General features: G+C 63.1%; 48 protein-coding genes and 2 pseudogenes (2 of these 50 only partly in view). 23 read left to right on the top strand and 27 right to left on the bottom strand.

What is annotated here, in order from left to right:
* Window positions 1-406: the 5' portion of a TetR/AcrR family transcriptional regulator gene (locus tag NBH21_RS19200; RefSeq protein ID WP_250912893.1), read on the bottom strand. 224 nt of this gene lie to the left of the window's left edge; only the first 406 of its 630 coding nucleotides appear in the window; its start codon is at window positions 404-406; its stop codon lies beyond the left edge, outside the window.
* A 72-nt stretch (window positions 407-478) separates the two neighbouring features.
* Here NBH21_RS19200 and NBH21_RS19195 point away from each other — a divergent pair, with 72 nt between their 5' ends.
* Window positions 479-1,210 carry an SDR family oxidoreductase gene (locus NBH21_RS19195; protein WP_250912894.1) on the top strand — a complete coding sequence of 244 codons (732 nt, stop codon included), beginning with the start codon at window positions 479-481 and terminating at the stop codon, window positions 1,208-1,210.
* A gap of 117 nt (window positions 1,211-1,327) precedes the next feature.
* On the opposite strand, the gene NBH21_RS19190 is transcribed toward NBH21_RS19195, so the two are convergent.
* Window positions 1,328-2,308 (bottom strand): hypothetical protein, encoded by a 981-nt coding sequence (locus tag NBH21_RS19190; protein WP_250912895.1) that lies wholly within the window; start codon window positions 2,306-2,308, stop codon window positions 1,328-1,330.
* A 294-nt stretch (window positions 2,309-2,602) separates the two neighbouring features.
* Here NBH21_RS19190 and NBH21_RS19185 point away from each other — a divergent pair, with 294 nt between their 5' ends.
* The 3 genes from NBH21_RS19185 to NBH21_RS19175 all read left to right on the top strand — a co-directional run bounded on the left by NBH21_RS19185 (window position 2,603) and on the right by NBH21_RS19175 (window position 7,793).
* The gene (locus NBH21_RS19185) at window positions 2,603-3,847 is read left to right on the top strand and encodes an efflux RND transporter periplasmic adaptor subunit (protein ID WP_250912896.1); all 1,245 of its coding nucleotides are present in this window, start codon (window positions 2,603-2,605) and stop codon (window positions 3,845-3,847) included.
* Window positions 3,844-6,906, top strand: coding sequence for an efflux RND transporter permease subunit (locus NBH21_RS19180; RefSeq protein ID WP_250912897.1), 3,063 nt, complete (start codon window positions 3,844-3,846; stop codon window positions 6,904-6,906). The genes NBH21_RS19185 and NBH21_RS19180 overlap by 4 nt, the downstream gene beginning before the upstream one ends.
* Before the next feature lie 164 nt (window positions 6,907-7,070).
* Window positions 7,071-7,793, top strand: a complete 723-nt coding sequence (locus NBH21_RS19175) for a response regulator transcription factor (protein WP_250912898.1) — start codon at window positions 7,071-7,073, stop codon at window positions 7,791-7,793.
* A 57-nt stretch (window positions 7,794-7,850) separates the two neighbouring features.
* Here the strand turns inward: NBH21_RS19175 and NBH21_RS19170 are convergent, their stop codons facing one another.
* A complete protein-coding gene (locus NBH21_RS19170) occupies window positions 7,851-8,699 on the bottom strand; it encodes a MipA/OmpV family protein (protein ID WP_250912899.1) in 849 nt (282 codons plus the stop codon).
* Between the two features lie 301 nt (window positions 8,700-9,000).
* On the opposite strand from NBH21_RS19170, the gene NBH21_RS19165 reads away from it, so the two are divergent.
* Window positions 9,001-10,359 (top strand): ATP-binding protein, encoded by a 1,359-nt coding sequence (locus tag NBH21_RS19165; protein WP_250912900.1) that lies wholly within the window; start codon window positions 9,001-9,003, stop codon window positions 10,357-10,359.
* 96 nt (window positions 10,360-10,455) lie between these two features.
* Here the strand turns inward: NBH21_RS19165 and NBH21_RS19160 are convergent, their stop codons facing one another.
* Window positions 10,456-10,902, bottom strand: coding sequence for an Rrf2 family transcriptional regulator (locus tag NBH21_RS19160; protein WP_250912901.1), 447 nt, complete (start codon window positions 10,900-10,902; stop codon window positions 10,456-10,458).
* 117 nt (window positions 10,903-11,019) lie between these two features.
* On the opposite strand from NBH21_RS19160, the gene NBH21_RS19155 reads away from it, so the two are divergent.
* Both NBH21_RS19155 and NBH21_RS26280 read left to right on the top strand, forming a co-directional pair.
* A complete protein-coding gene (locus tag NBH21_RS19155) occupies window positions 11,020-11,736 on the top strand; it encodes a class I SAM-dependent methyltransferase (RefSeq protein ID WP_250912902.1) in 717 nt (238 codons plus the stop codon).
* Between the two features lie 158 nt (window positions 11,737-11,894).
* Complete coding sequence (locus NBH21_RS26280; RefSeq protein WP_425340446.1) at window positions 11,895-12,254, top strand: hypothetical protein; 360 nt, start codon at window positions 11,895-11,897, stop codon at window positions 12,252-12,254.
* Window positions 12,255-12,281: 27 nt separating this feature from the next.
* Here the strand turns inward: NBH21_RS26280 and NBH21_RS19150 are convergent.
* A pseudogene (locus NBH21_RS19150) lies at window positions 12,282-12,668 on the bottom strand (alcohol dehydrogenase catalytic domain-containing protein); the annotation flags it as partial.
* Between the two features lie 400 nt (window positions 12,669-13,068).
* Between NBH21_RS19150 and NBH21_RS19145 the strand changes: the two are divergent.
* Window positions 13,069-13,677: pseudogene (locus tag NBH21_RS19145) on the top strand (GTP-binding protein); the annotation flags it as partial.
* 143 nt (window positions 13,678-13,820) lie between these two features.
* Here NBH21_RS19145 and NBH21_RS19140 read toward each other — a convergent pair.
* Entirely contained in the window at window positions 13,821-14,210 is a 390-nt protein-coding gene (locus NBH21_RS19140) for a cupin domain-containing protein (protein ID WP_250912903.1), read from the bottom strand.
* A 183-nt stretch (window positions 14,211-14,393) separates the two neighbouring features.
* Between NBH21_RS19140 and NBH21_RS19135 the strand changes: the two genes are divergently transcribed.
* A complete protein-coding gene (locus tag NBH21_RS19135; RefSeq protein WP_250912904.1) occupies window positions 14,394-14,939 on the top strand; it encodes a chloramphenicol phosphotransferase CPT family protein in 546 nt (181 codons plus the stop codon).
* A gap of 157 nt (window positions 14,940-15,096) precedes the next feature.
* On the opposite strand, the gene NBH21_RS19130 is transcribed toward NBH21_RS19135, so the two are convergent.
* Window positions 15,097-16,449, bottom strand: coding sequence for a cytosine deaminase (locus NBH21_RS19130; protein ID WP_250912905.1), 1,353 nt, complete (start codon window positions 16,447-16,449; stop codon window positions 15,097-15,099).
* Between the two features lie 131 nt (window positions 16,450-16,580).
* Between NBH21_RS19130 and NBH21_RS19125 the strand changes: the two genes are divergently transcribed.
* The gene (locus tag NBH21_RS19125) at window positions 16,581-16,772 is read left to right on the top strand and encodes a hypothetical protein (protein ID WP_250912906.1); all 192 of its coding nucleotides are present in this window, start codon (window positions 16,581-16,583) and stop codon (window positions 16,770-16,772) included.
* Window positions 16,773-16,873: 101 nt separating this feature from the next.
* Here NBH21_RS19125 and NBH21_RS19120 read toward each other — a convergent pair whose 3' ends face one another.
* The 12 genes from NBH21_RS19120 to NBH21_RS19065 form a co-directional block, all read right to left on the bottom strand.
* Window positions 16,874-17,761, bottom strand: coding sequence for a MurR/RpiR family transcriptional regulator (locus NBH21_RS19120; protein WP_250912907.1), 888 nt, complete (start codon window positions 17,759-17,761; stop codon window positions 16,874-16,876).
* 49 nt (window positions 17,762-17,810) lie between these two features.
* The gene (locus tag NBH21_RS19115) at window positions 17,811-18,878 is read right to left on the bottom strand and encodes an ABC transporter ATP-binding protein (protein WP_250912908.1); all 1,068 of its coding nucleotides are present in this window, start codon (window positions 18,876-18,878) and stop codon (window positions 17,811-17,813) included.
* Window positions 18,875-19,624, bottom strand: coding sequence for a glycerophosphodiester phosphodiesterase family protein (locus NBH21_RS19110; RefSeq protein WP_250912909.1), 750 nt, complete (start codon window positions 19,622-19,624; stop codon window positions 18,875-18,877). Before NBH21_RS19110 ends, NBH21_RS19115 begins: the two co-directional genes overlap by 4 nt.
* Window positions 19,625-19,642: 18 nt before the next feature.
* Window positions 19,643-20,452: a carbohydrate ABC transporter permease gene (locus tag NBH21_RS19105; protein WP_250912910.1), complete on the bottom strand. Its 810-nt coding sequence runs from the start codon at window positions 20,450-20,452 to the stop codon at window positions 19,643-19,645.
* A complete protein-coding gene (locus tag NBH21_RS19100; protein ID WP_250912911.1) occupies window positions 20,442-21,311 on the bottom strand; it encodes a carbohydrate ABC transporter permease in 870 nt (289 codons plus the stop codon). The genes NBH21_RS19105 and NBH21_RS19100 overlap by 11 nt, the downstream gene beginning before the upstream one ends.
* A gap of 85 nt (window positions 21,312-21,396) precedes the next feature.
* A complete protein-coding gene (locus NBH21_RS19095; RefSeq protein ID WP_250912912.1) occupies window positions 21,397-22,656 on the bottom strand; it encodes an ABC transporter substrate-binding protein in 1,260 nt (419 codons plus the stop codon).
* Window positions 22,657-23,037: 381 nt separating this feature from the next.
* Window positions 23,038-24,324 (bottom strand): amidohydrolase family protein, encoded by a 1,287-nt coding sequence (locus tag NBH21_RS19090; protein ID WP_250912913.1) that lies wholly within the window; start codon window positions 24,322-24,324, stop codon window positions 23,038-23,040.
* A gap of 46 nt (window positions 24,325-24,370) precedes the next feature.
* Window positions 24,371-25,315: an ABC transporter permease gene (locus NBH21_RS19085; protein WP_250912914.1), complete on the bottom strand. Its 945-nt coding sequence runs from the start codon at window positions 25,313-25,315 to the stop codon at window positions 24,371-24,373.
* Entirely contained in the window at window positions 25,312-26,361 is a 1,050-nt protein-coding gene (locus tag NBH21_RS19080; protein ID WP_250912915.1) for an ABC transporter permease, read from the bottom strand. Before NBH21_RS19080 ends, NBH21_RS19085 begins: the two co-directional genes overlap by 4 nt.
* Window positions 26,351-27,895 carry an ABC transporter ATP-binding protein gene (locus tag NBH21_RS19075; protein WP_250912916.1) on the bottom strand — a complete coding sequence of 515 codons (1,545 nt, stop codon included), beginning with the start codon at window positions 27,893-27,895 and terminating at the stop codon, window positions 26,351-26,353. Before NBH21_RS19075 ends, NBH21_RS19080 begins: the two co-directional genes overlap by 11 nt.
* Window positions 27,892-29,313 carry an amidase gene (locus tag NBH21_RS19070; RefSeq protein ID WP_250912917.1) on the bottom strand — a complete coding sequence of 474 codons (1,422 nt, stop codon included), beginning with the start codon at window positions 29,311-29,313 and terminating at the stop codon, window positions 27,892-27,894. The genes NBH21_RS19075 and NBH21_RS19070 overlap by 4 nt, the downstream gene beginning before the upstream one ends.
* A gap of 11 nt (window positions 29,314-29,324) precedes the next feature.
* A complete protein-coding gene (locus tag NBH21_RS19065; RefSeq protein WP_250912918.1) occupies window positions 29,325-30,311 on the bottom strand; it encodes a BMP family protein in 987 nt (328 codons plus the stop codon).
* A gap of 301 nt (window positions 30,312-30,612) precedes the next feature.
* Between NBH21_RS19065 and NBH21_RS19060 the strand changes: the two genes are divergently transcribed.
* The 5 genes from NBH21_RS19060 (at window position 30,613) to NBH21_RS19040 (ending at window position 42,090) form a co-directional block, all read left to right on the top strand.
* Window positions 30,613-37,413, top strand: coding sequence for a beta strand repeat-containing protein (locus NBH21_RS19060; protein WP_250912919.1), 6,801 nt, complete (start codon window positions 30,613-30,615; stop codon window positions 37,411-37,413).
* Window positions 37,413-39,197, top strand: a complete 1,785-nt coding sequence (locus tag NBH21_RS19055) for a ShlB/FhaC/HecB family hemolysin secretion/activation protein (protein WP_250912920.1) — start codon at window positions 37,413-37,415, stop codon at window positions 39,195-39,197. The genes NBH21_RS19060 and NBH21_RS19055 overlap by 1 nt, the downstream gene beginning before the upstream one ends.
* A gap of 38 nt (window positions 39,198-39,235) precedes the next feature.
* Window positions 39,236-39,772, top strand: a complete 537-nt coding sequence (locus NBH21_RS19050) for an invasion associated locus B family protein (RefSeq protein ID WP_250912921.1) — start codon at window positions 39,236-39,238, stop codon at window positions 39,770-39,772.
* A 657-nt stretch (window positions 39,773-40,429) separates the two neighbouring features.
* Window positions 40,430-41,302: a HipA domain-containing protein gene (locus tag NBH21_RS19045; protein ID WP_250912922.1), complete on the top strand. Its 873-nt coding sequence runs from the start codon at window positions 40,430-40,432 to the stop codon at window positions 41,300-41,302.
* Window positions 41,299-42,090 (top strand): HIRAN domain-containing protein, encoded by a 792-nt coding sequence (locus tag NBH21_RS19040; RefSeq protein WP_250912923.1) that lies wholly within the window; start codon window positions 41,299-41,301, stop codon window positions 42,088-42,090. The genes NBH21_RS19045 and NBH21_RS19040 overlap by 4 nt, the downstream gene beginning before the upstream one ends.
* Window positions 42,091-42,401: 311 nt before the next feature.
* Here the strand turns inward: NBH21_RS19040 and NBH21_RS19035 are convergent, their stop codons facing one another.
* Window positions 42,402-42,710, bottom strand: a complete 309-nt coding sequence (locus NBH21_RS19035; RefSeq protein WP_250912924.1) for a helix-turn-helix transcriptional regulator — start codon at window positions 42,708-42,710, stop codon at window positions 42,402-42,404.
* 85 nt (window positions 42,711-42,795) lie between these two features.
* Here NBH21_RS19035 and NBH21_RS19030 point away from each other — a divergent pair, with 85 nt between their 5' ends.
* Genes NBH21_RS19030 through mnhG form a run of 6 tightly spaced genes read left to right on the top strand, consistent with a single transcriptional unit; the run spans window position 42,796 to window position 48,826 of the window.
* Entirely contained in the window at window positions 42,796-45,717 is a 2,922-nt protein-coding gene (locus tag NBH21_RS19030; RefSeq protein ID WP_250912963.1) for a monovalent cation/H+ antiporter subunit A, read from the top strand.
* A complete protein-coding gene (locus NBH21_RS19025) occupies window positions 45,717-46,055 on the top strand; it encodes a Na+/H+ antiporter subunit C (protein WP_250912925.1) in 339 nt (112 codons plus the stop codon). The genes NBH21_RS19030 and NBH21_RS19025 overlap by 1 nt, the downstream gene beginning before the upstream one ends.
* Window positions 46,052-47,680, top strand: a complete 1,629-nt coding sequence (locus tag NBH21_RS19020) for a monovalent cation/H+ antiporter subunit D (protein ID WP_250912926.1) — start codon at window positions 46,052-46,054, stop codon at window positions 47,678-47,680. Before NBH21_RS19025 ends, NBH21_RS19020 begins: the two co-directional genes overlap by 4 nt.
* Window positions 47,680-48,156: a Na+/H+ antiporter subunit E gene (locus NBH21_RS19015; protein WP_250912927.1), complete on the top strand. Its 477-nt coding sequence runs from the start codon at window positions 47,680-47,682 to the stop codon at window positions 48,154-48,156. The genes NBH21_RS19020 and NBH21_RS19015 overlap by 1 nt, the downstream gene beginning before the upstream one ends.
* A complete protein-coding gene (locus tag NBH21_RS19010; RefSeq protein WP_250912928.1) occupies window positions 48,153-48,434 on the top strand; it encodes a K+/H+ antiporter subunit F in 282 nt (93 codons plus the stop codon). The genes NBH21_RS19015 and NBH21_RS19010 overlap by 4 nt, the downstream gene beginning before the upstream one ends.
* Window positions 48,431-48,826: a monovalent cation/H(+) antiporter subunit G gene (mnhG, locus tag NBH21_RS19005; RefSeq protein ID WP_250912929.1), complete on the top strand. Its 396-nt coding sequence runs from the start codon at window positions 48,431-48,433 to the stop codon at window positions 48,824-48,826. The genes NBH21_RS19010 and mnhG overlap by 4 nt, the downstream gene beginning before the upstream one ends.
* Window positions 48,827-49,050: 224 nt before the next feature.
* On the opposite strand, the gene NBH21_RS19000 is transcribed toward mnhG, so the two are convergent.
* Entirely contained in the window at window positions 49,051-50,097 is a 1,047-nt protein-coding gene (locus NBH21_RS19000) for a hypothetical protein (protein WP_250912930.1), read from the bottom strand.
* Between the two features lie 163 nt (window positions 50,098-50,260).
* Entirely contained in the window at window positions 50,261-51,307 is a 1,047-nt protein-coding gene (locus tag NBH21_RS18995) for an ornithine cyclodeaminase (protein ID WP_250912931.1), read from the bottom strand.
* A gap of 155 nt (window positions 51,308-51,462) precedes the next feature.
* On the opposite strand from NBH21_RS18995, the gene NBH21_RS18990 reads away from it, so the two are divergent.
* Window positions 51,463-51,900: an Lrp/AsnC family transcriptional regulator gene (locus tag NBH21_RS18990; protein WP_250912932.1), complete on the top strand. Its 438-nt coding sequence runs from the start codon at window positions 51,463-51,465 to the stop codon at window positions 51,898-51,900.
* A 66-nt stretch (window positions 51,901-51,966) separates the two neighbouring features.
* Here the strand turns inward: NBH21_RS18990 and NBH21_RS18985 are convergent, their stop codons facing one another.
* Window positions 51,967-53,865 carry a bifunctional sugar phosphate isomerase/epimerase/4-hydroxyphenylpyruvate dioxygenase family protein gene (locus NBH21_RS18985; protein WP_250912964.1) on the bottom strand — a complete coding sequence of 633 codons (1,899 nt, stop codon included), beginning with the start codon at window positions 53,863-53,865 and terminating at the stop codon, window positions 51,967-51,969.
* Window positions 53,866-53,979: 114 nt separating this feature from the next.
* Between NBH21_RS18985 and NBH21_RS18980 the strand changes: the two genes are divergently transcribed.
* Window positions 53,980-54,684, top strand: a complete 705-nt coding sequence (locus NBH21_RS18980; protein ID WP_250912933.1) for a TetR/AcrR family transcriptional regulator — start codon at window positions 53,980-53,982, stop codon at window positions 54,682-54,684.
* Here the strand turns inward: NBH21_RS18980 and aroQ are convergent.
* The 4 genes from aroQ to NBH21_RS18960 form a co-directional block, all read right to left on the bottom strand.
* A complete protein-coding gene (gene aroQ, locus NBH21_RS18975; RefSeq protein WP_250912934.1) occupies window positions 54,662-55,099 on the bottom strand; it encodes a type II 3-dehydroquinate dehydratase in 438 nt (145 codons plus the stop codon). The genes NBH21_RS18980 and aroQ overlap by 23 nt on opposite strands.
* Window positions 55,096-55,965, bottom strand: coding sequence for a shikimate dehydrogenase (locus NBH21_RS18970; RefSeq protein WP_250912935.1), 870 nt, complete (start codon window positions 55,963-55,965; stop codon window positions 55,096-55,098). Before NBH21_RS18970 ends, aroQ begins: the two co-directional genes overlap by 4 nt.
* A 184-nt stretch (window positions 55,966-56,149) precedes the next feature.
* Window positions 56,150-56,911: an amino acid ABC transporter ATP-binding protein gene (locus NBH21_RS18965; protein WP_280924881.1), complete on the bottom strand. Its 762-nt coding sequence runs from the start codon at window positions 56,909-56,911 to the stop codon at window positions 56,150-56,152.
* Window positions 56,912-56,923: 12 nt separating this feature from the next.
* Window positions 56,924-57,671, bottom strand: partial view of a transporter substrate-binding domain-containing protein gene (locus NBH21_RS18960; protein ID WP_250912936.1) — the 3' portion only. Its footprint extends 107 nt past the window's final position; 748 of the gene's 855 nt are visible here — the last part of the coding sequence; its start codon lies beyond the right edge, outside the window — the gene reads right to left on this strand; its stop codon occupies window positions 56,924-56,926.

Here is a 57,671-nt window from a genome sequence, read left to right as displayed (position 1 = left end):
CGATCAGCGCCTCGTTGTCCAGTTCGACCGCCGAGCTGTAGAGCGCGCGGGTCACGTCGCTTCGCTCGGTCTTTGCCTCCCAGTAGGTGGTGACGAGCGCCTCTATCATCTCCTTCGTCGACTTGCCGTGTTGTGCGAGGCAGGCCTTTTCCACACGCTCCGCCAGTCGGTCGAGATAACGCTCGTTGAGCGCGTAGAGCAGAGCCTGCTTGTGCGGAAAATACTGATACATGGTGCCGACCGAAACACCGGCGCGCTCGGCCACGCGCGTGGTGGTCAGCCGGTGCGTTCCCTCGCCGATCAAAACCTGAATGGTCGCCTCGAAAATGGTGTCGACCGTCGACATTGCGCGCGTCTGACGCGGCTTTTTGCGGGCCTTCAGATGGCGAGGCGGCGATACATCCATATGCGAATCCCGAAAACGAATGATCCTTCATATATTGAGCGGCGTGTTTCGCCAATATCCGAAGGACATGCGATGACTGATACGAATAGAATTGCGCTTGTGACAGGTGCCAACAAAGGCATCGGGCTTGAAATCGCGCGGCAACTCGCAAAGGCCGGTGTGACCGTGCTGATGGGTGCCCGCGACCTGCAACGCGGACAGGCTGCCGCCGGCGAGCTGGCCCAGGCGGGACTGGCGGTGGAAGCGATCGAGGTCGATCTCAACAATGAGGCGACGATCACAGCCGCCGCCGCCGCGATTTCCTCAAGACATGGCCGGCTCGACATCCTCGTGAACAATGCCGGCATCGTCGACGCCGAAGACGGCCCGCCGACCGTCGCAACGGTTGCTGCGGCGCGAAGGCTGATGGAGACGAACTTCCTCGGCACGCTGGCCGTGACGCAGGCCATGCTGCCGCTGCTGCGCCGATCGAAGGCCGGACGCATCGTCAACCTGTCCACGACCCTTGGATCGTTGGCCGTCAATGGCGATCCCACGTCTCCCTATTACGAGGCGCGGCTGATGGGCTACAACGCCTCCAAGGCGGCGCTCAACATGCTGACGGTGCAACTGGCGGCAGAGCTGAAGAACACCCCCATCGTCGTCAACTCGGTCGCACCGGGCTACGTGAAGACGGATCTGACGGGCGGCAATGGCTTCATGACGCCCGAGGAAGGCGCACGCCTGCCTGTCGAGTACGCATTGCTCGGCGCCGACGCCGTCTCCGGCCGGTTTGTGGCGCCGGACGGTCCCGTCGCCTGGTGACGATGGTTCATGTGGGCTGGCACTGCCGGCCCACATGATGCAGCTCGCTGCCACCGCCGCGGAAAACAGCCTCCCCTCCGCTGCGAGACGCCAACCCGGCGAAGGCGCGTCCGCCGTCTAGTCTTCCGCTGGATGCGCGAGCGATCGTGTCCGGTGATCCCATCGCCAGCATTGGCGTCCCGTCAGGCGTGTTCCGCCCCACCAGCGGTCGATGCCGTGCGTTTCGACGAAATCCAGTTCGCCGGCGAGGATTTTATGGCCGACATCCGTCAACCGCACGCGGCTCTCTCGAAACCTGTCCCACGCATCGGCGTCCTCGAGGACGTCGTCAGCGCCGAGGCGCCCTTCCAACCCATCAATGAGCGGAGCCGCGCCGGACGCCAGCGAGCCGAGCAGGGAGACGATCTGCGGCCGGTCGATGAGCCTTGCCGGCTCCCGGTAAAACGCGCCGAACAACTCGTTCACCTTGGCGCCCTCGATGCCGATGGTCTCAAGCGCCAGCCGTTCGCATGCTCCAAGCCCCGTATCCCGTCGAGGCAGGTCGTCCAGCAGTGCGTCCCTTGCGTTTACCAGAAACGGGAAAAGAGCCATATCCTGGTGCCGCAGGCCAAGCCAGGCCTCCGGCGTCGGGGCGCAATAGGCTGACCAAAAAGACGCCGCCGCGCTCAGATGCCGTTCCTCCACCTGCGTCGGCGATGCCACTCGCTCAGGCGGGGTGCTGGCGTCCACCTGGCCCCATCGAGCAGGCGCATGCACGAGAAAAAGCCTGCGGTGGTCGATGCCGTCGACAAGCGCCCGGGTGAGCAGCAGCGTCATCAGAAGCTGACTGTTGGGGTCCGGATCGATGTAGAGCTCGCAGCGCTCGACCTCACCCAATCGAGAGAAGACGCCCGCGATGTCGGGCTCGACGGCGGGAGGAAGCGAAGTCTTCCCGCCTCCCGGAGGAAGGCCGTGCTTCGGTTGCGCCGAGGCGATCGGCGCGCGGATCAGCCGGGCAGGCAAGGGAACGATCTCCGGCCGGGGCGAGGAGGTCGCATGGACTGCCTTCAGATATCCGGCAGCGGTGTCGTCACAGGTCAGGCACAGTCGGGTTTGCACGTCGGATCCTCATTGCCTCGAAGTGGGCAGCTAGCCAGAGGATGATGACGTCAAAGTGACCCGGCCCGCCCTTATCGAATGATCGTCGTCGCGGCTGATGAAATCGGTTTCCACCGGCATCCTTCTGCACGAACGCCTTCATGCAGAAGCCGATGTCCCGGTATTTTTTCCCGGGAAGTGCCCGCAACAAATAGCAACAGGATGAAACGCCATTCCCCGGCCTGATCTTTAGGGTCGGGTTTGAGATCGTCTGCGGCTCGTGATTTTTCCGCAGGCCAACGAAGAGGTCGTTTCATGCATGGGAAAACGTGGCCGGGTCGGCTTGTTGCCTGGCGAACCATCGGCGCCGCGGTTGCCTGCTTTGCTGTCGCCGGTACGAATGCAGCGTCGGCAGGGGCGGTAGAGCAAATGCCGGTGACGGTGGTCGTCGCCCGCGAGGCGCCGGTGACAGAGCAGATCGCTGTGGTCGGTACGCTCGCCGCGCGCGAGGAAATCCAGGTCCATTCCTCTCTGGAGGGCCGGGAGATCAAACAGATTCTGGTCGAGGTCGGTGAGCGGGTGGAGGCCGGCAAGCCTTTGGCGCTTCTCGATGCCGCCGATACCCTGTTGGCGCTGGACAAGAATGCCGTCAGCATGCAGCGCGCCAAGGTGGCCATCGCCGCGGAAAGAAGCAAGGTCGATATCACTCTGGTGAGCGAGCGGGAGGCCTGGAAGAAGCTTGAGCGAAGCCGCTCCCTTCAGCCCAAGGGAGCCGTCTCGGATCAGACGCTTGAGGAGCACCAGAACGCCTATGATCGCGCGGTCGCCGAACTCGCTCTGGCCCGCCAGTCGCTTGCTCTGGCCGAAGCGGATGAGCGGATCATAGCGAGCGAGCGACGCGAGATCGAGTTGACGCTGGAGCGCTGTACCCTCCGGGCACCGAGCGCCGGCGTCGTACTCGATCGCCGCGCCCGCCTCGGCGCCGTACCGTCCAGTTCAGACGACCCTCTTTTTACCATAGCGCGCGACGGCGCGATCGAGTTTGTGGCGGAGGTGACGGATGGCAATTTCGTTCGGCTGAAGGAAGGCATGGCAGCCCGGATTGCCGTGCCCGGCCTCGATGTGCCGGTGTCGGGCACGGTGAGACTGACCGCCGCGCGGCTGGAACCGAAGACGAGGAGCGGTTCGGTCAGGATCGAACTCGACAGCGATGAGTGGCTGGTCCCGGGCGCCTATGCCCGCGGCGAGGTCGATACCGGGACGCGATCCAATGTTCTGCTGCCGGGAACGGCCGTCAAAAGCGCCGGCGGGATAAGCAGCGTCTACGTCGTCAGGAACGATCTTGTCTCGGTGCGCAACGTCAAGGTGGGCGTGCAGCGGGACAATCTCGTCGAAATCCTGGACGGTCTCGGCGATGGCGAGATGGTCGTGCTGAAGGCAGGCGGCTTCCTCAGGGATCGCGATCGTGTGATCCCCGTGCTTGCCTCGGTCGAGGGCGGTGCGCCGCGCGAGCTGTCGGAAGTCGTCGTACCGGCCGATGCGGAAGGAGTTCGTCGATGAACGCCAATCTGTCGGCCTGGGCAATCCGCAAACCGCTGCCTTCCATCCTGTTGTTCGTCATCCTGACGGTTGTGGGCCTCTACAGTTTCTCGCGCCTGCCGGTGACCTATTTCCCGACCATCGTCACGCCTCTTGTCAAAGTCACCATTGAACAGTCAGGGGCAACGCCGACCGAACTGGAAACGGAGGTTACGCGGCTGGTGGAGGATGCGGTTGCTTCCCTGCCGGGGCTGAAGGAGCTCAAGTCGACGATCGACCAGGGCCGCTCGGTCACCTCGGTCGAGTTCGAAGTGGGCAAGGTTACGCCCGACCGGGCGATGGTCGATGTGCGCGATGCACTTGCCAGGGTGCGTGCCGATCTGCCGCCAACCATCGACGAACCCATCATTGAACGGGTCGAGGAGGAGGGACAGTCTGTGGTGACCTACGCGGTGGCCAGCCGGAACATGACCGTCGCTGAACTCTCCTGGTTCGTGGACGATGTGGTCTCCCGGCATCTTCAGGGTCTGGCCGGGGTCGGACGCATCGACCGGGTCGGTGGCGCCGATCGCGAAATCCGTATCGAGCTCGATGCCGACAGGCTTCACGCACTCTCCCTTTCCGCGAAGACGGTCAACGACACCCTTTTTCAGTCCCAGGTGGACGCCTCGGGCGGTCGCAGCGACGTCAGCGGCCGCGAGCAGGCGCTGACGACGATGGCTGCGGCCAGAACCGTCTCCGATCTTGCGGATCAGCGCATTGCCCTTTCCTCCGACGCATCGGTCCGCCTGGGAGACCTCGGCCAGGTGGAGGACAGCATTGCGGAAGCTCGATCCTTCGCGACGCTCGATGGCAGCGATGTCGTCGGTTTCTCCGTCTACCGCACTCAAGGGGCCAGCGACGTTTCCGTTGCGGCCGCGGTTGCGGCCGCCGTCGCAGACCTCCAGGCTGCCCATGTCGATGTCGGGTTCCGCCTCGTAAACGACAATGTCGCCTATACAGCCGGCAACTACAGTTCGGCGATGCACACGCTTGTCGAAGGCGCGATCCTTTCCATCGTCGTCGTGTTCCTGTTTCTCAGGGATTGGCGCGCGACGGTCGTTGCCGCGGTGGCCCTTCCCCTGTCCATCATTCCGACCTTTTTCGCGCTGGAGTTTCTTGGCTTCTCGCTCAACATTCTCAGTCTTCTGGCAATCACCCTGGTCACAGGTATTCTGGTCGATGACGCCATTGTCGAAATCGAGAATGTCGTGCGTCACCGCAACATGGGCAAATCCGCCTATCGGGCCGCTCTCGATGCTTCCGACGAAATCGGTCTGGCGGTCATCGCGATTTCGGCCACGATCATCGCCGTCTTCGCGCCGGTGGGAATGATGAGCGGCGTCGTCGGGCTGTATTTCCGCGAATTCGGCCTGACGGTTGCCATTGCCGTCTTCTTTTCCCTGCTGGTGGCGCGGCTTATCACCCCTATTCTGGCTGCGTATTTCATGACGGGAAGTCCTCCGGTCGAGGCGCCCAAGGGATTTTTTGTCGCGACATATGAGCGGCTGCTTCGGTTCAGTCTGCGCTGGCGATGGATGACCGTCGGAGCCGCGGTTGCATCCTTTGCCCTTGCCATGGTGGCGCTGCTGTCGGTTCCAACGGCCTTCCTGCCGGAGGAGGATACCGGCCAGCTGACCTTGACCATCGAGCTTCCGCCGGGTGCGACCCTCATGGAGACCCGTGCTGTCTCCGACGACGTGTCCCGCCGTATCTTCGGCTTCGAGGAGGTCGAGGGCGTATTTGTCCAGGCGGGCTCCAGCATGTCGGGTCAGCAGGACGTTCGCTATGCCACCGTGCTGATCGATCTCACGCACAAGTCGGAGCGTTCGCGGTCATCCTTCGAGATCGAGGCCGACATGGAAAACCGGCTCGCCTCCATGACGGATATCAAGTTGCGCTTCCTGAACAGCCGCGGCGGGCGCGACATGTCGTTCGCCGTGCTCGGGACCGACGGCGCCAAGGTGCAGGCTGCCGCCGACAGGATCGTCACCGAAATGGGGACGGACCCCATGTTCATCGGGCCGGCCGCGGAGAATGCCGCGATGCGGCCGGAGCTCCGCTTCAAGGTGCAGTCCGACAAGGCGGCCATGCTCGGTGTCTCCCCCGTCGAGATCGCCGACCTCATTCGGGTGTCGACCGTCGGCGACAGCGATAGCCGTCTGCCAAGCCTGCTCGACGGCGCCCGACAGATCCCCATCCGCGTCGTCATCGACCGGCAGTCGCGCGACGATCTCGGCAGGCTGGAACTGCTGACGGTCGCGAGTGCGGATGGAACGCGCATACCGCTGACGGCGGTCGTGAACGCCAGTTTCGACGAGACGGTTTCCGCAATCGAACGTTCGGATCGCAGCCGCCTCGCAGAGATCGGTGCCGATATGGCCTCCGGCACGACGTCAGGACAAGGCATGGAGCGGCTCTTGCAGCTCGAAAGCGTCAAGAACCTTCCCGACGGGGTGCGCATCCAGGCAACGGGCGATTCCGACACCGAGGGCAGCGTTTTCGAGAGCTTCGCCGTTGCCATGGGATCGGGGATCATGCTGGTTCTGGTCGTCCTGATCCTGCTGTTCGGCAGCCTGCTCGCACCCTGGACCATTCTTGCATCGCTCCCGCTTTCAATCGGCGGCGTTGCGGCGGGTCTTCTGTTCACCGGCAATGCCATGTCCTTGCCGGTTGTCATCGGCATCCTGATGCTGATGGGCATCGTCACGAAGAATGCGATCATGCTGCTGGATTTCGCCATTGAGCGGGAGGCCCATGGCTTGCCTCGGTTCGAGGCCATCGTCGAAGCCTGCAGTGAAAGAGTGAGGCCGATTATCATGACAACGCTCGCCATGGCGGGTGGCATGGTGCCTTCCGCCCTCGGGATGGGAGACGGAGGAGAATTCCGCTCTCCGATGGCAATCGCGGTGATTGGCGGACTGCTCGTATCCACGCTGTTGTCGCTGATCGTCATTCCCTCGCTCCATCTCATTGTCTCCAATCTTGGCGATCGCATTGCCCGAAGCGTCAGGCCGTTCCTCCAGCCGGCAGATGCCTAGGGCGCTAAGCGCGCAGCCGATTGCAGGCAATGCAAACGGGAAGGGGGCGGGCCTGCGTGGCCCGGCCCCTTCTTCCGTGGATGCGTCGCAACAAAACGTAACAAACCGAAACAATGGACGCTTTCGTGGAATGCATGCTGTAATGACAGTCGAGGGAGTCAGACATGCAGCCATCAGCGGCAAACGCACAGATATTGATCGTCGAGGACGATCCCGAAATCGGCAAGCTTCTTGCCATGACGATGCGGGAGAACGGCATGACACCGACGGTCGCCGAGGACGGTCATGTCATGCAATCGCTTCTGCGCAACAATAGCTTCGACCTGATTATTCTCGATGTCATGCTGCCCGGTGAGGATGGCCTGACGCTCTGCCGGAGAATTCGCGCCGAAAAGACCACCCCGATCATTCTGCTGACGGCGCTCGGCGAAGAGGTCGACAGGATCGTCGGTCTCGAAGTCGGCGCCGATGACTATGTCACCAAGCCGTTCAGTCCGAGGGAAGTCGTCGCCCGTGTGCGCAGCCTTCTGAGACGCGCCTCCTACGGCCTGGTTTCGACGGGCAGTCAGCGCAAACTGCGGTTTGACGGGTGGCAGATAGACCCGCTTCGTCGCCAGCTGCACGATCCAAGCAATGCCCGTGTCGCGCTCACCACCACCGAGTTCGATCTGCTTTTGGCCTTCTGCCGCAATCCGGGGCGGGTCATCACCCGCGAGGAACTGCTGACGCTCACCCATGCCGGACTTGCCGGACCGATCGAGCGCAGCATCGACGTCCATATCAGCCGTCTGCGCCAGAAGATCGAGGTCGACCCACGCGAGCCGGCGCTGCTGCAGACCGTCCGGCTTGGAGGCTACACGTTCACGGCGGCGGTCGAGGAGGTATGAACGAAAATGGCCGGGAGCGGGGCTCCCGGCCGTAGCGCAGTTCTGGCAGGCCGATCGTCAGAACTTGTATCCGAGGAAAAGTTGCGCGGATGGCTGGAGCTTCTCCTTGACGATCGGGCTGTCGGCGGCATTGCCGGTCAGGATGCCGAGGCCCGCCTGACCGCGGATCAGCCAGTTCTCGCTCAAGAGATAGGTCGCGGCGACGGAAACTTCGACGCGCTTGAGGCCTGCTTCGGCCTTGTACTGGGGCAAGCCCGACGCTGCGGACTGGGCCGCGTTCACGCCAAAATAGGCTTCCATGTGTTTGTCGTTTGCAAGAATGGCTTCCGCATTCGCCTCCAGAATGAGCCGTTCCGTCACCGGTGCCGAATATCCGATGCCGACCGTGCCGATGAGGCTCTCGCTTCCGCCGAGCGTCTGGTCGACGGCGGCATAGAATTCCACCGGCCCCCATTCATAGCTCGCCTTCGCCCCGAGCGTCGCGGCAAAGTCGATATCGCCCAAGCCGCGCAGGTCGGCATGATCGCTGTCATCCCGGCCGGATTCATAGCCGACATTGGCAGAGAGGGCGAAGTCTCCGTAGCGAAGGGGGGTCACGGTCACTCCGCTCGGGTCGATTTCGAGCCATTCGCCATAGGTGAACACCACGAAGGGCACGGGGCTGATCTTGAACTCATCGCTGCCCTCGTATTCCGGCTCGTATATCCCTCCTCCGCCGACAATAAGGCTCCAGTCGGGCTTCACAGGTTCGTTGGTCATGCGGGCGTTGTCGAATGCCATGTCCTGCGGCGGCTCTGGCTCGGAGGGATCTGCGGCAAACGCGCCTGCTGCCATTCCCGTTATGCCCAGGGCGGTAGAGAGCGCGAAGGACGAAACGCGCAGGTGGTTCTGTCGGACGAGAAACATGTTTGCTCCAGAATTGGGGTTATTCAGCCTGAGGTTGGGGTGGCCGACAGGCGAGAGGTTTGACACCACCAGTTTTCACAGGAGCGGCTTCTGCGGGGTGTCATTATGTTGCGGTTTGTTGCGCGGCTCTTGCCATGAGTGACGGCCGCGGGCGGGAGGGTGGACATGAAACGTAATATTTCCGACAAAGCCGATATGCTCTGCCTGTGCTAAAGCAGTACCACCAAAGGTGCGTCGCGGTTCTGCGTCCGGAATTGCAGAAAAGAAAGGGCTGATGCAGTTCCGCGGATCGGAGAACCGCGTGACAGCTCGGGGACAGTCGGATGGAGCCTTCATGAAAATGCGCCTGCTCTTCACCCTCAGGACGATCCACGCGCAGATTGCCGTGATTGTGGTTCTGGCGCTTCTGATCGTCGTCACGGCCGCTCCCATCGTCGAGCGCTGGCTCCGCGACGACTACCATACGCCCGACATCGAGCAACTTGCCGACCGGCTCCGCGCGGTGGCGGATATTCTGGCGGTCGCCACACCGACCGAGCGGGACACCATTGTCGAGGCCGCCCGGCATTCCGGCTGGGACATGACGCTCGAGCCGCTGTTGTTGAGCATGCAATTTGCCGGAGCCTCCGAAGGAGAGCGCCTCACCGACAGGATCGTCGAATGGCTCTTCCCGCCGGATGACTGGACAGTTCCGCTGGGAGGCTGGCGTACGTTTCTCGGCGACAGGCGCGTGGTTGCCATGCAGGTCGACGATACGTCGATGATTGTTTCGACCGTTGCGACCGACGACATCTTGCTGATTACCGATTTCATCGGCCAGGGAACCTATTATGTCGTGGCGATCCTCACGCTGGTGTTCCTTTTCTCCTCCTTCGCCATCTGGTCGATCCTGCTTCCGCTGCGGCGCATCGCGCATGCGGCTGGCAATGCGGACCTCAGCAACGACGCTCCGATTTTCGAGGAGCGCGGCAGCAGGGAGATCGTTGTCGTCGCGAAGGCGCTGAACAGCATGCACAACCGCATATCCGTGATGATGGAATCGCGGACCCGGATGCTGAGGGGGATCAGCCACGATCTGCGAACACCACTGACCCGGCTGAGGATGCGCGCGGAAAACTTGCCGGAAGGCGCCTCCCGGGATGCAATGCTGTCGGATATCGGTCGCATCGACGGCCTGCTCACCGAAAGCCTCGACTACCTTCGCGACAATCACCGCCAGGAGAGCATCGAGCGGACGGACATAGCCAGCCTGGTCCAGACCGTCTGCAATGAGTTCGCCGATGTCGGCTTCAATGTCGAGTACCGGGGCCCGAACCGGCTCACGGTCAATTGCCGACCGCTGGCCCTGACCCGGGCGATAACCAATCTCTGCGACAACGCCACGAAGTTCGGTCGTTCGGTTTCGGTCGAGCTCCAGCAGGAAAGCGACGGCGTGGCGATCGGCATATCGGACGATGGTCCGGGCATTTCCGGCCAGGACAAGGAGCGGGTTCTGGAGCCCTTTTTCAAGGCCGATGCCGCCCGGAACGGACCGAATGACGGCTTCGGGCTCGGCCTGCCGATCGTGGCCGAAATCGTTCAGGCCCATGGCGGTCGTCTGCAACTTCTGGACCGCCAGCCCCATGGGCTGCATGTTCGCCTGGAACTGCCCTTCAGCTAACAGAGGGCTGCATTGACCGGCCCTGGCGACCGCTTCTTCCGGCCGGACAATGCACCGGAAACTCTGACCGATCCGGTCCGGTTGGAAGGGTGCGGATCACAGGGTCTCGGTTCCGCAATCTTCCGGCGAAGCCCTTGAGTGCTGCGGCATCAGTTGATCCAAAGTGACCTGTCCAAACCGCTCCAGGAGCAGGCTTTCGGCGCGCAACATCGTATCGGAGAGAGCCGCATTCACGGTCTTCTCGATCATGCAATCCGGGTGCCTGCTACGAGAACCGATGGCAAAGAGCGTGGGCCGGTCGAGCGCTTCATAGACGGCAAGCAGCGAGATCTCTTTGAGGGGCCGGGCCAATCGCCAGCCGCCGCCATGCCCTTTGCCGGAGGTGACGTAGCCCGCTCTACGCAAACCGGCCATGGTCCTGCGAAACACCGCCGGATTGGTGCCCATGCTGACCGCCAGAACCTCCGAGGTCAACGGCGCCTCGACCTGCGCCAGATGCAGGAGCACATGCAGTACGTCCGATAACCTCGTGTCCTTATTCATCGCCTGCCTCCGCCGATGCGGTCTTCTCTCGTTAAATCCTGAAATCATGTAACAGTTGTTGATGCGTGACGCCAGAACATGTTATGCATCTTCATCTGATACATAAGAGGGCGCATCATGAATGGCAATCTCACCCCTTTCCTGGACCGGGCCTCCGTGAGCGCCTACGTTCGTGAAACGCCAGGCAAGGTGCCCGGTCTCGCAGACCTGCACAAAATGACGACGCTGCTTCTCGCGGAACAGGCGACCGATGCTGCGCATATGCTGGTTGTCGGCGCTGGCGGCGGGTTGGAGATACTGGAAATGGCGCGGGCACGACCGGCCTGGCGATTCACCGGCGTCGATCCGTCCCCGGCCATGTTGGAGATTGCCCGAGATACGACGTCGGCTTGCGGCGAGCGGGTAGATCTCATTCTCGGTACGGCCGTCGACGCTCCTTCCGGTCCCTTCGACGGAGCGGCCTGCCTTCTTACCTTGCATTTCCTCGACAAAGGCGAGCGGCTGCAAACCCTTCGGGAAATCCATGGGCGTCTGATGCCGGGCGGTGTCTTTGTCGCGGCCCATCACGCGAATGTCGATGGGCAGGCGGAAACCTGGCTGGCACGGTCTGCGGCTTTCGCCGGAGGCGTAAACCCGGATCCCCGAAAGGCCGCGGCATCTGGAAGGGCGATGGCAGAGCGGCTGCCGCTCCTCTCACCCGATGAGGAAGAAGAATGCTTTCGGCAGGCGGGTTTCCGGGAACCGGCGCTGTTTTATGCCGCCTTTTCGTTTCGCGGCTGGGTCATGACCGCTTCCGGTTCCATGACGCAGGCAACTGGAAAAGAGACCGGGTGATCGCCGATGGAGCTCTTCAACTTCGCCCTCGGCCCCTATCCGCAAAGGCTGAACATCTATCTGGCCGAGAAGCGGCCGAAAGATGTGGCCGTGACGATATACGAAGCGCCTGACAAATTCGTCGGCGTGCCCCCGCCCGAGGTCAAGACCCTCACCCCATGGGGTCTCTGCCGATCCTTCGGGATGCCGATGGCACAGTCATCGGACAGTCGCTGGCGATCCTCGAATACATCGAAGACCGTGTCCCGGAACCGGACATGCGCGGGAACACTCCGGCAGAGGGGCTCGGGTCCGCCCAGTCCTTGCTCGGACCGATATCTCGGTATCTCGCGGACAGGCCGCATCTCCAGTCTCTCCGCAGGCATCTCGTTCCTTCCTTGTCACCATCGACGGAAGGAACTTCACACAGGCAGAAAACCCAGGCGACATCCCTCCATAGGGGGCGGCATCATCTCGGAACGAGTGGGCGGCTATTTGTCGGAATTGGGGGCGGATTGCCTCGGAATTTGCAGCATTGAGGTCTTGGCGTTCATGTCAGAGGCCTCCGCGGCTTTACGCATGGTGAGGTTCTTGGGCTTTGGCGCGAGCAGGTCGGCATCGACGGAGACGAAGGTCGCAAGAGAACCTTGGAGACCGCCCACGCCACCTGTCATTCCGAAAACTTCGTCCTGAGGCTTGAATGCCGTCACCCCCGAACCGACCGCTTCCACGACCCCGGCGACGTCCATTCCAAGAATGGCGGGCAGGGGATGCCTCGCGTGTGGAGCCTGGCCGCTTCTGATCTTCAGATCGAGCGGGTTGACGCTACTGGCCTTGACACGGACGAGGACCTCTCCTGCCGCGGGAGTCGGGCAAGCCATGATGGTGCGGACGAAATCGGAGTTGGCTTCCTGAGGGACGAGTGCGTCCACGGTGATTGGGGTGGTCTTCATCTGCGTACCCCTTATGCGGTGTATCGGCGATTATCCGACGACGTACGGAAGACGGCAGGCAGATGCGTTTTCTGGCCAGTGAATCGTGGTGAATTCTTGTGACAGCGCGCACAAACGGCGCACTGCGAACGCACTCAAATCAGGCCCTCGCAGAGAGGAAAGCCCTGGCAGCGACCATGTCTGCGGTCTCAAAACCCTCGGTAAAACGCTCGTATACCATATGCGGCAACGACGATCGCGTCGGCACAATGATGCACCGCTTCAACGTTTAACTCAGCAGGGATCAGATCGGAAAGCCGAAATTGGGTTCGCATGGCGCTGATTCTCCACTGGAAACCAAACTAGTTGAACTCAAAACATCATCGCGAATGAGTCAGACCCCCGTTACGACGCCGATTGACAGCCCAATCCATTCCTGGCCACCGTCGGCCTGCGTATCGAGCCCAGATCCGAAGGGGCAGGCAATGCATTTGCTTTGGAAGCCGATGTCGGGCAGATGCCGGCGAGCTTTTACTGTGCCGTCGAGGCAGCGGTGTCGGAAACGCTCAAGGCATGTCTCTACGGCTGGCAGGTGATCGATTGCCATGTGGCGGTCACCGCGCTGAAGCATAGTTCGCCTTCGAGCACGGTAGTCGATTTTCGATCCCTGACGCCGCTTGTTCTGGCTTGCGCTCTTGTCGCTGCAGACACGGTCGTCTGTGAACCGTTCGAGCGATTTCAGATCGAGGTTCCGCTTGCCGTGCTTCCGGCACTGCATGTGCTTTTGTCGAAATCGGGTGGCGCGGCGCGGGCAACCGAGATCGATAGCGGTGTCGCTCGGCTGGAAGGAGTGTTTCCTTCAACCAAGATACAAAACATCCGCCAGCAAGTGCCGGGGCTTTCCAGTGGTGCAGGCGTCATGGAAACCGTCTTCGATCATCGTGCTCCGCTGGCGGGAACGCCGCCAATTCGGCGCCGTATGAGTACCAATCCGTTCGACCGTCCGGAATACCTTGCACGACTACGGTGAGGCGCGACTGGTGGCTGGCAATCCGATAGCCACAAATGAGGGAGGCATCGATAAACGGTGCCTCCTTTGTATCAACTGAACTCAGCTATCAGAGACTTTCTGTCCGCTTCGGGCCAAACCCCGCCGTGATGCAGACGTAGCGGTTACGACTGCGCCATCTCAAGCCCGTTCGGCAACGAAATCCAGATGACGGTTTGTGCCTCGGGGGAGTGGCGCGACAGGTGGCCCTTGCCGTGGGTGTCCTCCACCAGCACGAAGCTGCCCGCCTGAACGTGGCGGATCTCTCCGTCGCTCGTTTCGTAGTCGACCGAGCCATCCAGCCTGACCGTCAGCACGGGCTCCGGCACCGTGTGCCAGGCAACTTCGCGCATGCCTGCGGGGATGTGAGTGAGGCGGACACGGGATGCCGGATAGCTGGCCGTAACATCGAACGGCACGGCGTCGGGATGCACTGAAAGCGATGTGGTAGGCAGTTCGACTTCATCGAAGTGCGATTCACCATCCGGGGTTGCATAGATGCGCAGGCACTTCATCGCTGCTGTCTCCTTCGGCTTCGCGAACGGGGGCAGAGCATGCGTATCATGCGGGTTCCGGCGACGCCACCGGTCCGGTGCGAAAGTCAGTGTGGCCGGATACAACGTCAGCCGGATTGCGCAATTACAGGTCTTGTCGCGCAACATGATTGCCGCAGGCACTCTCGAACTTAGGAGAACTCTATGGCTCGCATAATTTTCTTACACGGAGCGTCGAGTAGCGGTAAGTCCACCATTGCCAGAAGACTTCAGGCTCGTATCGAAGAGCCGTTCTGGCACATCTCGATCGATCACCTGCGTGACGCTGGCGTGCTTCCGACAGAGCGTTTCAGGAGCGGCGATTTCCGATGGACAGACTGCCGATCCGCCTTTTTTGACGGATTTCACGGCTCACTGAAAGCCTATGCGGACGCAGGCAACAACCTCATTCTTGAACATATTCTCGATAGAGAGGGGTGGCTGGAAGAGCTTGTTGATCTATTGGCAGGTCATGACGTCTTCTTCGTCGCGATACATTGCCCGCTGGACGTCTTGATTGAACGCGAAACCGCGCGTGGGGACCGACCGCTTGGCAGCGCCAAGCGGGATTTCGAGACGATACATATCGGCAAGACGTATGAGATTGAATTGCAATCGGAGGACGGCGTTGAGGAAAACGTGGAAACGCTGCTCCGCGCGTGGAGAGGTAGTCGTCGATCTTCAAGTTTTGTCGGTTCAGCCACCGATTGAAGTCTGCTTTGGGCCGAACTGGGACCACATCGTCAGATGCCTGGATGTCCGCTCTTGCCATTCGGCGCCCCAACATCGGACAGTCCACTCCCGGCCCCACAAGCGTCATCCACCCAACCCAACGTCCGCTCCAGCCGCAAAGCCCCCCACCCTACATTCACCCCTCCAGCCCCCTATACGACGGCACAGCCCGGTTGGCCAAGACGCCTTTGCGCAGGATGGTGCGGTCGGAGTGGGGGCGGGCGATGACCTGGTCGAGCGTCCAGGCTTCCAGCACCATCAGGTCGGCAGGGCGGCCGGAGCGGATCGCGCCGGCTTCAATGCCCATGATCGCGGCGGGCCAGGGACCGGCATAGGCTGTGGCGTCGGCATAGGGGTGGTCGAGTTGAAGGATGCGCACCGATTGCCGCCATGTGTCGAGCATGTCGTGATCGCCGTAAGCGTAGAAGGGATCGCGGCAGTTGTCGCCGGCGGTCGCGACGCGGATGCCGGCGGCGGAAAGTTCCTTGACCGGGGCCACACCCCGCCAGCGCGGGGTCAGCCCTGCCTCACGGCCCTGCAGATACATGTTCACGGCCGGCAGGGTGATGATCGAAAGCCCGGCATCGGCGATCAGCGCGATCCGTTCGCTGAGCACGTCTTCGGGCAAAAGCGCCAGCGAGCAGCAGTGGCCGCAGGTCACGCGCCCCTCATAGCCATGCCGGATCGTCGCCCGCGCCACATGCGGCAGGGCGTCGGCGCTTGCGGCTTCGTCGACATGCAGGTCGATGTCGAGGCCGCGTTCCTTGGCCAGCGTCAACAGGCGGTCGAGCAGAAGGTCGATGTCCTCCAGCGCAGCGCCATGGGTGCCGCCGGAGGCGCGGGTAACGCCGCCCATCAGCCCGCCATGTTCAGCGACAATATCGGCAAGACGCGCGCCATGGGCGGTGCCATAGGCATCGATCGGCACCAGACCCACCGCCTGCAGGGTGATCCGGTCCCGCCAGCGGCTGCGCATTTCGGAAAAAGCCTCCCAGGTGGTTTCGGCCTGTCCCTCATGGCTGTCGAGATGGGTGCGGATCGCCGCGACGCCATGGGCGTCAGCCGTCGCAAGGCCGAATTCCATGCGCCGCAGGATGTCGTCGCGGGTCCAGTGGGCGAGACGGTCGGCGGTCGTCGCCGCCCGCGCGCCGGGATGCGTGCCGCCGGATTCGGGCGCACGGCCTAGAATATGCGCCTTATCGAGATGGGCATGGGCATCGACCAGCAGCGGCCAGACATGGCGACCCTCCAGTTCGACCACCGGATCGCCGGTTTCCGTGGAGACGCCGGTCCCGCTTGCCATCACGCGGGTCACAACACCGGCCTCGACGACGATGTCCACCATCGCAGCCCCGTCGCGGTCGATGCCTGCGCTTTCGGGCGCTCCTTCGCCAAGCAGGCTCACGGGAACCCGCGCACCGGCCAGAACGATGCGTGGATACCGTTGCAGCTGGCGCGCGAGATAAGTCGGGAAATCGATGTCGCTCATGATCCGTCCTGTAAAGGCAAGTCGAGGCAGCGCCGGGAGGCGGCGGGGGAGATTTGTCGGTGCTGACGCGCCCGTTTCCGCGTCGTGACATGTGACGACATGCGCGAGGGGGAGCGGCCTGCCGCCTATTCATGGGACAGCAATCATCGGCTGGCAAGGAAGAGCAGCGGCGAGCGGCGGGAGAAACGGTCTTTTCAGACGGGTTCCACGAAGGGCAGGCGCCGCAGGCTGTATCGGTCCGCAAGATCGGACCGTTTTCGACCGGAGCGTTCCGGCAGGCGGGTGCAGCGGTTCTGCGTCAGGAGCCGAGCCTGACCGAATAATGGAGCATGGAAGGCGTGTCCGTTTCCGCCGGAAATGCTCCGCCGCGATGCACAGGTTCAAGGACGCCGGAGCGTCCTTTGCGGATGCGGATGGGCCGCGACTACAACAGCGCCTTCGACAGCCCGCTATCGGCGCGAAAGGCCCTGAATTCGTTGAGCGAGCGCAGCGATCGGCCCTCATCGATGGCGGCGAGATCGAGGATGACGGCGTTGGCGATGGTCATCGGCACTACCAGCGACTGGGATTCGCCGGGATCGCCGCGCGAAACGAGGATCTGGAAATCGGGCGCCGGATCGATGCGGGCACCCTGAAGATCGGTCACGGCAAGCGTTTTTGCCCCGCGCGCCGCGGCAATCGCCCGCACCTCCTGCACGACCGGCGCCGCCCGACGAAAGGCCAGAAACCAGACGACATCCTGCGGCGATAGCGTCGAAAGCGCTTCGGGCAACTGGTGCATCTGGCTGCCGAGATCGACGGAATCGTAACCCGATCGCTTGAGGCGCAGGGCTATCAGCGAGGAAAGCGCCGCGAAGTGGCCCCGGCCGAGGATGAAGACCCGGCGGCAATCGCGCAGGCTCTGCGAAAATGCCCTGATATTGCCGTCGGACACCGTATTGCGCACCTGCTCCAGCGCGGCGATCTCGCTGTCGAGTACGGAGGAGAGCAGCCCACCTTCCTCTGCGCGAACGAGACGAGCGGCCATGCGGGCCGCAGGGCTTTCGAAATCGCCGACGCCGTCGATCAGGTTGGATTGCAGGAAGGAACGAAACTCGGGATAGCCCTTGAAGCCGAGGCGGCGAGCGAGCCGCACGGCAGACGCCGGATGCACGCCGGCGCGCGAGGAAACCGCCGTGCCGTTCTCCATCGCAGCGCGCACAGGATCCTGCATCAGAACGCCGAGCAACCGGGTGTCGGCCTCGGTCAGCCGGGTCGAATTGCGGCTGATGAGATCGCCCAGCGCCTGCGGAACTTCATCTTGTCTGTCCATGGTTTCCCGTATGCCTGATTTCCTGCGTGATTAAAGATGTTTGCGTGTTTCAGCCTGCGTTTGCGCCAGCATGCGCGGTCGGTTCGCCCGGTGCAAGTTCGATGCGGTTCTCGCTCTTGTCGTCGAAATAAAGTGCCCGGCTGAAATCGCAGACGGCCCACAATCTTTCGGTATTCTGCGGCATCGTCTCGCGCGGGCAGGTCAGCGTCAGGCGGCCGGCATCGCTGTCGCAATGCAGGATGATGTCGGAACCGGTCATCTCGGAAAGCAGAAGCCGCATGGGCAGCGCCGGCCCCGCGGGCTCTTGCGCCTGCACCGCGATATGTTCGGGGCGAAAACCGATGGTCACGTCCTGCCGGCCCCGCCATCCGGGCATCTTGGCCGCCGGCAGGAAGTTCATCGCCGGCACGCCGAGGAAGCCCGCGACGAAGCGGTTGGCGGGACGGTCATAGATCGCCTCGGGCGTATCGAACTGCTGGAGATGGCCGCCCTTCATCACCGCGATACGGTCGGCCAGCGACAGCGCCTCGGTCTGGTCGTGGGTGACGTAGACGATGGTCGCTCCGAGCGCCCGGTGCAGTTCCTTGATCTCGGTGCGCATGGCGACGCGCAGCGCATTGTCGAGGTTCGACAGCGGTTCATCCATCAGGAAGGTCGAGGTGTTGCGGGCCATGGCGCGGCCCATCGCCACGCGCTGCCGCTGGCCGCCCGAAAGCGCGCCGGGCTTGCGGTCGAGATAGGCTTCGAGCTGCAGCGTCTTCGCCACGCTTTCGGCCCGCGCATTGCGCTCCGCCTTCGGCATGCCGCGCAGTTCGAGCCCGAAGGCGATGTTCTGGCGCACCGTCATGTGCGGATAGAGCGCGTAGTTCTGGAAGATCATGGCAATGTCGCGATCCTGCGGCGCCAGATCGTTCGCCCGCCTGCCGTCGATCTCGATCTCGCCCCCGTCGATGCGCTCCAGCCCGGCGATGAGCCGCAGCAGCGTGGACTTGCCGCAGCCGGAGGGGCCGACGATGACGACGAATTCGCCGGGGCGGATGTCCATCGAAACGCCGTGCAGGATCTGCGGCCCGCCGGCATAGGACTTCCGGATGGCGCGAAGGGAAATGCCGCTCATCGGTGGGTCTCCCGGTTTTTCTCGTTGCGAATGGCGATGGCGAGGCTCGGCCGGTCGGTGGTGAAGACCTTGACCCCGAGCGAAAGCGCCTTTTCGATCTGCGGCGCGGTGTGGGCGGCCCAGCAGCCGAAATCGAGGCCGGCGGCCCGGATCTCCGCCATCAGCCCTGTGTCGGCCGTGTCGATATGAACGCCGATTTCGGGGATGCGATGGGCGCGGGCAAGCTCGATCACCGCCGAAACGCCGAGCTGCCTGAGCACCGGCGGGCTAACCAGCCAGAGCCTCGGTCGGTCCGTTGCGGCCGTGATCTGGTCCAGCGCCTCGATCAGGAAGGACGAGAAGGTGGTGCGCTCCAGCATGCCGTGGCGGGCAAGGGTCTCGACCACGCTCGGCACGAAATCGCGGTAGGGGCGGCCATCGGCCCCCGGCTTGATTTCGCAGCGGAAATCGACCCGGCTTTTCGAGAAGATGGCGCAGAGTTCGTCGAGCGTAAGAGGATGGCCGCCCTCGCCGTAATTGATGGTGGCGGCGCGCACCTCCGATACCGTCAGGCTGGCGATGGCCCCGGTGCGGTCCGTGGTGGCGTCGAGCGTGGCGTCGTGATGCACGATGATGGCGCCGTCGGCGGTCGGGTGTACATCGAATTCCACCTCCTCCAGCGCCATGATCGCGGTTGCCGAAAAGCCGCGGGGCGTGCTGTCGCCGAATTCGAGCGTTCCGCCGCGATGGGATGCGATATGTGTCATTTTCTGTTCCATGTTGAATTACTTGACCGCGCCCATGGTGATGCCGCGCACCAGATGCCGCTCGACCAGCAGGAAGCCCAGAAGCACGGGCAGGATGGTGATGGTCGATGCGGCCATGACCAGCGGCCAGTCGATCAGGCCTTCGCCGGGATTGGTGCGGTAGAGCCGCGCCAGACCGATCTGCAGCGTGAAGAGGTCCTCCTTGCCGACGGCGACCAGCGGCCAGATGTAGTTGTTCCACTCGGTGAGGAAGATGTAGAGCCCCATCGAGAAGATGGCGGGCTTCGAGATGGGCACGATGATCCGCCAGAGCACCTGCAATGGTGTGGCGCCGTCCATATAGGCGGCCTCGTCCAACGCCTTCGGAATGCCCTTGATATATTGCCGCAGGAAGAAGGCGGCGAAACCATTGGAGATCGCCGGCAGGACCAGCCCCGCATAGGTGTCGAGCAGCCCCGCCTTGGCAAGCGTCAGGTAGTTGGGAATGAGGCTGATATGGCTCGGGATCATCAGCGTCGCGACAGTTGCACCGAACAGCAGGTTGCCGCCGCGAAACTCGAAGCGGGCAAAGGCGAAGGCGGCCATGGTGGCAACCGTCAGCCCCAGTATCGTCACCAGCCCGGAGACAAGGATGCTGTTCAGCAAGTAACGGGCAAAGTTATACTGACCGACCGCGCGGGCGTAATTGCCGAGCGTGAACTCCACCGTGCCGGTGTAATAGGCGTGCGCCGTCTGGAACGACATCCAGATCGAATAGAGCACCGGCACGAGGAAAATCGTCCCGGCAGCCAGCGCAAGCAGGGTGAGGAGGCGGTTTTCAGGCTTCATAATGCACCTTCCTGCCGACGACGAAGGACTTGACCAGCGCCAGCACGATGAGAAGGACGAAGAGCAGCACGGCAAGCGCCGAGCCCTGGCCGATGTCGAACAGCACGAAGCCGACGCGGTAGAGCATATTGACCAGCATGTCGGTCGCGCCCGCCGGTCCGCCATGGGTCATGACATTGACGATGGTGAAGACCTGGAAAGCCTCGATCACCGAGATCACCATGAGGAAATAGGTGGTGGGCATGACCAGCGGCACGGTGACCCGGCGGAACACGTGGAACCGGCGGCCGCCATCGACGGCGGCTGCATCGTAAAGTTCCTGCGGCACGGCCTGCAGGCCGGCGATGTAGATGACGATATCGTAGCCGAGCTGCTTCCACGTATTGACCGCGATCAGCACCCAGAGCGCCAGCGACGGATCCTGCAGCCACGGCACCTTGCCGAGACCGAGCTTTACCAGCAGCGCATTGACCATGCCGTAATCGGTGGCGAACACCCAGGAGAAGACCACCGCGATGGAAACGGTAGAGGTGACCGAAGGCAGGAACAGCGCGCCGCGCAGCAGCCGCGAGGGCAGTGTTTCGCGCACCAGATAGCTGGCGATGGCAAGCGCCAGAGCGAGCCTCAGCGGCACGGAGAGCACCGCAAACAGCGCAGTCACCTTCAGCGCGTTCCAGAAATCGCGCGAGGAGAGGAGCGCCCGGTAATTGTCGAGCCCGACGAAGGGCATGTCCGGCGACAGGAAATCCCAGTGGCGGAAGCTCAGGTTGAGGCTCGACACGATGGGGATATAGGTGAACACCGCGATGAAGGCGATCAGCGGGCCGACGAACAGATAGGGTGTGAGGGTGCGAAGCATGGGAGCCCAGATCGAGCGGAAGAAAGGGTGAAGGACCGGCCGGCGCCCGAAGGCAGACCACCGGTCCCGCTGTTTCAGCAGAGGCTTATTCGCCGGTGCGTTCCGCTTCCTTGCGGGTCTGCGCGGCGAAGTCCTTCATGGTTTCGGTCGCGTCGCGCTGGCCGAAGGCCATGGCTTCCCACATCTTGTATTCGGTGGTGCGCATCCAGGTGACGACGGGGGCGCGCGAACGGCCATGGGCGAATTCGAGCTGCTTGATGGCGACGTCGATGCCCGGCTGGGTGGCCAGAGCTTCGACTGCGACCGGCAGGGCGGCGCTCTTCCTGTTGATCGGCAGATAGCCGGTTTCGGCAAACCAGATGGCGTTGGCCTCAGGCGAGGCGGCGTAGCTCACGAACTTGTAGGCCGCGTCCTGAACCGCCTTCTCGGAGGTGGAGAGAATGCCGATGCCGGCGCCGCCAATCGGAACCGAGCAGGTCTTGTTGCAGGGCATCGGGCGCGTTTCGAGCTTGTCGCCGAGCGCCTTCTTTGCGCCGCCGTAATTGCCGGTCGAGTTCAGCATGATGCCGACCTTGCCGGCGAGGAATGCGTCACGGCCATTGTCTTCCTCGGTCACGCCATCGGGCGAGGAGACCTTTTCCTTGTGCACCAGCGAGGCCATCCACTGATAGGCTTCGATGGTGTTGGGGCTGTCGAGCAGCACCTCGTTGGTCTTGGGGTCCATCAGCTCGCTGTCATTGGCCATGACGAGGCCCCAGCGGGCAAACTGGCCGGGAGCGGCGATGCCGCTGATGCCTTCCGAACCGAGCTTCTGGGTGATCGTCTTCGACGCGGCCATGATGTCGTCGAAGGTCTTCAGCGCGGGCTCGCCCTCGATGCCGGCGCGCTTGAAGATGTCGCTGTTATAGTAAAGGACCGGGGTCGAGGAGTTGAAGGGCACGATATAGTTCTTGCCCTTGTAGACGCCGACTTCGCGGGCGTAATCGTAGAGCTCGTCCTTCAGCGGATCGGCGTCGAAATAGGGGGTGAGGTCGGTCAGCACGCCGCGGTCGGCGAAAAGGCCGTAGCGGGTCACCTCGAGAATGACCGCGTCGGGCGCGCGCCTGGCCGGAATGGCGGCCTGCAGCTTGGCGACGATGTCGTTATAGTTGCCGATGAACTCGGCCTGGACATCGATATCCGGATTGGCCGCCTCGAAACCGGCGATGATCTTGTCCAGCGCCTCGCCGTTGCCCTTGTTGAAGCTGTGCCAGAACTTCACCACCGTCGCGGCTTCAGCCGAAGCGACCGTGGCCAGAAGGGCGATGAGGCTGGCGCCGGCCAGTTTTTGCAATTTATGTGACATGAATATTTTCCTTTGCAAAAGAAATTGCATACCGCTCGTCATCCTCTAGACCCGTTGCACGACAGTTTCGTGAAGCTGCGGGCAAGTTTTGATGACGTTTGCCGGAGACGGTGGTAGAGACTCCGACAGCGCCTGCAATTCTCGTTGCAGAATGAAAAACGGGGCGCCCGCAATTGCGAGGCGCCCCGTATCTCCTGCAAAGGTTTTGGCTGGGAGAAGGCCCATCCTTCCGTCATGCCGGACCTGTTCCGGCATCCAGCGGCGCGATGTCCATCGCGCGGAAGAGTCTCTTGCGATCAGAGACCTGATCGCTCTGGATCCCGGCTCAGGGCCGGGATGACGACAGCGGTTGTTCCGTCAGGCCGGAACCATCTACACCAATCACCGCGCCGTCGGATTGCGGCCCGCGTCGAGGCTGGCGGGGCGGCCGGGCAGCGAGAGTTCGGCAACCTTCGGCGCGGTACGGGCAATCACCTTGCCACGACGCAGGACGGCGAGGCGGGCGGGTTTGAGGCGCAGGGCCTCCAGCACGTCCTCGGCCTGCAGCACGACGAGGTCGGCATTACAGCCGACGGCAAGGCCATAGCCTTCGATGCCGAGCGCCTTCGCCGAATTTACCGTCAGTGCCTCGAAGATCTTCTTCTTGTCCTCGACGCCCGACATCTGCGCCACATGGATCGCCATGTGGCCGACTTCCAGCATGTCGCCGGAGCCCATGGAGTACCAGGGGTCCATCACGCAGTCATGGCCGAAGGCGACATTGATGCCGGCGGCCATCAGCTCGCGCACGCGGGTCATGCCGCGGCGCTTCGGATAGGTGTCGTGGCGGCCTTGCAGCATGATGTTGATCAGCGGGTTGGGAATGGCGTTGATTTCCGCTTCCGCCATCAGCGGAATGAGCTTGGAAACGTAGTAATTGTCCATCGAGTGCATCGATGTCAGGTGCGAGCCGGCGACGCGGCCCTGCAGCCCGAAGCGGATGGTCTCGGCGGCCAGCGTCTCGATGTGGCGCGACAACGGATCGTCGGTCTCGTCGCAATGCATGTCGACCGGCAGGCCGCGCTCGGCGGCGATGCGGCAGAGCGCCTCGACCGAGGCCGCACCCTCCTGCATGGTCCGCTCGAAATGCGGAATGCCGCCGACCACGTCGACGCCCATGTCGAGCGCGCGCTCCAACGATTTCACCCCGTCCGCCGCGCGGTAATAGCCATCCTGCGGGAAGGCGACGAGCTGCAGGTCGATATAGGGCGCGATCTTCTCCTTCACCTCCAGCATGGCCTCGACGGTGACGAGGCGCGGATCGGAGGTGTCGACATGGGTGCGGATATGCAGGAGGCCCTGCGATACCGCGAGATCGCAATAGGCGAGCGCCCGCTCGACCAGAGCTTGCCTCGTCAGGAGCGGCCGCAGCTCGCCCCAGAGCGCGATGCCTTCGAGCAGCGTGCCGGAAACATTCATGCGCGGCAGGCCGAGCGACAGCGTGGCGTCCATGTGGAAATGCGGATCGACGAAGGGCGAGGTCACGAGGCGGTGGCTTGCGTCGATGGTCTCGCCCGCTTCACCGGCAAGATTTGCCTGGATGGCCGCGATCCTGCCGTCCTTGATACCGATGTCGATGCCCTTGCGGCCGTCGGGCAGGTTGGCATTGCGGATGATGAGATCGAACATGGTCTTATCCTCGTATTCTCGCCTTGAAATCTTGGCGGATCTGCCGTCAGCGCTCGCCGCGCCGGTAGGGTTGCATCAGGGCCTGCGGCACGCGGGCGCGCCGCGCCATCACTGCAAGTGCTGCGATGGACAGGATATAGGGGATCATCAGGAACAGCTGGTAGGGCACGACGCCGCTCAGCACGGTCTGCAATCTCAGCTGGAAGGCATCGAAGAAGGCGAAGAGCAGCGCCCCGAACAGCGCCCTTTCCGGCCGCCACGAGGCGAAGACCACGAGCGCGATGCAGATCCAGCCGCGCCCCTGCACCATGGTCGGGAAGAAGCTGTTGAAGGCCGAAAGCGTCAGGAAGGCGCCGCCGACGCCCATCAGCGCGCTGCCGGCGATCACTGCGCCGTAACGCACCGCCATCGGGTTGATGCCCTGCGCTTCCGCCGCATGCGGGTTTTCGCCGGTCATGCGCACCGCAAGCCCGAGCGGCGTGCGCGAGATGAGATAGGCGAGCACGATGGCCAGCATAATGGCGAGATAGGTCGGCGCGGTCTGGGTGAAGAAGGCCTGGCCGAAGAAGGGCAGGTCGGAAAGGCCCGGAATGGCAATCGGCTGGAACGGCTCGATGGTCGGCGGCGTGCCGGCAACCGGCACCATCAGGCGGAAGACGTAATAGGCAAAACTGGAAGCAAACAGCGTGACGCCGAGGCCCGAGACATGCTGCGACAGGCCGAGCGTCACGGTCAGCACCGCATGCAGCGCGCCGAACACCGCGCCGCCAAGGGCTGCGGCCAGAAGCCCGGTCCAGAGATCCGCGCCGTTATAGACCGTGAGCCAGCCGATCATCGCACCGAAGGTCATGATGCCCTCGATGCCGAGGTTCAGAACGCCGGCACGTTCGCTGAGCAGTGCGCCGAGCGTGCCGAGGATCAGCGGCGTGGCGATGCGCAGCACGGCGGCCCAGAGCCCGGCGGAAGCAAGGATGTCGATCAGGGCGTTCATCGGCGGATCCTGTACTGGGTGAAGAAGACGGCGACCAGCATGGAGAGCAGCGACAGCGCAACGGTAACGTCGGCGATATAGGTCGGGATGCCCATGCTGCGGCTCATGCCGTCGGCGCCGACGAACATCATGGCGGTGAACAGCGCCGCAAACACCACGCCGACAGGATTGAGATTGGCAAGCATGGCGACGACGATGCCGGAATAGCCGTAGCCGGGCGAAAGGTCGGTGGTCACGTAGCCCTTGACGCCAAGCACCTCGATCGCGCCCGCAAGGCCGGCAAGCCCGCCTGAAATCATCGCGACGAAGACCAGCGTGCGCCCGAGCGGAACGCCGGCGAAGACCGCACCCGCCGGATTGAGGCCGGCTGCACGCGACTGCACGCCGAACACCGTGCGCGTCTGGACGAAATGCACCACCAGCGCGACGACCACGGCAATCGCCAGCCCGATATGCAGGCGCGAACGGTCGATGAGCTTCGGCAGGCGCGCGGCCTTGTCGACCGCTTCCGATTGCGGCCAGCCGAAGGCCGTCGGGTCCTTCAGCACGCCGTCGATCAGCATGGAGACGAAGAGGATGATGACGAAGTTGAGAAGCAGCGTCGTCACCACCTCGTCGACCGAAAAGCGCAGGCGCAGCCAGAGCGGCAGGAGCAGCATCACCATGCCGGCGACAGCGCCGATGACGAGCAGCAGCGGGATCTGCAGGATGGGGGTGAGCCCGGAGAGAAGATGGGCGCTTGCCGCCGCAACGGCGATGGCGCCGATATAGAACTGTCCCTCGGCGCCGATATTCCACAGCCTCGCCCGGAAGGCGACGGCGGCCGCAAGCCCGGTCAGGATCAGCGGCGTGGCGCGCATCAGCGTTTCTGTCGCCGAAAGGCGCGACCCGAAAGCACTCGTCAGGATCTTGCCATAGGCGGTGAAGACGGGCGCGCCCGCGAGCGCGATCAGCACGCCGGCAATCGCCATAGCGGCGGCAATCGCGATCAGCGGCGTGGCGATCACCAGCGCCGGCGACCTGTGTTCGCGTCGCTCAAACCGCATCGTTCATCTCCCCGCCTTTTCCTTGGCCGCCTTTCTGTTCCCATTCCCCGGCCATCATCAGCCCGAGCCGGCGCGCATCGGCGTCATCGGCCGCAACCGGCGGAGACAGCCGTCCGCCGACAATCGCCTGGATGCGGTCGGCGAGCGCCATGATCTCGTCGAGGTCTTCGGAAATCAGCAAGACTGCGGTGCCCGCCCGGCGCGCTTCCAGAATGCGCTCGTGCACGGCTGCGACCGCACCTTCGTCCAGCCCGCGCGCCGGCTGGGCGGCGAGAAGGATGCGCGGATGCTCGATCAGGTTTCGCCCGAGAATGAGCTTCTGCATGTTGCCGCCGGAGAGAAGCCGGATGCGGCTCGTCGGGGAGCCGCCGCGCACGTCGAAGGCATCAATGATCTTTCGCGCAAAGGCGATGCCCGCCTTGCGGTCGATCAGCCCGCCCCGCGAATAGCGTGGCAGGCGTTCCAGCACCGCGTTTTCCCAGATCGCCATCTCGCCGATGACGCCCTCGCGGTTGCGGTCTTCGGGAATACGGCCGATGCCCTTTTCCACCGCGTCCGCCACCGTCAGGTCGCCGATGCCCTGGCCGAAGAGGATCAGGTCGCCGGCGCTGCGCTCCGCCGTGCCGCTCAGCAGCTGCGCAAGCGTCGCCTGGCCATTGCCCGAAACGCCGATGATGCCGAGGACTTCGCCGGCGCGCAGCCTGAAATCCACGGATTTCAGCCGTTCGACGCCGCCCTGGCGCACACTCACGCCGATTGCTTCCAGCACGACTTCGCCGGGCGTGGCGGCGTCGCGCACCGGCCGTGTCACGGCGCGTCCGACCATCAGTTCGGCCAGTTCCGCCTTGCTGGTGTCGGCCGCCTTGCGTTCCGCCACCAGCCTGCCGCCGCGCAGCACGACGATGCGGTCGGCGGTCGCCATCACCTCGTCAAGCTTGTGGGAAATGAAGATAAGCGACAGGCCCTGACGCGCCATGTCCTTCAGCGTCGCGAAAAGCTTCTCCGCCTCGATCCGGGTCAAGACCGCCGTGGGCTCGTCGAGCACGAGAATGCGGGCATCGTTGTAGAGCGCTTTCAGGATCTCGACACGCTGCTGTTCGCCGACAGAGAGATCGCCGAGCCGCGCATCGGGATCGACCTTCAGGCCGAAGCGCTCGGAAATGTCGATCAGCTTGCGCCGTCCGGCCGAAACATTGGAGGCGGGCGACCACAGGCTTTCCGTGCCGCTCATGACGTTTTCGAGCACGGTGAGGTTCGGCGCCAGCGCGAAGTGCTGGTGCACCATGCCGATGCCGGCGCGGATCGCGGCGCGCGGACGGCCGGGCGGCAGGTCCTCGCCCATCACCGTCACCTTGCCGCTGTCGGGCACGTAATGGCCGAAGAGAATACTCATCAGCGTGGTCTTGCCCGCGCCGTTTTCACCGAGCAGCGCCACGATCTCGCCCTCGGCGAGCGTCAGCGAGATGTCGTCATTGGCGAGGTTGTCGCCGAAGCGCTTGGAGATGCCGGAAAGTTCGAGAACGGGAGGTTTCATGCGTCCAGTCCTCTCATATCCAGTCCCGCCACACCATGACGATGTTGCCAGCGCCCCTGCTTTTCCAGCCGTTCCGCAAGCTTCAGAAGAAGGCGATCCGCACCCATCGGCGCGATGATCTGCACCGGCAGGGGAAGCCCGTCGCCATCCGCGCCGAAAGGTAGCGTCACGGCCGGAAAGCCGGTCATGTTGCAAAGGGCGGCAAGCGGCGCGAAATCCGTCATGCGGCGGATCTGCAGGTCGATGTCGCCATGGTCGAAAGGAAAGGAACCGAGCGCGGGCGGGGCGGTCGACAGCATCGGTGTCACGAGAATGTCGAAGCCGGCAAAGAGATCCCAGAGCGCGCGGCTCGCATGCACCGTGCCGTCCATCGCCGACCACAGCGCGCCGCCGGTCACCTTGCCGCCATGGCGAATGAAGGCCTGCGTCAGCGGCTCGGCCTTTTCGGCATCAAGGCCGACAGCCGCAACGAAATTGGCGAGATTGACGGCGATCATGTCGCGGAACGCAATACCGCTCGCTTCGACCGGACCGGCGAACACAGACCAGTTGAGCCGGATAAGGGTGTGGCCGTCCGCTTCCAGCGCCAGTGCCGCCGCCTCGACGGCTTCGCTGCGGGCGGGATCGGTTGGATGGTCGGAGCCGGTTTCGGCAACGAGGCCGATCCGCAGTTTCCGGCCATCAGGGGTGGCCAGTTCGGGATCGGCGAAGGGGCCGCGCGCATCGCCTTTCACCGCCTCGAAGATCGTCTTGAGATCGCGGGCGGAGCGGCAGATGGCAAGCTCGCTGGCAATGCCGCCGAGATGATTGCCGAAGCCGGGGCCGGCCGGCATGACGCCGCGCGTCGCCTTGATACCGAAAAGACCGCAGCAGGCGGCGGGAATGCGGATGGAACCACCGGCATCGGTGGCATGCGCAATCGAAACGATCCCCGCGGCGACGGCCGCCGCCGCACCGCCGGAGGAACCGCCCGAGGTGCGCGTCTGATCGAGCGGGTTGCGGCAAACAGGTCCGGTCGCGGGTTCGGAGGAAAGGGAAAGCCCCATTTCCGGCACCGTGGTCAGCCCGAAGAAACAGAGGCCCGAAACGCGCATGCGGGCGGCGAGATCAGAATCCGGCGCGCCTTCGCCGTCATGATCCAGCATGCGCGAGCCGGCTGAAACGGGAAGGCCGGCAAAGGGGCCGCCAAGATCCTTGGCAAGGCTCGGCACGCCCGCAAAGGGCACATGCGCAGAGCCTTTGGTCAGCCGCTCGTCCGCAGCCCTTGCGGCAGCTTCGCCGAGCGTGGCGTCGACATGCGAAATCGCGCCGAGACCGGAAAACCGGTCGGCGCGTTCCAGTGCGGCCTGCATCGCCTCGCCAGCCGTGAGGCGACCCTTGCGGATCGCCTCGGCCAGCGACGTTGCGTCATTCGTCATGATATTGCCGGTTACTTCGGCTCGTCCATGTTGCGCGGAACCTCGAAGGCGCCGGACTTGATCTCGGCGCGCTTGGCTTCCATGGCGGCTTCAGCCTCGGCCGGGGCGACACCCTTCACATAGGCGATGTCGCTGCCGCCTTCCTTCAGAAGACCGAAGGCAGTGTAGTCCTTGCCCACCGGCTTGCCGGCGGCAACGTCGGCCAGCGCCGCGTTGAGGATCGGACGGAAGCCCCAGAGCGCGTTGGCGAACACGGTTTCCGGATAACGCGGGGTATAGTCGATCAGCGAGCCGACAGACTTGATGCCGCGTTCCTTGGCGGCATCCGCCGTGCCGATGCGCTCGCCGAACAGGATGTCGGCGCCGGCGTCGATCTGGGCGAGACCGGCTTCGCGGGCCTTCGGCGGGTCGAAGAAGGTGCCGATGAAGGAAACCAGCAGCTTGGCGTCCGGGTTGACGGCCTTCACGCCTTCGCCGAAGGCGTTGATCAGCATGTTGACTTCCGGGATCGGCATGGCGCCGACGGAGCCGACGACGTTGCTCCTGGTCATCTTGCCGGCCAGCATGCCGGCGAGATAGGCGCCGTCATGGTTCCAGGTGCCGAAGACGCCGAAATTGTCGCCGGATTCCTTGCCGCTCGAACCGAGCACGAAGGCGGTATCCGGATAGTCGGCAGCCACTTCACGCGCTTCGCTTTCAACAGCATAGGCTTCGCCGATGATCAGCTTGGCGCCCTGTTCGGCATATTCGCGCATGGCGCGCGGATAGTCGGTTCCGGAAACGCCTTCCGAGAACACGTATTCGATGACGCCTTCGGCGGCGGCATCCTGCAGCGCCTTGTGCAGCACCGAGTTCCAGGCGTTTTCCACCGGCGAACCGTGGATGCCGGCGACCTTGATGGGAGCGGCGGCGCGGACGGAGGGAGCGATGATGCCCGAACCGAGAACAAGACCGGTCGCCATCAGGCTCCGGCGCGTAAACATGATGTCTTTCGTCATTGCAGCGATCCCCTCTATTTTACCAGTTGGTCGAAATTCTCTATGGCTCGCTCAAAAATGTGTCAAGCGGACTGCCTGCCCGCGAGATAGGCATTGTTACCGCGCAGCCACAAGTATTCCGCAAAGTTCCGACCGCTCGGCGATCGACGCAATCTGCGTAAAACCTACCCAGATATCGCCCTTGACAGCAAAGCGTATGGTTCATAATCGTCGGCACGGATATTATTCGTCTCTGCGTCGTGTTTATTTGGCGCTACTTTGATTTTACTATTAAATCCGCAAATTTATGGGAGAAGGCAACGTGGGCATAAGGATGCGGAACCGGGGCTTCCGGCACTACACGGCACTTCTTCTTGCCACCGTTTCACTTCCGCTTCCCGCCTTTTCGCAGCAGGTCCTGCCGACGGGCGGTAATTTCACCGCCGGTTCCGGCAATATCCAGGCGGTTCCGACCGGCCTCATGATCGACCAGACCAGCGCCACCGGCATCGTCGAATGGCAAGATTTCTCCATCGGTTCGGGCGCATCGGTGCATTTCGACAACGGCGCGGGCGCAACGCTTAACCGCGTGACGGGCAATCTCGGTTCGCAGATCGACGGATCGCTGACGGCCACGGGCTCGCTCTATCTCGTCAACCGCGCCGGCATCGTGGTCGGCAAGGATGGCGTCATCTCGACCGGCGGCAATTTCTTCGCCTCCACCCATGACGTCACCGACCAGCAGTTCCTCGCCGGCGGCGCGATGACCTTTTCCGGCAGCTCCAAGGCCGCCGTCGTCAATCTCGGCACCATCAGCTCGGCTTCCGGCGACGTGGCGCTGATTGCCCGCGCGGTCGACAATTCCGGCAGCATCACCGCCGAAAACGGCACCGTCGGCCTGCTGGCCGGCTACGAGATCCTGGCCAAGGACACCGCCGATGCGGACGGCCTATTCGCCGTCGTGGTCGGCGGTTCCGATACCGAGGCTAGCAATTCCGGCGCCATCGCCGCGGCCAATGCCGAACTGCGCGCCAATGGCGGCAATGTCTATGCGCTGGCCGGCAATACCGGCGGTGTCGTCAAGGCGACCGGCGTCGCCAGCAAGGACGGCCGCATCTTCCTCACGGCAGGCGAGGGCGGCAAGGTAGAAGTCACCGGCAAGCTCAGCGCCACCCGTCCGCAAACGGCCTCGGCCAGCCTGCCGACGCGCGTTCCGGTTCCGCAGGCGCGGCCCGACAGCGGCGGCGACATCCGCATTTCCGGCGGCGATGTCATCATCAATGGCACGGTCGAGGCAACCGGCACCACCGGTTCCGGCGGCACGGTCGTCGTCACCGGCGACAGGATCGCGCTTGGCTCAGCCGCGACGGTCGATGCCTCCGGCGCAACCGGCGGCACCGTGCTGATCGGCGGCGATTACCAGGGCGGTTACAATGCCGCGACGAAATTCCTCGACGAAGACGTGGCGACGGCCGACAGGGTGGCGGTTGCCGCGGGTGCTGTGATCCGCGTTGACGGCACCGCCGGCGCGGGCGGGCGGGCTGTCGTATGGTCGGACGATACCACGGTTTTCGACGGCAAGATCACGGCGACCGGCGCCGGTACCGCGGCTGGCGGCCTCGTGGAAACCTCGGGGCACAACCTGCTGCTCGGCGACAATGTCTCCATTTCCACACTCTCCGAACAGGGGGCCATGGGCACCTGGCTTATCGATCCCTACAACATCACCATTTCGTCGTCCGCATCCAGCAATGTCTCGGTGACCGTGTCGTCCAACCCGTGGGAAGTGCAGCCCACCGCGAGCGGCGCAAACATCAACAACACGACCCTGAGTTCCTATCTCTCCAACAACAACGTCGCGATCACGACAAACGGCGCAGGCTCGGAAGCCGGCAACATCACTGTGGACGCCGCGGTAACATGGTCAGCCGCCACGACATTGTCGTTGCTGGCCGATGCCAGTACGGGCGGTATTTTGATCAACGCCGCGATTACGGGCAGCAACGCCGGCAGCGCGCTCGTCCTCAGCGCCGGCGCCGGCGGCATCAGTCAGACCGCCGCCATCACGGCCGGCACCGTCACCGCGACCGCCGCAAACGGCGGCTCGGTCGTCCTGACCAATGCCGGCAATACGATCTCCACGCTTGGCGCATCCAGCGCCGCGGGATCCTTTGCCTTCAGCAACAGCCAGACGCTGACCGTTTCCGGGCCGATCACGGCGAACGGAACGCTCAGCCTGACCACGACGTCGGGCGACCTGACGATCAACGGGGCGCTTGTCGACAGCCACGCGAATGCAAACGCCAGCCTGTCTGCGGCCGGTGCTCTGAAGATCGCCAAGAATGTGACTTTGAGCGGCACGAACGCGGCGCTGAGCCTTGGTTATGGCACAGCCTATTCGCTGCTGAACGGCGCTCGTGTGTCTCTGCCCGACAGCGGCGCATCGCTTTCCGTCAATGGCGCGGCCTATACCCTGATCCATGATGTGGCCGGCCTGCAGGCCATGGTCGACGGCACGAATTACGCGCTGGGCAACGATATCGACGCCTCGGCCACGGCAAGCTGGAACAGTGGCGCGGGTTTCAACCCGATTTCATCCTTTACCACGACGCTGACCGGTCTCGGGCACACGGTGGACCGATTGACCATCAACCGTCCCGGGCAATCGACCGTCGGACTGATCGGCACCCTGTGGGGAACCGTCAGGGATCTGACCCTGTCGAACATGTCGGTCATCGGCGCCGGAAGAGTTGGCACGGTCGCCGGCAATGTCTCCTCGGGATCGGTCATCAACGTGCATGCGACGGGCAGTGTGACGGGCACGGCGGGCCAGATCGGCGGACTGGTCGGCTGGTTCGACCAGGGCACGATCTCCGGCTCCTCCTCGACCGCGACGGTCAGCGGGGGAGACGAGGTCGGCGGCCTGATCGGCCGTCTGCGCGCCGGCTCCGTCTCCGATTCCTATGCCACAGGTTCGGTCACCGCAACCGGCAACTATGCCGGCGGTTTTGCCGGCAGTCTCTATCAGGGCGGCACCATCACCAATGTCTATGCCAGCGGCAGGGTGACGGGTCTGGCCAATACAGGCGGATTGATCGGCGGGGAAATAGTGGCGGGCTCGCTCACATTGTCCAACGCCTATTGGGACATAAATTCCACCGGGCAGGCCACCAGCTTCGCCGGCACCGGCATCTCCAACGCCTCGGCCTACACGCAGGCGACCTATGCCGGCTTCGATTTCACCAATACCTGGGTGATGATTGCCGGCCAGACGCGGCCCATGCTTCGCAGCGAATATTCGACCGTGGTCACGACCGCGGCGGCGCTGCAGCTGATGTCGCTCGATCTCACCGCCAGCTACACGCTGGGAGCCGATATCGATCTGACCGGCGCATTCACCGCCGTCGGCGGGTATTACAGCGGCCTGTGGGGTTCGTCGGGCTTCGTTTCCATCGGCAGCGACACCTCGAACTTCACCGGCAGCTTCAACGGCCAGGGCCACACCATCAGCGGCCTGACGATCAACCGCGCCGGCGCCAATTATGTCGGCCTGTTCGGCTATACGAACGGCGCAACCATCAGCAACGTGACACTCTCCGGCGGCAGCATCACCGGCAATGACGACGTCGGCGCGCTCATCGGCTACATGATCGGCGGCTCGGTATCGGGTGCATCGGCGAGTGCGACCATCTCGGGTGTGAGCACCGGAGAGGCCAATACCGGCGGCCTCATCGGAGCGGTCGACGGCGGCGCTGTGAGCGGTTCCTCGGCAAGCGGCAACGTCACCGGCGCCGGCTATCAGGTCGGCGGCCTTGTCGGCTACCTCTTCAACGGTGGCACGATCACCCAATCCTACGCCACGGGCAATGTCACCGGCACCGGGGGCAGCGACGGCTATATCGGCGGTCTTGTCGGCGCCAACGGCTATAGCCTCGACGGCGGCACCATCAGTCAGTCCTACGCCACCGGCACGGTCACCGGCAGTTCGGGTCCCATCGGCGGCTTCGTCGGGCATAACGAGGGGACGATCACGGATTCCTACGCTACCGGCAGGGTCATCGGGCTCGGCAGCGCCTCCAACATCGGCGGCTTCGTCGGCGTAAACTTCGTCAACGGCACCATCGCCAATGCCTATTCGACCGGCTACGTGACCGGCAGCAGTCAAGTTGGCGGCTTCGCCGGCTATAACAACAATAATGCCTCGGCAATCACCAACGCCTACTGGAACACCCAGACCAGCGGACAATCGGTCGGCATCGCCGGCGGCGCCGGCAGCGCCACGGCCCGCACCACTGCCCAGCTCCAGGGCAGCCTGCCTGCCGGCTTCTCCTCGTCCATCTGGGGAACTGGAACGAACCTCTATCCCTATTTCAAGTGGCAATACGCCACGACACCGGTCGCCGTTTCGGGCACCGCCTATAGCGATGCGGGCACGACGGCGCTGGTGGGCGCGAATGTGACCGCCGTATCCGGCGGCAGCGGCATGGGCAGCGCCGTCACCGGCGCCAACGGCTATTATTACATCATGCTCGCCCCCGGCTCCTCGCTCGCTTCGGCCGGAGTGCTGACCTATCTTGACGGCGGATCGACCAAAGGCGTTGCCTTCTCGGACATCACGGGCACCAACGGCGCGCAGAACGTTTCGATCTACGGCACGGCGGCGCACCTGATCACCGGCCAGACATCGCTTTCGGCAACGCAGACAGGCTATTTCGCAACGCTTGGCAGCTATAGCGATACCGATCTCGGCTTCCTTTCGCCATCCACCTTCGCCTCGCTCACCACGTCGGGCGGCTACGGCGTCTACCTCAACACCTCCGGCAACTACACGCTCGACACCAATCTCGGCTCGGCAGGCCTGTTGTCGCTCGACAGCGGCGGCACCTTCGGCGTCAGCGGCACGGTCGGGCTGACGGCGTGGGGTGACCTCGACATCGCGGACGCCATTTCCTGGTCGGATACGTCCAGCCTGACGCTGACCACGGTCACAAGCGGCGACATCACGCTGGGCGGCGCCGTTACCGCCGCCAACGGCACGCTCGTCATCTCCGCAGCCGGCACGGCCACCACGTCGAGCGCCATCGATGTGGGTCTCTTCTCGCTCACCGCCGGCACATGGAGACAGGTCGCCGGCACGCTCGCCTCCTTCCATGCCACCGACTTCCGCCTCGGCGGCGGCGCCACCTTCCTGCGCGCCACCGGCGGCGACGGCTCGGCGGCGACGCCCTACCAGCTCGTTGACGTTTACGGCCTGCAGGGCATGGGCTCGGCCAGCCTGCTGACCGAAAGCTTCGAGCTCGCCTCCGACATCGACGCCAGCAGCACCGCAAGCTGGAATTCGGGTGCGGGTTTCGCTTCCATCGGTGACTTCGCGACCGGCTTTACCGGCAGCCTCGACGGCGCCGGCCACACCATAAGCGGCCTCCTCGTCAACCGGTCGGTCGGCCTGGCCGGGCTGTTCGGCAGAATCGACGGCACGATTTCCAACCTGACCCTCTCGGGCTCCGTCACGGGCTCCATAGCCGGCCTGCTGGGGAGCTACAACTTCGGCACGGTCAGCAATGTCTCGGTATCGGGCACGGCCTCGGCCGGCAACAGTCATTATGTCGGCGGCCTGATCGGCATGAACGCCGGCACGATAACCAACAGCCATGCGGCCGTGACGGTCACGGCCGGCGACAATGCCTATGCGGGCGGCCTCGTGGCGTTCAACTCCGCCGCCACATCCGGCGGCGTCGTCATCAGCACCGGCACCATCACCGGCAGCTCGGCCAGCGGCACCGTCGGCGTCGGCGCGAACAGCGCCGCAGGCGGCCTTGCCGGCGCGAATGCCACCGGCATTTCGGCAAGCTATGCCACGGGCGCGGTGACTGGCGGCACCGATAGCTATGTGGGCGGCCTCGTAGGCATCAACACGGTGGACGGTACGGCAGGCACCACCGGCACCATCACCACCTCGTTCGCCACCGGCACGGTGACCGCAGGCAGCGGCGCCACCGCAACGGCGGGCGGGCTCGTCGGCGCCAATGCCGGCGGCATAGCCAACGCCTATGCAACCGGCAATGTCAGCGGCGGCAATACGTCCGGCGGTCTGGTCGGGGTCAACAGCGGCACGGTGGCAAACAGCTACGCGAGCGGCACGGTTCCGTCTTCGGCCGCACCTTACGGCGGACTGATCGGCAACAATTCCGGCACCGTCACGGCAAGCTTCTGGAATACGACGACCTCCGGCACCAGCCTCGGCGTCGGCATCGGTTCGTCGGGCGGCGTCACCGGCCTCACCACCGCGCAGCTGTCCTCGCTCTCGACCTTCACGACGGCCGGCTGGAACATCGACGGCGACGGCGGCACGGGTTCGATCTGGCGCATCTATGAGGGCCAGACCGGACCGCTGCTGCGCACCTTCATGACCGCGCTGACGATTACCGGCGGCAACGGCACCAAGGTCTATGACGCCTCGACCACAAGTACGAGCGTCGGTACGCTGACCTACAGCCTGCCCGGTTATGACGCCTCGCTCATCCTCGGAACCGCAGCCTATGCCAGCGGCAGCGCCAATGTCGGCGTCTATTCGGGCGGTTCCCTTGCCCTTGGCGGGCTCTATTCCGGCCAGTTCGGCTATGACATCACCTTCGTCTCGGGCTCGCTGACGATCACGCCGCGCGCCATTACAGTCACCGCGGACAACCAGTCGATGACTGCGGGCACTGCCGTTCCGGCGCTGACCTACACCGTCGGCGGACTGGGGCTTGCCGGCAGCGACAGCCTGACGGGCACACTTTCGACGCTCGCCTCGTCCGCCTCCGCCGCAGGCAGCTATGCCATCACGCAGGGCACGCTTGCCGCCTCCGCCAACTACGCGCTGAGCTATACGGGCGGCACGCTGACGGTCACGGCTGGCCCCATCGTACCCACGACACCCTCGACGCCCACGCCGACGGCCTTCCCGGCATCGACCGTCTTCGAACAGCCGTCGTCGATCACGCTCGGCCAGCCGGCACGCAGCACCGGCGAAGACCTGACCACATGCCCGGCCGGCGCGGTCATGGGAGCCGCATGTGCAGGCGTTCCCCACCCGGCCAACCGGTCGCTCGGCCAGTACATCATCATCGGATCGCTCTAATGAATACGTATCGACCGACCATTCTCGACCGTATCCGCGCGACCGTCTTCGATAGCCCCGCGACGCTTGCGATCCTGATGACGCTTGCAGCCGCCGGCCATGCCGCCGCGCAGTCGGCAGTGGAGCGCAACCCGCCGCCGGCCGTGACCGGCAACGCTCCCACGATCACGCTTCCCGAGGAAGCCGCGGTCGAGGCCGACAAGCGTCCGCTCGGGGCGGATCTGGCCGCCATCCGCCTGATCGGCGCGAAAGAGGAACCGAGCGCCGGCAGCGCCGCCGGTGTCGTCGTCGGCGATATCGGTCCGGGCCGCGATCTCGAGCCTCAGCTTGCCGGCGTCCTCAGGCCCTTCATCGGAAAGCCGCTGTCGCTGTCGCTGATCGCCGAGGCGCAGGCCGCCATTGCCGGCGTCTATCGCCGCGCCGGCTATCCCTTCGTGTCGGTCACCATTCCGCCGCAGGAAATCACCGGCGGCGTGCTCAATCTCCGGGTCATGGAATTCGGCTTCGGCAAGGTCACCGCACGCGGGGTCGAAGGCGAACGCGCCCGTTCCCTCGCTGCCCAGGTCAATGCGCCCGCGGGCGGGCGCATTTCGTCTGCCGGCGTCAACGAGGATCTTGCCTGGCTCAACCGCTCTCCCTTCCGCCGCGTGCAGGGCCTGTTCTCTCCGGGTTCGGAAGTCGGCCGCTCCGACCTTGCGCTGGAAGTCACGCGCGGCAAGCCGTGGCAGGTCTATGCCGGCTATTCCAACACCGGCGCGGAAGGCACGGACCGCGACCGCTTCTTCCTCGGCGCGGGCTTTGCCATTCCCGGCATCGACGGCGCTTTCGGTTCCTATCAGCTGACGGGTTCGCCGGATCTCTTCGAAGACCTCGGCGGCGTCTTCCCCGATCATAACGACCACCGGGCGCGCTATGTCAGCCATTCCGGCACCTTCGTCGTGCCGATCGAGGGCAGGCAGGCGATCGATTTCAGCCCGGCCTTCATCGCCACACGGCAGGAAAGCGATCTCTTCACCTTCGACACCTCGATCGTCGAACTGCCGCTCTATTATCGCAGCGCGCTGTCCAACATCCTGCCGGGCATCTATGGCGGCGAGGTCTATGCCGGCATCGAATACAAGCACCTGTCGCGCGATACCTTCTTCTCGGATATCCGCCTCGGCAGCGCCAATGCCGAACTCTTCCAGTTCGGCCTCGGGGTCAGCAAGTCGTTCAGCGACGATCTCGGCTCCACCCGCCTCGACCTGCATGTGAAGGCCAATCCGGGCGGCATCTTCTCCGACAATTCGGACAGCGCCTGGAACACCTTCTCGAACGGCGCGGTGACCGATATCTCCTACGCCTATCTCGGCGGCAGCCTTTCCCGGCAGACCGAGCTTGGCCACGATTTCCAGCTCAACAGCGACGTGCTGTTCCAGCTCGCGGGGCAGGCGCTGCCCGATACGGAACGTCTGGCGCTCGGCGGTCTCGACGGCGTGCGCGGCTACGATCTCGATGACGCGGTCGCCGATACCGGCGTCATCATCCGCAACGAACTGCGCTCTCCCGTCGTTTCACCGACCGGCAAGGACCGCCTGTCGCCCTTTGCCTTCCTCGACCTCGGCTTCGGCCGCGACAAGGCAGCGGACGAGGGGCTTTCCCTCGCCAGCACCGGCGCAGGCATCGATTATGACATCGCCGGCAATTTCAGCCTCCACATGACCGCGGCCATCGCGCTTGTCGACGAAGGAGACCGCGAAGCCGGCGACATGGATTTCAAGATCAGGCTTTCGGCGCGCTACTGACGCGCCACCTTTCAATCGACAACGGAAGAGTACCAAGGATGCACAAGCTCACCACCGCGGCCCTGTCCCTGCTGCCGCTCCTCGCCGCAGCCCCCGCCTTCGCTGAGGATGCGGCACCGGCCACCTTGCCCGGCGGCGCAAGCTCCCTGCAGGAAACCTACCAGGACTGGCGTGTCACCTGCGGTGTCGTGCAGAACAACAAGATCTGCTCCATGGCGCAGGTCCAGCAGCAGCAGGACGGCCAGCGCGTTCTCGCCATCGAGCTGCAGCCGGCCAAGGATGGCGGCGTGGCCGGTGTTCTGGCGCTGCCCTTCGGCCTCAAGCTCGACGCCGGCGCCAGCCTGAAGATCGACAGCAATCCGCCGCTCCCGGCCCTGAAATTCTCCACCTGCCTGCCGGCCGGCTGCCTGCTGCCTGTGACCTTTACCACCGCGAACGTCACCGCTCTTTCCGCCGCCGCCGCCCTCAACGTCACGGCAACGTCGATCCAGCCGAACCAGCCGGTCAACCTCGCCATCTCGCTGAAGGGCTTCAAGGCCGCTCTCGACCGCCTGACCGAGCTTGCAAAGAGCTAAGCCCCTCAAGGACAGACCATCACGGAAAAGACAAACGGCGGCTTCAGGCCGCCGTCAGGTTGCCGACAAAGTTCGGCGTTGGGAGCGTTATTCATTCCTCTCCGTCATGCCGGACATGTTCCGGCAGCAGCGCGATGTCCATCGCGCGAAAGACTATGTTGCGATCAAAGACTTGATCGCGCTGGATCCCGGCTCAAGGCCGGGATGACGGCGGTGGATGAAGCCCGCCATCGCAAGAGGCCGCCACGGATCAGCCCCATAGGTTTTCTCACCGCGGCGTTGCCGTTGCGCTGAAAGCTGACATTCGAGTCAAGATACGTAATAGCGGCTAAGCGCCTCCATTTCGGTCGTTCGCGCAGCGTTGGCGAATACCGATAGCAGCCATTCTGCTTTGGTCAGTTCTAGGACCGAAATTCAGCCTTTCCTTGTCGTTAGATGCCCACGGGCAGTGAACACTTGATCATGGACGGTTGTCGTGCCCCTGGAAGTGAGAGCGCTGACCAGAGCCGCCGCTTGCGAACGCACAACTCTCGCTGGGTCGAAGGTCAATATCAATCATGCGCTTCAAGTTAAGAGTTGAATTCTTTTCGATGTCAAATTCAACTATTTGAGGTATTGGACCTGTCGGAGTGCTTGTACTGAGCGGTAGGACTGCGAATGACTCTGTTTCCAGTATTTGACGTGCAAAATGAAATCGATGTCATTGAATACCTCGGCACCAAAGAGAAGTTCTGGTTGAATTTCGACGGCAGACTTCAACTTCTGAAATTTGGTCGTGAAGGGACCGGTGAGAACTGGGCTGAAAAGGTTGCCTGTGAGATCTGTGCCCTTTTGGGTCTGCCTCACGCTCACTACGAGTTCGCAACATATCAGGGCAAATTGGGCGTTCTGTCACCTAAAATGAACCCTGATGGTAGCCGCCTGATCCTGGGAAACGAACTGATCAATTCCGTCGAGAAAAAACTTGATGGGACTAGCTTCTACAAGTACCGGGGTCACACCGTTAGTCGGGTGACTGCTGTTTTACAGAGGTTTACCGATGATCCGGACGAGGCACTGCGATGTTTTGTGGGATATCTCATGCTCGATGCATGGATCGGTAACGGAGATAGGCACAACGAAAACTGGGGGCTTGTGCTGGATCCGCAGAAGCGCACTATAACACTGGCGCCAACTTTCGATCACGCGTCGAGTTTGGGTAGGGAACTGAGTGACGCAGTGAGAGCAGAGCGCATGGTTACGAAAGACAAGCGCTTCGATGTGCGCGCATACGCTGAAAAAACACGGTCGGGGCTCTACATGGACCAGACGGATAGACGACCACTGTCAACCATTGATGCTTTCCGTCTTGCGGGTTTAGCAGGGAAAAGGCACGAGCAGTTCTGGTTGTCGCGCCTCTCGAAAGTGGATCCGAGTGACCTATCTAATATCTTTGATCGGATACCGGCAGAACTCATTAGCACTGAGGCAGCGTCTTTCGCCTTGAATATGCTCGAGATCAACAGGCAAAAGCTCTTGGGGCAAACATGATGCGATCATTCTTCCTGAATTGGCAAGATCCGGACACCCAAAGATGGCTCCCTGTCGCAAAGCTGGTCAACCAGAGAGGGTACTTTGTTTTTGGCTACACGCGTGGCGCTCAAGTTTCAAAGAACTTTCTTCCGTTCGGCAGGATGAACGATGTCTCGTCGTTGTACATCTCTGACGAACTGTTCCCTATCTTTGCCAACCGGGTCATGAACGAAAAAAGGCCAGAATACGCGAGGTACGCGCGTTGGTCCGGCCTAGACAGGGAAAGCGACCCATTGAGGTTGATGGCGCGAATTGGCGGCGTGCGTGCGACTGATGCACTGCAGGTGTCGCCGGTTCCTGAGAAAAGTCGTGACGGTCGGTATAGATCCGTTTTTTTTGTTCATGGAATTAGTCATCTAGCGCCGGACTCTGCGGATCGCGTAGCAGCGCTAGAACCTGGCGAGGTCTTGTTTCCGATGCTGGATATTCAAAATCCGTACGATGGCAATGCTGTGTGTCTCAGAACGCGAGATCCTGCTGTCATCATTGGCTATTGCCCTCGATTTGTTGCTCCAGACCTCCGATATCTCTGCGAAAGTGCCGAGACGGCTACGCGCCTAAAAGTACTTCAGGTGAACCAGGATGCGCCCTCTCAGTTCAAGCTTCTGTGCGAAGCGGTGTCGACTTGGCCTGAGCACTTTGTACCCTGCAGTACCGACGAGCATCAGCTTATCAGCAATCTTTCGGTTGAAGATGCGCTGAAGACTGTGAGTACTGCAAAGCCATTTCAACGAGCAGTAGGCTAACGAGCGGGCCGAGTACTGCGGCTACTCAAAACTGGGGCATACAGGTTGGCTTTTCCTCGCTCGGGCCCCACAAGAAGGTTTGCCCGCACTCCTTCTTTATCCGCCGCTCATAGCGCGCGGAGGACCGCCGATGGTAGGGATCAAGCATCGCTTGGATATTGTCGAAGATGATGCAGTATCCCTATGGCACCTGAGGCCCGTAATGGGCCTCTTCCGAGCTTATATTCCAGAAGCGTTATGTTCACTGTTGTCTAGATCCTGCCCAATAGCGGACGGTCTGGCACCGGCCCCCCAGCCCAAATGCCCTGACCTTACCCCTCCGCCCCGCTCTTCGGGCAAATCCCGACATTGCCACCCTCCAGGCAGACGAAGGAGACCCCGCCGTTTTCGAAGGCGAGGCGCAGTTGTGCTTCCGTGGAGCGGTGAACGTTGTGGCGCTCGCCCTCATAGTCGCGGATGGTGCCTCGGGAAACGCCCGAGCGATCCGCCAGATCGCTCTGCGTCCAGTCGAGGAACCCCCGCGCCGCGCGACAGAGGGCAGGTGTCAAAAACGTCTGGCGGTCTGCTTGACCCATCGTTCGATTCTGCCCATAATGGTCAATATAGATCATATATGGCATTTTTGCCCGCATGGCTAGAGGCGCAGGACATACCCTCCTCGGGCACGCGCGGGCCCTTCAAAAGTAAAGGAACCGGGGCATTGGGATAACGTTGGAACCGTATTTCCTGCTGGTCCTGTTGATCCTGCCTTTCGCCGGAAGCCTCATCTCGGTTTTTCTCCTGAATACGCCATCGCGGGTCCTGCCCTCCTGGGTTGCAGGCTCGGCGGCTCTCACTTCCCTGCTGATCGTTCTTCTCGCCTATCCCGCCATCTCCGGCGGCGAGCCGCTCCGCTTCGAGGCGGAATGGGTTCCGCAGCTCGGGCTTGCCTTCAAGCTCCGAATGGACGGTTTCGCATGGATGTTTTCCGTGCTGATCACCGGCATCGGCTTTCTCGTCATCGTCTATGCGCGTTATTACATGTCGGAAGAGGATCCGGTTCCGCGGTTCTTCTCCTTCCTGCTTGCCTTCATGGGCGCGATGCTCGGCATCGTCATTTCGGGCAATGTCATCCTGCTGTCGGTCTTCTGGGAACTGACCAGCATCTTCTCCTTCCTGCTGATCAGCTACTGGCACAACGCGGCTGCCGCCCGCGACGGCGCGCGCATGGCGCTGACGGTTACCGGCATCGGCGGCTTCTGCCTGCTGATCGGCCTGTTGATCCTCGGCAACATCGTCGGCAGCTACGATCTCGACAAGATCCTGCAGTCCGGCGACCTGATCCGCGGCCATTCGCTCTATGTGCCGGCGCTGGTGTTCATCCTGCTTGGCGCCTTGACCAAGAGCGCGCAGTTCCCGTTCCATTTCTGGCTGCCCAACGCCATGGCGGCGCCGACGCCCGTCTCCGCCTACCTGCATTCGGCGACCATGGTGAAGGCCGGGGTCTTCCTGCTCGCACGCTTCTGGCCGGCGCTGGCGGGAACCGAAGAATGGTTCTGGCTCGTCGGCAGCGCCGGCATCATCACCCTTCTGCTCGGCGCCTATTTCGCCATGTTCCAGCAGGACCTCAAAGGCCTGCTCGCCTATTCGACCATCAGCCATCTCGGCCTGATCACCACGCTTCTCAGCCTCGGAAGCCCGCTTGCGACCGTCGCGGCAATCTTCCACATGCTGAACCACGCGACCTTCAAGGCCTCGCTGTTCATGGCCGCCGGCATCATCGACCACGAGACCGGAACGCGCGACATCCGCAAGCTCTCCGGCCTCTACCGCTTCATGCCGATGACGGCGCGGCTCGCCATGGTCGCGAGTGCGGCGATGGCGGGCGTGCCGCTGCTCAACGGCTTCCTCTCCAAGGAGATGTTCTTCGCGGAAGCTGTGCAGACCCATGCCGACTCCTTTCTCGACACCATGCTCCCCTATGTGGCGACGCTGGCGAGCGCGTTTTCCGTCGCCTATTCGCTGCGCTTCATCCACACGGTCTTCTTCGGCCCGCCGCCGGTCGGGTTGCCGAAGGAAAAGCCGCATGAGCCGCCGCGCTGGATGCGTTTCCCGATCGAGTTTCTCGTCCTGATCTGCCTCGTGGTCGGCATTGCGCCCGCCATTTCCGTCGGGCCGTTCCTTCTCACCGCCGTCTCGAGCGTGCTCGGCGAGCAGACGCCGGAATACGACCTTGCGGTCTGGCACGGCTTCAACCTGCCACTGGTGATGAGCATCATCGCGCTGGTCGGCGGCACCGCGCTCTATTTCACCTTCCGCAACTATCTGGCGCGCTGCGAGGACGGACCGCCCTTCCTGCGCCGGCTCAAGGGCCAGCGCATCTTCGAGCGCGTTCTCGTCGAGGTCTCCTGGCACTGGGCGCGTCAGGCGGAAAAGCGGATCGGCACCCGCAATCTGCAGCCGCAGCTGCGCTGGGTGGTGGCCATGGGCTTCTTCGCCGGCCTCCTGCCGCTCTATCTTTCCTCCTTCGAGCCGCGTCCCTTCGTCTTCACCGGCGTCGACCCCACCTTCGGCGCGCTCTGGCTGATCGGCATCTGCCTTGCGATCGGCACCGCCTTTCTTGCCAAGTATCACCGTCTCGCGGCGCTGGTCATGCTCGGCGGCGTCGGGCTGATCGTGTGCATTACCTTCGTCTGGCTTTCCGCGCCGGATCTGGCGATCACCCAGCTCCTCGTCGAGATCGTCACCACGGTTCTCATCCTGCTCGGCCTGCGCTGGCTGCCGAAGCGCTCGGAGGATTTCGACGAAACGATCACGCTGCGCGCCCGTTTCCGCCGCTTCCGCGACCTGGCGCTCGCGGTCGTCTGCGGCGTCGGCATGACCTTCATCGCCTATGCCTCGATGACGATGCCCGTGCCTGACGCCATCGCCAACTACTTCCTCGAAAACGCCTATTCGCAGGGCGGCGGACGCAATGTCGTCAACGTCATCCTGGTGGACTTCCGCGGCTTCGACACGCTCGGCGAAATCACCGTTCTCGGCGTCGTGGCGCTCACCGTCTTCGCCCTGCTCAGACGTTTCCGCCCCGCCGCAGACAGCATGGCGATGCCGGAACAGCAGCAGATCCAGAACCGTCTGGACGAGGAGCGTGAGGGCCGTTCGGCAGGCGATACGGTCAAGGACTACCTGTTCGTGCCCTCGGTCATCATGCAGTGGCTGTTCCCGGTGATCATCGTGTTCGCGGTCTATATCTTCATGCGCGGCCACGACCTACCGGGCGGCGGCTTCTCGGCCGGGCTGACGCTGTCGATCGCCTTCCTGCTGCAATATCTTGCGGGCGGCACGCGCTGGGCGGAAGATCGCCTGCGCATCCTGCCGCTTCGCTGGATGGGCATCGGCATGCTGACCGCAACCGCCACCGGCGCGGGCGCATGGCTGCTCGGCTATCCGTTCCTGACCTCGCATTTCCGCTATCTCGAGGTTCCGCTGATAGGCAAGGTTCCCGCGGCAACCGCGCTGCTGTTCGACCTCGGCGTGTTCACACTGGTCGTCGGCTCCACCGTCCTCATCCTCGTGGCACTCGCGCACCAGTCCATCCGTATCAACCGCCTTCACGCGGCTGAAATGGAAAAGGCGAAGGAGGCCTGATGGAGATTATCCTTTCGATCGCAATCGGCGTCATGACCAGCTGCGGCGTCTGGCTGATCCTGCGCCCGCGCACCTATCAGGTCATCATCGGCCTCTCGCTGCTCTCCTATGCGGTAAACCTGTTCATCTTCGGGGTAGGCGGGGTCAAATCGAACCTGCCGCCCATTCTCGATGAAAGCGCCTCGACCACGATGATCGCCGATCCCGTGCCGCAGGCGCTGGTATTGACCGCTATCGTCATCGGTTTCGCCACCACCGCGCTCTTCCTCGTCGTGCTTCTCGCCTCGCGCGGGCTCACCGGCACCGACCATGTCGACGGCAGGGGCGGTTCCAGATGACCGGCTGGACCCATCATCTCATCATCGCGCCGATCCTCATTCCGCTGATCGCCGCGGCCATCCTGCTCTTCGTCAACGAGCGCCAGCGCGTGACCAAGGCGATGATCAGCCTCGTCGCGACGATCATTCTCGTCGGTGTCGCCATCGCCCTGTTCGAGATCGAAAACCGCTCTAACGGTTTCGAGGGCGTCTATCTGCTCGGCAACTGGGCCGCCCCCTTCGGCATCGTGCTGGTGCTGGACGGGCTTTCCGCCCTGATGCTGCTTCTGACCGCAGTGGTCGCGATTGCAGCGCTCGTCTTCTCGCTTGCCCGCTGGCATGGCGTGGGCGCCCATTTCCACACCATGTTCCAACTCCTGCTGATGGGCATCAACGGCGCTTTCCTGACCGGCGACCTGTTCAATCTCTTCGTCTTCTTCGAGGTGATGCTGGCGGCCTCCTACGGCCTGCTGCTGCATGGCTCGGGCCCGCTGAGGGTGAAGGCCGGCCTGCACTATATCGCGGTCAACCTTGCGGCCGCATTGCTCTTCCTGATCGGCGTCAGCCTGATCTACGGCACCGCCGGCACGCTCAACATGGCCGATCTCGCAGCCCGCATTCCGCAGATCGAAGAGGACCGCCGCATGCTGATGGAGACAGGCGCGGCCGTGCTCGCCATCGCCTTCCTCATCAAGGCCGGCATGTGGCCGCTCTGCTTCTGGCTGCCGACGGCCTACAGCGCGGCTTCGGCACCCGTCGCCGGCGTCTTCGCCATCCTCAGCAAGCTCGGCATCTATATCATCCTCAGGCTCACCATGCTGCTGTTCGGCGAGGGGCCGTCCGCCGGCTTCGGCGCGAGCTTCCTTGTCTTCGGCGGCATTGCCACGATGGTCTTCGGCATCATCGGCGTGCTCGCCTCCCAGGCGCTCGGCCGTGTCGCCGGCTTCTCGGTGCTGGTCTCCTCCGGCACGCTGCTGATGGTTCTCGGCATCAATGACGGCGCAGTGTCCTCCGGCGCGCTGCTCTATCTCGTCTCCTCGACGCTGACGATCAGCGCCTTCTTCATGCTGATCGAGCTTGTCGAGCGCGGGCAGGATGCCGGCGCTGCCGTTCTCGCGGTCACCATGGAAGCCTTCGGGGAAGGCGAGGAGGGCGCGCCGGAAGAGGAGGAGGGCGTGACCATGCCGGGCACCATGGCGATCCTCGGCACCTGCTTTGCGGCCTGCGCCATCCTTCTGTCGGGCCTGCCACCGCTTTCGGGCTTCATCGCCAAGTTCGCCATGCTCTCGGCGATGATGGGAACGGGCGCCATCGGCGTGCCGCCGACCGCCGCCGTGTGGACGCTTTCGATCCTCGTCATCCTCTCGGGCCTCGCGGCGCTGATTTCCATGACCCGCGCCGGCATCCGCACCTTCTGGACGTCGATCGAGGGAACCGTGCCGCGCGTGCTGGTGATCGAGATCGTGCCGGTGATGTTCCTGCTGGCGCTCACCCTTGCGCTGACGGTGCGCGCCGGGCCGGCCATGCAGTACATGGATACGACGATCCGCACGCTGAGCAACCCCAGCATCTACATCGACGCAGTGACCAATGCCGCGGTGATGCCGGGGGTCGGCAACCGGTCCGGAACGGAGGAGGGCAAGTAATGTTTCCCTATCCCGTTCTCACCCTCTTTCTCGTCGTCATGTGGCTGCTGCTCAACGGCTTCACGCTCGGCCATTTCATTCTCGGCCTGATCGTCGCCACCTTCGCCTCCTGGGGCATGGCGTCGCTCCGGCCCGACAGGCCGAAGGTGAAGAAGTGGCACCTCTTGTTCAAGCTGCTCTTCATCGTCCTCTATGATATCGTCCGCTCCAATATCGGCGTCGCAAGTGTCATCCTGAGAGGCCACCCGGAGGGACACACGTCCTGCTTCATCACTGTTCCGCTGGAGCTGGAAGACCGCACGGCACTGGCGTTCCTGGCCGTCATCCTCACCAGCACGCCGGGCTCGGCCTGGCTCGAATACAATTCCAATGACCGCACGGTGCTCCTGCACGTCCTCGACGTCATCGACGAGGCGGCCTGGGTGAATACGATCAAGAACCGCTATGAAAAGCTGCTGATGGAGATTTTCGCATGAGCGCCATCATTATCTTCACCGCGGTCGCCATCGCCCAGCTGATGCTGGCGGCGGCCATGGCGATCGTCTCGGTGCGCATGTTCCGCGGACCGCGCGCGCAGGACCGGATCATCGGGCTCGATGCGCTCTATATCAACGCCATGCTGCTGCTCGTCACCTTCGGGATCGGAACGGGGCGGGTAATCTATTTCGAGGCCGCGCTGGTCATCGGCATGCTCGGCTTCGTCGCCACGGTGGCGCTCGCCAAGTTCCTGATGCGCGGGGAGGTGATCGAATGATACAGCCCGCAGCAGATATTCCGCTTGCCGTCGCCATCGGCGTCGCCTTCTTCCTGCTGCTCGGGGCGTCGCTGGCGCTGATCGGCGCCATCGGCTTCCTGCGGCTTGGGACCTTCTACGAACGCATCCACGCGCCCACCCTCGGCACCAGCTGGGGCATCGGCGGCGTGATGGTCGCATCCATGCTCTATTTCAGCTTCTCCCTGCAGAAGCCGGTGCTGCACGAACTCCTGATCGGCCTGTTCGTCACCGTCACCACCCCGGTCACCTTCCTGCTGCTCGCCCGCGCCGCCCTCTACCGCGACCGCACCGAAGGCAAGAACGGCGTGCCGGGCGGGATCGGCAAGGCTGCCGGCGAGCGGGCGGAGGAGGGGCCGGTGGAGAGGCTCTGAAGGGGGTGGGACGACGCTTTGCGCCTTCGTTACAGACGTTCCATGACCGTTCTTATCCACCCATAAATGGACATTACTCCCGGGATTACCGGAAAATGCGTTTAGCGAAAATCCGCGTCAAGCAATCCTGACGTGGTGGTTGCCCCCGCCCGCGCTCCGGCCTCTCCGATCTCGCCGCAGACTCAAACGGTAAAGGTGGCGAGGGGGTCTGGAAGTACGAACATCTATGCTGTCAATGCTCTCCAGTTATCCTTTAATAGGTCGTCACACGTTGTGTTGTGGAGGTAGCTGTCAGTCACCCGCGATTTCATGTGATGCCAAAGGGATTTCTTGATGTCCTCAAGAGCCGCCGCCGCGTTTTGCTGTGACATGCCGAGTGTGGTTCCATAGACCTGCTTTTCAGGGCCGTCGTCTTCGATCTTGAGAAGTTCCATATTCATAGCGCCGTAGGCAAAGCCCAAATAAACCACTTGTTCGGCTTCTGATATGGTTTTCCGCATGCGTGCAAGCATGGCGCGGTCATCCGACCGCTCGGTAAAGGTACGGAGCTGGTTCGCGATGGCTGGCAGGTTGCCGCCGTCAGCATCGTCACCGAAGGCAACGCCGTCACTGGGGTTGCCTTGCCAGGGCAGGCGGCCGACCTGCCCGTAAGGATGGATTATCTTTAAGTCCTGCATAAGCAGCTGAATTTCCTGAAGAGGCATACGCATATACGTCGAAAGCCAATTGGAAATGTAGTGTTCGAGGCACCGGTCGTAGTTGAAGGTGATGAAGCTCACGTTGTCGAAAACATACTCAATATCTGACCTCTGAAGCTGCTCGGTGAGCATCTGGCAAAAGGTATTCTGCCAGACCGATGGCATGTCCTTGAAGCCGAAATTCTTGCCGCTGCGGGGGTCGCCGTAGATGATGCTGCCCCGTTCAGCAGCAAGTATGCTTGAGGCAATGCCCAGCTTCCCCGCGAGGATAATATGCAGGTCGTCGGCGTGGGTATGCAGGTAGTTATCAATTGAAATGGCTTGTGACATGGCTGTTGCAACTTCGCGTCCGGCTCTGGTCAGTACCGAAATATCGCTGTTGCCGTTTACGTCCTGCGAAATCCGCGCCATTGCCTCGGCGATCCCAGAGTCGCCCGACACGAGCTCCTGTCCGTGCTTGAACGAGAAGCTAAGCCGTTTAGCAATTTCGTACTTCAAGCCGTCACCCACCGGCAAACGAAGGTTATAGCTGCCGCCAGCTCCTACGATGAAAACCGTCTTCCGCTTAAACATTCTTCGCTCCACGATCTGACGAATTCGTAGCATGGGCAAAGCGAGTCGCACAGCCAGCTGAACAGAACCGCCGACAGCCTGGAATGACTCATGGGGCTCGATCCGGACCTTCCGCTCCCGGCCCAAAAGCGGACTACAAACGCGCTTGCAACCCCACCCCTTCTCACCGCGCCCGCTGCAACATCCCGAACAAATCGCGCGGGTCGTCGGGGTCGGCGATGATGTCGATTTCCTGATAGAAATCGGTGCCCTTGAGCTTTTCGCGGACATAACGCAGGGCGGAGAAATCCTCGGTGGCGAAGCCGACCGAGTCGAAAAGGGTGATCTGGCTTGCGTCGCGCCGTCCCTCGGCCTCGCCGCGCACCACGCGCCAGAGTTCGGTCACCGGATAATCCGGCGCCATCTGCTGGATCTCGCCCTCGATGCGGGTCTGCGGCGGATATTCGACGAAGGTGTCGGCGCGGAGAAGAATGTCGCGGTGCAGTTCCGTCTTGCCGGGGCAGTCGCCGCCGATGGCGTTGATATGCACGCCGGCGCCGACCATGTTGTCGGTGAGGATGGTGGCGAACTGCTTGTCGGCGGTGCAGGTGGTGATGATCGCGGCACCCTCGATGGCCGACTGCGCCGAGGTGCAGGCGGTGACGCGCAGGCCGGACCCTTCGAGATTGCGGACCGTCTTTTCCGTTGCCCGGCGGTCGATGTCGTAGAGCCTGACTTCCTCGATGCCGAGCACGACCTTCATCGCCAGCGCCTGGAATTCGGCCTGCGCCCCGTTTCCGATCATCGCCATGACCTTCGCCCCCTTCGGCGCGAGATGACGCGCCGCCATGGCCGAGGTCGCCGCCGTGCGAAGCGCGGTCAGCAGGGTCATTTCGGTCAAAAGCACCGGATAGCCGGTCGAAACCTTCGCCAGCAGGCCGAAGGCGGTCACCGTCTGCAACCCTTCCACCTTGTTGCTCGGATGGCCGTTGACATATTTGAAGCCGTAGAGGACGCCGTCGGAAGTCGGCATCAGCTCGATCACCCCTTCGCGCGAATGGGAGGCGATGCGCGGCGTCTTGTCGAAACTCTCCCAACGGCGGAAATCCTCCTCGATCACATCCGTCAGCTCGACAAGCATCGTCTCGATGCCGACGTGATGGACGAGGCGCATCATGTTCTCGACGCTGACGAAGGGAATGAGAGCCTTTTCGGAGGGCGATTGCGGCATGGACGGTTCCTTGGCTTGGTCAAAGCCCAGGTTAGCAAGATGCCTCCGCTAACCGAAATCGCAAAACCATGTTGTTTTTGCCAGAAATATGAGCAAATTGTATAGTAGAATTGTCAATATTGCCAAAATCCATCCATAAAGCCGGGAGCGAACCCATGAGCGTCGCCAAATACATCCCCGACGAACTCGACCGCCGCATCATCGCCCATCTGCGCATCGACGGGCGGGCCTCGCTCGCCAAGCTTTCCGATGCGCTCGGCGTGGCGCGCGGCACGGTGCAGAACCGGCTGGACCGGCTGACGGGGACCGGCACGCTGCTCGGCTTCACGGTCCGGGTGCGGGAGGATTATGACGACCGCTCGGTGCATGCGGTGATGATGATCGAGGTGATCGGCAAGTCGACGACGCAGGTCATCCGCAAGCTGCACGGCATCCCCGAGATTTCCTCGCTGCACACCACCAACGGCAACTGGGACCTGATCGCCAATATCCGCGCCGGCAGCCTCTCCGATTTCGACCGGGTGCTGCGCGAGGTGCGCATGATCGATGGTGTCTCGAACAGCGAAACGAGCCTGCTGCTCAGTTCCGTCTGAACTGTCCCGGTAACCCGCCGGAAGGCAAGGCGGCTCTCAACGGCCGGATTGCCGGCCGCTTCTGCCTCACTCCCTCGGCATGCCCTCGGGCCGGAACAGGCGTCGCTGGGCTGCGATGCGGAAGGGGGCGTTCATCGCGCCGTAGCCGCCGTAATTGCCGCGCCGCTCGACGATCTCGAAGAAGAAGCCCTCGCCGAAGGTGCGGCTGTAGATCTGGAAATACTCACCGCCCTCGTCGCGGTCGTAAAGAATGCTTGCGGCCCTCAGCGCGTCGGAGAAATCCGGCTCCAGCCCGAACCGGGCTTCGAGATCGTCATAATAGTTGCGCGAGATCGGCAGCGCCTGAAAGCCTAGTGCCGTCAGGTTTCGCGCCGTGACGAAGATATCGTCCGTGGCGAAGGCGATGTGCTGGATGCTGGTGCCGAAGCTCTCCGCCAGGAACTTGCCGGCAAAGGTCTTGCGGCTGTCCGCACCGTTCATGGTCAGGCGGAAGCCGTGACCGTCGAGGCTTTCCACCGCCTGACTGCGCACCAGCCCGCCCGGATCGACCACGTCGACCATCGGGGTCCGCCGCGTCTCGAAGATCGAGGTGTAGAACAAGAGCCATGTCAGCATCTCGTCATAGCGCGTGGTCTGGGCGATATGGTCGATGCGGGTCAGCCCTGCGTTTCCGGCGGGTTTTGCATCGACGGGGGTAAACTCGTTCGTCCAGATCGAGGTGAGCGGCGGCGTGTCGTCGAGGAAATAGATGACGCCATTGCCCACGCCCTGGATCGCCGGAACCGCCACCTCGCCCTCATGGCGCGGCTCGGCAAAGACAGGAGCGCCAAGGGCTGCGGCCCTCAGCACCGTGGCCTCCGCATCCTCCACCTTCATTCCGAAGGCATAGGCATTGGCGCCGTGCACCGAATAGGAAGCGCCGGCAAAGCTGTCGCTGCCGATATCGCTGTTGATGACGATGCGGATGTCGCCCTGGGTGTAGAGATCCACCTTGCGGTTGAGATGGCCGCCGGTGCGGGCAAAGCCGAGGGAGGAGAGAAGCTCCTCCAGATTGGCCTTTTCCGAGGGGCCCGCGACGAATTCCACGAACTCCACGCCCCTGGCCGCCACACGCGCCGGCATGTCCGGCACCTCGATGCGGATATCGGGTTCCAGCCGCTTCACCTGATCCATGATGTAGACGAGCGAGCGATGGCCGTCCTCGGCAATCGCCCGGGCCGAGCCGCCACGGAACTGGTCGTTGAAGATCTCCAGCGACAGCGGCCCGTCATAGCCGGTCGCGGCGACGGCGCGCATGAAGTCCACCACCGGCAGGTCGCCTTCGCCCGGCATGTTGCGGAAGTGCCGGCTCCAGTAGAGCAGGTCCATGTCGATCAGCGGCGCATCGGCAAGCTGCACGATGAAGATCTTGTCGCCGGGGATCGCCCGGATGCTGTTGACGTCGATCTTGCGCGACAGCGTGTGGAAGCTGTCGAGGATGATGCCGATATTGTCGTGCCCGGCGCGGCGCACGATCTCCCAGGCGTCGCGGTGGTCGTTGATGTGGCGGCCCCAGGCCAGCGCCTCGTAGCCGACGCGCACGCCGTGTTTGGCCGCCCGCTCGCCAAGCTCGTGGAAATCGGCGGCCGCCCGGTCGATGCCGCCAAGCGAGATCGGCGAAACGTTGGAGCAGATCAGCATCAGGTCGGTGCCCAGTTCGCCCATGATGTCGAACTTGCGCTCGGCCCGGTCGAAGACGCGGGCGCGCTGCGGCTCCGGCATGCCCTCGAAATCGCGGAAGGGCTGGAACAGGGTGATCTCCAGTCCCTGATCGCGCGCCATGCCGGCGACTTCCCGCGGCGAGGCGTCGTGGGTGAGGAAATCGTTCTCGAAGATCTCGACGCCGGTGAAGCCCGCCTTGGCGATCGCCGCAAGCTTTTCCGGGAAATCCCCGCTGATCGATACGGTCGCTATCGAGGTCCGCATCTTCACGCGCTGTCTGCCTGTCTCGTAGCTGGCCATATTGCCTTCCTTTCCGGCTTTATGTACTAGTTAGTTAATACAAGGGCAGCCCGTGGCCAGCCCGGCGATGGATGGACGATGAAAGCGAACGCTGCGGCGAGCGACGGCAAGGAAGCCCGGGAACCCCGGCAGGCGAAACGCGATCCCGAAGGCGTTCGCCGCGATATCCTGTCGGTCGCGATGGAGGAATTCTCCCAGAACGGCCTTTCCGGCGCGCGGATCGATGAGATCGCGGCCCGCACGCGCACGTCCAAGCGCATGATCTACTATTATTTCGGCGACAAGGAGGGGCTTTACCAGCACGTTCTGGACGAGGCCTATGGCAAGGTGCGCGGCGGCGAAAGCGGGCTGGAGCTGGACGGGCTGGAGCCGGTCGCCGCCCTCGACAAGCTCTGTCGCTTCACCTTCGAGCACCACCGGCGCAACCCGGATTTCATCCGCATGGTGATGATCGAGAACATCCATCACGGCCGCCACATGCAGCTTTCCGAGACCATTCGCGGGCTGAACCGCCCGGCGATCGAAGCTCTGGAGGGGGTCTTGAGGCGCGGGAAGGAGAGCGGCGTGTTCCGCGACGGCGTCGACCCCCTGGAACTGCATTGGCAGATCAGCGCGCTGTCCTTCTTCAACGTATCGAACGCCGCCACCTTCGCATTCATCTTCGGCGATGGCCTGTTCACCCCTCAGGGACAGGAAACGCTGTCGCGCCACGCCGCCGACATGGTGTTGCGCTATGTGCTGAAGGCCGAACATATCGGCGCTATCGAGAAAGACGGCCGATGAGGTGGCGAAGCGCCATCTCGTAGCCTTCCACGCCGAGACCGGCGATCACGCCTTCCGCCCGCGTCGACACATAGGAATGGTGGCGGAAAACCTCCCGCTTGTGAATGTTGGAGATATGCACCTCGATCACCGGCGCCTCGAAGGTGTTGAGCGCATCGAGGATCGCGACGGACGTGTGGGTAAAGGCCCCCGGATTGATGACGATGCCGGCGGACTTGCCGCGGGCATCGTGGATCCAGTCGATCAGCTCGTATTCGCGGTTGCTCTGGGCAAAGAAGATTTCATGGCCCGCAGCCTGCGCAATCTCCCGGCAGGCCGCCTCGACATCCGAAAGCGTCTCCCGGCCATAGATTTCCGGCTGGCGCTGTCCCAGCAGGTTAAGGTTCGGACCGTTCAGGATGGTGAAAAGGCTCATGCATTGCCCTCCGCGGCACAGATTTCGTTGAAATGGGCGGTCATGCGCTCCGCATCCGGCTCGCAGCCGCAAAACAGTCGAAACGCCTCGACCGCCTGGAACACCGTCATGCCGCCGCCCTGCAGCGTGCGGCATCCCTTCGCCTTGGCCGTAGCCAGAAGCTCGGTGACGAGCGGCACGTAGACGATATCGGCCACCCAGTGGCGAGGCTCGAGAAGATCGGGCGAAACCGGAATGCCGGGATGGGCGAGCATGCCGATCGGCGTGGCGTTGATCAGCCCGTCCGCATGGGGCAGGGAGGATGCGGGATCGTCGACCGCAAATGCCCTGTCAGCGCCGAAGCGTCCGTTAAGGTCGGCGGCCAGCTTCTCGGCCCGCGCCCGGTCCCGGTCGAAGATGTCGAGCCGCTTGATCCCGAGCTTCAGCGCCGCATGAGCCACCGCGACACCTGCGCCGCCTGCACCCACCAGCAGGGCACGGTCGAGCTTCACATCCGGCAGTCCGCGCACGAAATTCTCGTGGAAACCGTACCAGTCGGTGTTGTGGCCGATGCGCCTGCCATCGCTGAAGACGACGGTGTTGACCGCACCGAGCATGCGGGCATCGTCCGAAAGCTCGGTGAGGAAGGGAATGACCGCCTGCTTGAAGGGATGGGTGATGTTGGTGCCGGCAAAGCCGCGCGCCTCCAGCTCGTCCAGCAGGTCGGGAAGGGCGCTGTCGGCCAGGTTACGGGCGGTCACGTCGACGATCTCGTAGATGTAGTCGAGGCCGTGGGCCGCACCCTCGCGCATGTGAAGCGCCGGTGATTTGGAACGCTGAATGCCGGCGCCGATCAGGCCGACGCGAAAGGATGTTTTCTCTGTCATGGTCCAGAACCGTTCGTTCGGCGTGGAGGAGGGCGGGGTGGTCCCCCGCCGGGTTTCATGGTCCGGGGGTCGGGTCCCGGCCTTAGAGCGCAGCTCGATCCGACTGAATCAGATCGGCGCTCTAAGCTCTTTAATTTGAAGCATAATTCTATCGATCCTCGTTTCACTCCGGTCGGATTATGCTCTAATGATGGGCGAGGATTTCGCCGAGGAAGGTGCGCGTGCGCTGGTGCTTCGGATCGCGGAAGAATTCCTCCGGCGGTCCTTCCTCGATGATTTCGCCAGACGCCATGAACACCACGCGATCCGCCACCTGCCGGGCAAAGCCCATTTCGTGGGTCACGCAGATCATCGTCATGCCGTCACGGGCAAGGCCGATCATCGTGTCAAGCACTTCCTTGACCATTTCCGGATCGAGCGCCGAGGTGGGCTCGTCGAACAGCATCGCCTTCGGCTCCATGCAGAGCGCCCGCGCAATCGCCGCGCGCTGCTGCTGGCCGCCGGAAAGCTGGGCCGGGTACTTGTCGGCCTGATCGAGAATGCGCACCCGCTCCAGATATTTGCGGGCGACGGTCTCGGCGGCGGCCTTGTCCAGACCCTTCACCCGCATCGGCGCAAGGGTGCAGTTTTCGAGGATCGTCTTGTGCGGAAAGAGGTTGAAGCTCTGGAACACCATGCCCACCTCGCGGCGCACCGCGTCGATGGCGCGGCTAGAATCGGTGAGCTTCGTGCCCTCGACGACGATCTGTCCCTCCTGGATTTCCTCCAGATGGTTGATGCAGCGGATCAGGGTCGATTTGCCCGAACCCGACGGGCCGCAGAGGACGATCTTCTCGCCCCTGCGAACCGTGAGATTGACGTTCTTCAGCGCGTGATAGGCTCCATACCACTTTCCCACCCCTTCGAGGGCGATCAGCGGAACCTGTTGGGTGGCGGATTGCGGCATGGAAACCTCCGTTTACTTCACGGTGAAGGGGATGTCGGGCAGGGAGTCCGGGAAGGCCGGGACTTCGCGCTTCATCCACTTGTCGTAGATCTTGGCAAGCGTGCCATCCGCCTTGATCTTGTCGATGAAGGTGTTGATGGCCTCGTTCCAGTCCTTCTCGCCGGGACGCGTGCCCGCACCGTTGTAGAGAGTGACGAGATCGAACTTCGGCTCGTACTTGTCGGCGGCGGCGGCGTTCAGGCGGTCGCCGTAGAACTGGTTGCCGCCCACGGCCTCGACCTGGCCGGAAAGCAGGGCCTGAATGTTGGCCGCATCGTCGTCGAAGCGCAGGATGTTGGCCTTGTCGCCGGCGCCGGCGGTAATCGCAGTGTCCATGGCGCTCGACTTCGGCACGCCAACGGCGACGCCCGCGAGATCGTCATAACCGGCGATCTTCTTGTCCTTCGGGCCGTAGACCGAGAGCACGTTGCCTGCATAGGGCTTGGAATACTGGATGGTCTTGGCGCGTTCGGCGGTCATGCCCATGGTGGCGAAGAGCACGTCGACCTTGCCGGTGACGAGCGCCGGGATACGGTTGGCGACGGCGAGCGGCACGAATTCCGCCTGAACGCCCAGCGATTCCGCAAACGCCTTGCCGATATCGGCATCGAGGCCGTCCTGCACGCCGCTCGAATTGACGAAGCCCCAGGGCGAGTTGTCGCCCTGAATGCCGATCACCACCTTGCCCTTGGCCTTGGCTTCCTCGACCGTGCCGGCATGA

This window comes from Ciceribacter sichuanensis (assembly GCF_024055605.1).
Taxonomy (GTDB): Bacteria; Pseudomonadota; Alphaproteobacteria; order Rhizobiales; family Rhizobiaceae; genus Allorhizobium; species Allorhizobium sichuanense.
The sequence above is the reverse complement of the archived record's forward strand: the minus strand, read 5'-3'. Positions and strand labels throughout refer to the sequence as shown.

Bases quoted from the DNA above. Each gene is read 5' to 3' on its own strand.
- NBH21_RS19085 (WP_250912914.1), bottom strand. From the start codon at position 25,315: ATGAACGCCCTGATCGACATCCTTGCTTCCGCCGGGCTCTGGGCCGCC.
- NBH21_RS19155 (WP_250912902.1), top strand. From the start codon at position 11,020: ATGAATGGCAATCTCACCCCTTTCCTGGACCGGGCCTCCGTGAGCGCC.
- NBH21_RS19010 (WP_250912928.1), top strand. From the start codon at position 48,153: ATGAGCGCCATCATTATCTTCACCGCGGTCGCCATCGCCCAGCTGATG.
- NBH21_RS19130 (WP_250912905.1), bottom strand. From the start codon at position 16,449: ATGAGCGACATCGATTTCCCGACTTATCTCGCGCGCCAGCTGCAACGG.
- NBH21_RS19110 (WP_250912909.1), bottom strand. From the start codon at position 19,624: ATGACACATATCGCATCCCATCGCGGCGGAACGCTCGAATTCGGCGAC.
- NBH21_RS19115 (WP_250912908.1), bottom strand. From the start codon at position 18,878: ATGAGCGGCATTTCCCTTCGCGCCATCCGGAAGTCCTATGCCGGCGGG.
- NBH21_RS19125 (WP_250912906.1), top strand. From the start codon at position 16,581: ATGGGACAGCAATCATCGGCTGGCAAGGAAGAGCAGCGGCGAGCGGCG.
- NBH21_RS19140 (WP_250912903.1), bottom strand. From the start codon at position 14,210: ATGAAGTGCCTGCGCATCTATGCAACCCCGGATGGTGAATCGCACTTC.
- NBH21_RS19065 (WP_250912918.1), bottom strand. From the start codon at position 30,311: ATGACGAAAGACATCATGTTTACGCGCCGGAGCCTGATGGCGACCGGT.
- NBH21_RS19075 (WP_250912916.1), bottom strand. From the start codon at position 27,895: ATGAAACCTCCCGTTCTCGAACTTTCCGGCATCTCCAAGCGCTTCGGC.
- NBH21_RS19135 (WP_250912904.1), top strand. From the start codon at position 14,394: ATGGCTCGCATAATTTTCTTACACGGAGCGTCGAGTAGCGGTAAGTCC.
- NBH21_RS19180 (WP_250912897.1), top strand. From the start codon at position 3,844: ATGAACGCCAATCTGTCGGCCTGGGCAATCCGCAAACCGCTGCCTTCC.
- NBH21_RS19080 (WP_250912915.1), bottom strand. From the start codon at position 26,361: ATGCGGTTTGAGCGACGCGAACACAGGTCGCCGGCGCTGGTGATCGCC.
- NBH21_RS18980 (WP_250912933.1), top strand. From the start codon at position 53,980: ATGAAAGCGAACGCTGCGGCGAGCGACGGCAAGGAAGCCCGGGAACCC.
- NBH21_RS19120 (WP_250912907.1), bottom strand. From the start codon at position 17,761: ATGGACAGACAAGATGAAGTTCCGCAGGCGCTGGGCGATCTCATCAGC.
- NBH21_RS19090 (WP_250912913.1), bottom strand. From the start codon at position 24,324: ATGTTCGATCTCATCATCCGCAATGCCAACCTGCCCGACGGCCGCAAG.
- NBH21_RS19175 (WP_250912898.1), top strand. From the start codon at position 7,071: ATGCAGCCATCAGCGGCAAACGCACAGATATTGATCGTCGAGGACGAT.
- NBH21_RS19015 (WP_250912927.1), top strand. From the start codon at position 47,680: ATGTTTCCCTATCCCGTTCTCACCCTCTTTCTCGTCGTCATGTGGCTG.
- NBH21_RS26280 (WP_425340446.1), top strand. From the start codon at position 11,895: ATGGGGTCTCTGCCGATCCTTCGGGATGCCGATGGCACAGTCATCGGA.
- NBH21_RS19040 (WP_250912923.1), top strand. From the start codon at position 41,299: ATGATGCGATCATTCTTCCTGAATTGGCAAGATCCGGACACCCAAAGA.
- NBH21_RS19170 (WP_250912899.1), bottom strand. From the start codon at position 8,699: ATGTTTCTCGTCCGACAGAACCACCTGCGCGTTTCGTCCTTCGCGCTC.
- NBH21_RS19070 (WP_250912917.1), bottom strand. From the start codon at position 29,313: ATGACGAATGACGCAACGTCGCTGGCCGAGGCGATCCGCAAGGGTCGC.
- NBH21_RS19195 (WP_250912894.1), top strand. From the start codon at position 479: ATGACTGATACGAATAGAATTGCGCTTGTGACAGGTGCCAACAAAGGC.
- NBH21_RS18965 (WP_280924881.1), bottom strand. From the start codon at position 56,911: ATGCCGCAATCCGCCACCCAACAGGTTCCGCTGATCGCCCTCGAAGGG.
- NBH21_RS18990 (WP_250912932.1), top strand. From the start codon at position 51,463: ATGAGCGTCGCCAAATACATCCCCGACGAACTCGACCGCCGCATCATC.
- mnhG (WP_250912929.1), top strand. From the start codon at position 48,431: ATGATACAGCCCGCAGCAGATATTCCGCTTGCCGTCGCCATCGGCGTC.
- NBH21_RS19185 (WP_250912896.1), top strand. From the start codon at position 2,603: ATGCATGGGAAAACGTGGCCGGGTCGGCTTGTTGCCTGGCGAACCATC.
- NBH21_RS19035 (WP_250912924.1), bottom strand. From the start codon at position 42,710: ATGCCATATATGATCTATATTGACCATTATGGGCAGAATCGAACGATG.
- NBH21_RS19095 (WP_250912912.1), bottom strand. From the start codon at position 22,656: ATGTCACATAAATTGCAAAAACTGGCCGGCGCCAGCCTCATCGCCCTT.
- NBH21_RS18970 (WP_250912935.1), bottom strand. From the start codon at position 55,965: ATGACAGAGAAAACATCCTTTCGCGTCGGCCTGATCGGCGCCGGCATT.
- NBH21_RS19105 (WP_250912910.1), bottom strand. From the start codon at position 20,452: ATGAAGCCTGAAAACCGCCTCCTCACCCTGCTTGCGCTGGCTGCCGGG.
- NBH21_RS19055 (WP_250912920.1), top strand. From the start codon at position 37,413: ATGAATACGTATCGACCGACCATTCTCGACCGTATCCGCGCGACCGTC.
- NBH21_RS19045 (WP_250912922.1), top strand. From the start codon at position 40,430: ATGACTCTGTTTCCAGTATTTGACGTGCAAAATGAAATCGATGTCATT.
- NBH21_RS19000 (WP_250912930.1), bottom strand. From the start codon at position 50,097: ATGTTTAAGCGGAAGACGGTTTTCATCGTAGGAGCTGGCGGCAGCTAT.
- NBH21_RS19020 (WP_250912926.1), top strand. From the start codon at position 46,052: ATGACCGGCTGGACCCATCATCTCATCATCGCGCCGATCCTCATTCCG.
- NBH21_RS19100 (WP_250912911.1), bottom strand. From the start codon at position 21,311: ATGCTTCGCACCCTCACACCCTATCTGTTCGTCGGCCCGCTGATCGCC.
- NBH21_RS18985 (WP_250912964.1), bottom strand. From the start codon at position 53,865: ATGCGGACCTCGATAGCGACCGTATCGATCAGCGGGGATTTCCCGGAA.
- aroQ (WP_250912934.1), bottom strand. From the start codon at position 55,099: ATGAGCCTTTTCACCATCCTGAACGGTCCGAACCTTAACCTGCTGGGA.
- NBH21_RS19160 (WP_250912901.1), bottom strand. From the start codon at position 10,902: ATGAATAAGGACACGAGGTTATCGGACGTACTGCATGTGCTCCTGCAT.
- NBH21_RS19025 (WP_250912925.1), top strand. From the start codon at position 45,717: ATGGAGATTATCCTTTCGATCGCAATCGGCGTCATGACCAGCTGCGGC.
- NBH21_RS19050 (WP_250912921.1), top strand. From the start codon at position 39,236: ATGCACAAGCTCACCACCGCGGCCCTGTCCCTGCTGCCGCTCCTCGCC.
- NBH21_RS18995 (WP_250912931.1), bottom strand. From the start codon at position 51,307: ATGCCGCAATCGCCCTCCGAAAAGGCTCTCATTCCCTTCGTCAGCGTC.